The organism is Proteus mirabilis HI4320, assembly GCF_000069965.1.
Taxonomy (GTDB): Bacteria; Pseudomonadota; Gammaproteobacteria; order Enterobacterales; family Enterobacteriaceae; genus Proteus; species Proteus mirabilis.
The window spans coordinates 1,730,143-1,787,813 of record NC_010554.1; the positions used below are offsets into that span (position 1 = coordinate 1,730,143).

Annotated in this window: 55 protein-coding genes (1 of these 55 running past the window's edge); 21 read left to right on the forward strand and 34 right to left on the reverse strand. The window is 39.0% G+C overall.

Annotated elements, in window-relative coordinates:
- Positions 1–1,566: the final stretch of a trifunctional transcriptional regulator/proline dehydrogenase/L-glutamate gamma-semialdehyde dehydrogenase gene (gene putA / locus PMI_RS07895; RefSeq protein ID WP_012368050.1), read on the forward strand. It extends 2,403 nt beyond the left edge of the window; the window shows 1,566 of its 3,969 coding nt (coding positions 2,404–3,969); the start codon falls outside the window, past its left edge; it ends in the stop codon at positions 1,564–1,566.
- 143 nt (positions 1,567–1,709) lie between these two features.
- On the opposite strand, the gene fliZ is transcribed toward putA, so the two are convergent.
- The 4 genes from fliZ to PMI_RS07915 form a co-directional block, all read right to left on the reverse strand.
- Positions 1,710–2,240 carry a flagella biosynthesis regulatory protein FliZ gene (gene fliZ, locus PMI_RS07900; protein ID WP_004243493.1) on the reverse strand — a complete coding sequence of 177 codons (531 nt, stop codon included), beginning with the start codon at positions 2,238–2,240 and terminating at the stop codon, positions 1,710–1,712.
- A 58-nt stretch (positions 2,241–2,298) separates the two neighbouring features.
- Positions 2,299–3,021, reverse strand: a complete 723-nt coding sequence (locus PMI_RS07905; RefSeq protein ID WP_004248319.1) for an RNA polymerase sigma factor FliA — start codon at positions 3,019–3,021, stop codon at positions 2,299–2,301.
- Between the two features lie 442 nt (positions 3,022–3,463).
- Entirely contained in the window at positions 3,464–4,567 is a 1,104-nt protein-coding gene (locus PMI_RS07910; RefSeq protein WP_012368051.1) for a FliC/FljB family flagellin, read from the reverse strand.
- Between the two features lie 309 nt (positions 4,568–4,876).
- Positions 4,877–5,968 carry a FliC/FljB family flagellin gene (locus PMI_RS07915; RefSeq protein ID WP_004243496.1) on the reverse strand — a complete coding sequence of 364 codons (1,092 nt, stop codon included), beginning with the start codon at positions 5,966–5,968 and terminating at the stop codon, positions 4,877–4,879.
- 386 nt (positions 5,969–6,354) lie between these two features.
- On the opposite strand from PMI_RS07915, the gene fliD reads away from it, so the two are divergent.
- Genes fliD through fliT form a run of 3 tightly spaced genes read left to right on the forward strand, consistent with a single transcriptional unit; the run spans position 6,355 to position 8,569 of the window.
- Entirely contained in the window at positions 6,355–7,773 is a 1,419-nt protein-coding gene (gene fliD / locus PMI_RS07920) for a flagellar filament capping protein FliD (RefSeq protein ID WP_004243498.1), read from the forward strand.
- Between the two features lie 25 nt (positions 7,774–7,798).
- Positions 7,799–8,197: a flagellar export chaperone FliS gene (gene fliS, locus PMI_RS07925; protein ID WP_004243499.1), complete on the forward strand. Its 399-nt coding sequence runs from the start codon at positions 7,799–7,801 to the stop codon at positions 8,195–8,197.
- Positions 8,198–8,215: 18 nt separating this feature from the next.
- Positions 8,216–8,569: a flagellar protein FliT gene (gene fliT, locus PMI_RS07930; protein ID WP_004243500.1), complete on the forward strand. Its 354-nt coding sequence runs from the start codon at positions 8,216–8,218 to the stop codon at positions 8,567–8,569.
- A 293-nt stretch (positions 8,570–8,862) separates the two neighbouring features.
- Here the strand turns inward: fliT and PMI_RS07935 are convergent, their stop codons facing one another.
- The 3 genes from PMI_RS07935 to PMI_RS07945 all read right to left on the reverse strand — a co-directional run bounded on the left by PMI_RS07935 (position 8,863) and on the right by PMI_RS07945 (position 11,018).
- On the reverse strand, positions 8,863–10,005 hold the full coding sequence (locus PMI_RS07935) for a hypothetical protein (RefSeq protein ID WP_012368052.1): 1,143 nt from the start codon (positions 10,003–10,005) through the stop codon (positions 8,863–8,865).
- A gap of 465 nt (positions 10,006–10,470) precedes the next feature.
- Positions 10,471–10,686: a hypothetical protein gene (locus tag PMI_RS07940; protein ID WP_004243502.1), complete on the reverse strand. Its 216-nt coding sequence runs from the start codon at positions 10,684–10,686 to the stop codon at positions 10,471–10,473.
- Between the two features lie 101 nt (positions 10,687–10,787).
- Positions 10,788–11,018 (reverse strand): DUF6500 family protein, encoded by a 231-nt coding sequence (locus tag PMI_RS07945; protein WP_004248325.1) that lies wholly within the window; start codon positions 11,016–11,018, stop codon positions 10,788–10,790.
- A gap of 402 nt (positions 11,019–11,420) precedes the next feature.
- Between PMI_RS07945 and PMI_RS07950 the strand changes: the two genes are divergently transcribed.
- The gene (locus PMI_RS07950; RefSeq protein ID WP_004250789.1) at positions 11,421–12,113 is read left to right on the forward strand and encodes a fimbrial protein; all 693 of its coding nucleotides are present in this window, start codon (positions 11,421–11,423) and stop codon (positions 12,111–12,113) included.
- A gap of 408 nt (positions 12,114–12,521) precedes the next feature.
- Here the strand turns inward: PMI_RS07950 and fliE are convergent, their stop codons facing one another.
- On the reverse strand, positions 12,522–12,833 hold the full coding sequence (gene fliE, locus PMI_RS07955) for a flagellar hook-basal body complex protein FliE (RefSeq protein ID WP_004248328.1): 312 nt from the start codon (positions 12,831–12,833) through the stop codon (positions 12,522–12,524).
- 276 nt (positions 12,834–13,109) lie between these two features.
- Between fliE and fliF the strand changes: the two genes are divergently transcribed.
- From fliF to fliR, 13 genes are all read left to right on the forward strand, one after another.
- Positions 13,110–14,831 (forward strand): flagellar basal-body MS-ring/collar protein FliF, encoded by a 1,722-nt coding sequence (gene fliF, locus PMI_RS07960; RefSeq protein ID WP_012368055.1) that lies wholly within the window; start codon positions 13,110–13,112, stop codon positions 14,829–14,831.
- A complete protein-coding gene (gene fliG / locus PMI_RS07965) occupies positions 14,828–15,826 on the forward strand; it encodes a flagellar motor switch protein FliG (protein ID WP_004243510.1) in 999 nt (332 codons plus the stop codon). Before fliF ends, fliG begins: the two co-directional genes overlap by 4 nt.
- Entirely contained in the window at positions 15,819–16,541 is a 723-nt protein-coding gene (gene fliH, locus PMI_RS07970) for a flagellar assembly protein FliH (protein WP_004243511.1), read from the forward strand. Before fliG ends, fliH begins: the two co-directional genes overlap by 8 nt.
- Positions 16,541–17,914: a flagellar protein export ATPase FliI gene (fliI, locus tag PMI_RS07975; protein WP_004248329.1), complete on the forward strand. Its 1,374-nt coding sequence runs from the start codon at positions 16,541–16,543 to the stop codon at positions 17,912–17,914. Before fliH ends, fliI begins: the two co-directional genes overlap by 1 nt.
- Before the next feature lie 30 nt (positions 17,915–17,944).
- On the forward strand, positions 17,945–18,391 hold the full coding sequence (gene fliJ, locus PMI_RS07980) for a flagellar export protein FliJ (protein WP_004243513.1): 447 nt from the start codon (positions 17,945–17,947) through the stop codon (positions 18,389–18,391).
- The gene (locus PMI_RS07985) at positions 18,391–19,803 is read left to right on the forward strand and encodes a flagellar hook-length control protein FliK (protein WP_012368056.1); all 1,413 of its coding nucleotides are present in this window, start codon (positions 18,391–18,393) and stop codon (positions 19,801–19,803) included. The genes fliJ and PMI_RS07985 overlap by 1 nt, the downstream gene beginning before the upstream one ends.
- Positions 19,804–19,980: 177 nt before the next feature.
- Positions 19,981–20,463 (forward strand): flagellar basal body-associated protein FliL, encoded by a 483-nt coding sequence (fliL, locus tag PMI_RS07990; RefSeq protein ID WP_004243519.1) that lies wholly within the window; start codon positions 19,981–19,983, stop codon positions 20,461–20,463.
- Between the two features lie 5 nt (positions 20,464–20,468).
- Positions 20,469–21,500 carry a flagellar motor switch protein FliM gene (gene fliM, locus PMI_RS07995; RefSeq protein ID WP_004243520.1) on the forward strand — a complete coding sequence of 344 codons (1,032 nt, stop codon included), beginning with the start codon at positions 20,469–20,471 and terminating at the stop codon, positions 21,498–21,500.
- Positions 21,493–21,903 carry a flagellar motor switch protein FliN gene (gene fliN, locus PMI_RS08000; RefSeq protein ID WP_004243521.1) on the forward strand — a complete coding sequence of 137 codons (411 nt, stop codon included), beginning with the start codon at positions 21,493–21,495 and terminating at the stop codon, positions 21,901–21,903. Before fliM ends, fliN begins: the two co-directional genes overlap by 8 nt.
- 3 nt (positions 21,904–21,906) lie before the next feature.
- Positions 21,907–22,353: a flagellar biosynthetic protein FliO gene (fliO, locus tag PMI_RS08005; protein ID WP_004243522.1), complete on the forward strand. Its 447-nt coding sequence runs from the start codon at positions 21,907–21,909 to the stop codon at positions 22,351–22,353.
- On the forward strand, positions 22,353–23,123 hold the full coding sequence (gene fliP, locus PMI_RS08010; RefSeq protein WP_004248331.1) for a flagellar type III secretion system pore protein FliP: 771 nt from the start codon (positions 22,353–22,355) through the stop codon (positions 23,121–23,123). Before fliO ends, fliP begins: the two co-directional genes overlap by 1 nt.
- Before the next feature lie 14 nt (positions 23,124–23,137).
- Positions 23,138–23,407, forward strand: a complete 270-nt coding sequence (gene fliQ / locus PMI_RS08015; RefSeq protein WP_004243524.1) for a flagellar biosynthesis protein FliQ — start codon at positions 23,138–23,140, stop codon at positions 23,405–23,407.
- Between the two features lie 5 nt (positions 23,408–23,412).
- The gene (fliR, locus tag PMI_RS08020) at positions 23,413–24,195 is read left to right on the forward strand and encodes a flagellar biosynthetic protein FliR (protein ID WP_004243525.1); all 783 of its coding nucleotides are present in this window, start codon (positions 23,413–23,415) and stop codon (positions 24,193–24,195) included.
- Positions 24,196–24,507: 312 nt separating this feature from the next.
- On the opposite strand, the gene flgL is transcribed toward fliR, so the two are convergent.
- The 11 genes from flgL to flgB all read right to left on the reverse strand — a co-directional run bounded on the left by flgL (position 24,508) and on the right by flgB (position 34,611).
- Complete coding sequence (gene flgL, locus PMI_RS08025) at positions 24,508–25,452, reverse strand: flagellar hook-associated protein FlgL (RefSeq protein WP_004243527.1); 945 nt, start codon at positions 25,450–25,452, stop codon at positions 24,508–24,510.
- A gap of 25 nt (positions 25,453–25,477) precedes the next feature.
- A complete protein-coding gene (flgK, locus tag PMI_RS08030; protein WP_004248337.1) occupies positions 25,478–27,121 on the reverse strand; it encodes a flagellar hook-associated protein FlgK in 1,644 nt (547 codons plus the stop codon).
- A 118-nt stretch (positions 27,122–27,239) separates the two neighbouring features.
- Entirely contained in the window at positions 27,240–28,226 is a 987-nt protein-coding gene (gene flgJ / locus PMI_RS08035) for a flagellar assembly peptidoglycan hydrolase FlgJ (RefSeq protein ID WP_004243530.1), read from the reverse strand.
- Positions 28,226–29,332: a flagellar basal body P-ring protein FlgI gene (locus tag PMI_RS08040; RefSeq protein WP_004250775.1), complete on the reverse strand. Its 1,107-nt coding sequence runs from the start codon at positions 29,330–29,332 to the stop codon at positions 28,226–28,228. The genes flgJ and PMI_RS08040 overlap by 1 nt, the downstream gene beginning before the upstream one ends.
- Before the next feature lie 14 nt (positions 29,333–29,346).
- Positions 29,347–30,090: a flagellar basal body L-ring protein FlgH gene (locus PMI_RS08045; protein ID WP_012368058.1), complete on the reverse strand. Its 744-nt coding sequence runs from the start codon at positions 30,088–30,090 to the stop codon at positions 29,347–29,349.
- 62 nt (positions 30,091–30,152) lie between these two features.
- The gene (flgG, locus tag PMI_RS08050; RefSeq protein ID WP_004243533.1) at positions 30,153–30,935 is read right to left on the reverse strand and encodes a flagellar basal-body rod protein FlgG; all 783 of its coding nucleotides are present in this window, start codon (positions 30,933–30,935) and stop codon (positions 30,153–30,155) included.
- 19 nt (positions 30,936–30,954) lie between these two features.
- Positions 30,955–31,710, reverse strand: a complete 756-nt coding sequence (locus tag PMI_RS08055; RefSeq protein ID WP_004248338.1) for a flagellar basal body rod protein FlgF — start codon at positions 31,708–31,710, stop codon at positions 30,955–30,957.
- A gap of 21 nt (positions 31,711–31,731) precedes the next feature.
- On the reverse strand, positions 31,732–32,952 hold the full coding sequence (gene flgE / locus PMI_RS08060) for a flagellar hook protein FlgE (protein ID WP_004243535.1): 1,221 nt from the start codon (positions 32,950–32,952) through the stop codon (positions 31,732–31,734).
- A gap of 28 nt (positions 32,953–32,980) precedes the next feature.
- Positions 32,981–33,775: a flagellar hook assembly protein FlgD gene (locus tag PMI_RS08065; RefSeq protein WP_012368059.1), complete on the reverse strand. Its 795-nt coding sequence runs from the start codon at positions 33,773–33,775 to the stop codon at positions 32,981–32,983.
- Between the two features lie 12 nt (positions 33,776–33,787).
- The gene (flgC, locus tag PMI_RS08070; RefSeq protein ID WP_004243537.1) at positions 33,788–34,192 is read right to left on the reverse strand and encodes a flagellar basal body rod protein FlgC; all 405 of its coding nucleotides are present in this window, start codon (positions 34,190–34,192) and stop codon (positions 33,788–33,790) included.
- Positions 34,193–34,197: 5 nt separating this feature from the next.
- Positions 34,198–34,611 carry a flagellar basal body rod protein FlgB gene (gene flgB, locus PMI_RS08075; RefSeq protein WP_004243538.1) on the reverse strand — a complete coding sequence of 138 codons (414 nt, stop codon included), beginning with the start codon at positions 34,609–34,611 and terminating at the stop codon, positions 34,198–34,200.
- A 209-nt stretch (positions 34,612–34,820) separates the two neighbouring features.
- On the opposite strand from flgB, the gene flgA reads away from it, so the two are divergent.
- The 3 genes from flgA (at position 34,821) to PMI_RS08090 (ending at position 36,905) form a co-directional block, all read left to right on the forward strand.
- Positions 34,821–35,477, forward strand: a complete 657-nt coding sequence (gene flgA, locus PMI_RS08080; RefSeq protein WP_012368060.1) for a flagellar basal body P-ring formation chaperone FlgA — start codon at positions 34,821–34,823, stop codon at positions 35,475–35,477.
- A gap of 676 nt (positions 35,478–36,153) precedes the next feature.
- Entirely contained in the window at positions 36,154–36,453 is a 300-nt protein-coding gene (gene flgM / locus PMI_RS08085) for a flagellar biosynthesis anti-sigma factor FlgM (RefSeq protein WP_004248342.1), read from the forward strand.
- A gap of 11 nt (positions 36,454–36,464) precedes the next feature.
- Positions 36,465–36,905, forward strand: coding sequence for a flagella synthesis protein FlgN (locus PMI_RS08090; RefSeq protein ID WP_004248343.1), 441 nt, complete (start codon positions 36,465–36,467; stop codon positions 36,903–36,905).
- Between the two features lie 168 nt (positions 36,906–37,073).
- Here the strand turns inward: PMI_RS08090 and PMI_RS08095 are convergent, their stop codons facing one another.
- The 15 genes from PMI_RS08095 to flhD form a co-directional block, all read right to left on the reverse strand.
- Positions 37,074–38,330: a two-partner secretion domain-containing protein gene (locus tag PMI_RS08095; RefSeq protein ID WP_041707094.1), complete on the reverse strand. Its 1,257-nt coding sequence runs from the start codon at positions 38,328–38,330 to the stop codon at positions 37,074–37,076.
- Between the two features lie 411 nt (positions 38,331–38,741).
- Entirely contained in the window at positions 38,742–40,832 is a 2,091-nt protein-coding gene (gene flhA, locus PMI_RS08100; protein ID WP_004243546.1) for a flagellar biosynthesis protein FlhA, read from the reverse strand.
- Positions 40,825–41,973, reverse strand: a complete 1,149-nt coding sequence (flhB, locus tag PMI_RS08105; protein ID WP_004243547.1) for a flagellar biosynthesis protein FlhB — start codon at positions 41,971–41,973, stop codon at positions 40,825–40,827. The genes flhA and flhB overlap by 8 nt, the downstream gene beginning before the upstream one ends.
- A 428-nt stretch (positions 41,974–42,401) precedes the next feature.
- Entirely contained in the window at positions 42,402–43,058 is a 657-nt protein-coding gene (cheZ, locus tag PMI_RS08110) for a protein phosphatase CheZ (RefSeq protein WP_004248348.1), read from the reverse strand.
- 9 nt (positions 43,059–43,067) lie between these two features.
- Positions 43,068–43,457, reverse strand: coding sequence for a chemotaxis response regulator CheY (gene cheY / locus PMI_RS08115; protein WP_004243551.1), 390 nt, complete (start codon positions 43,455–43,457; stop codon positions 43,068–43,070).
- Positions 43,458–43,516: 59 nt separating this feature from the next.
- Complete coding sequence (locus PMI_RS08120) at positions 43,517–44,569, reverse strand: protein-glutamate methylesterase/protein-glutamine glutaminase (RefSeq protein ID WP_004243552.1); 1,053 nt, start codon at positions 44,567–44,569, stop codon at positions 43,517–43,519.
- On the reverse strand, positions 44,562–45,452 hold the full coding sequence (gene cheR / locus PMI_RS08125) for a protein-glutamate O-methyltransferase CheR (RefSeq protein ID WP_004243555.1): 891 nt from the start codon (positions 45,450–45,452) through the stop codon (positions 44,562–44,564). The genes PMI_RS08120 and cheR overlap by 8 nt, the downstream gene beginning before the upstream one ends.
- 6 nt (positions 45,453–45,458) lie before the next feature.
- On the reverse strand, positions 45,459–47,105 hold the full coding sequence (locus tag PMI_RS08130; protein WP_012368062.1) for a methyl-accepting chemotaxis protein: 1,647 nt from the start codon (positions 47,103–47,105) through the stop codon (positions 45,459–45,461).
- Between the two features lie 59 nt (positions 47,106–47,164).
- On the reverse strand, positions 47,165–48,871 hold the full coding sequence (locus PMI_RS08135) for a methyl-accepting chemotaxis protein (RefSeq protein WP_012368063.1): 1,707 nt from the start codon (positions 48,869–48,871) through the stop codon (positions 47,165–47,167).
- 347 nt (positions 48,872–49,218) lie between these two features.
- The gene (gene cheW / locus PMI_RS08140) at positions 49,219–49,719 is read right to left on the reverse strand and encodes a chemotaxis protein CheW (RefSeq protein WP_004243558.1); all 501 of its coding nucleotides are present in this window, start codon (positions 49,717–49,719) and stop codon (positions 49,219–49,221) included.
- Between the two features lie 21 nt (positions 49,720–49,740).
- Positions 49,741–51,960: a chemotaxis protein CheA gene (cheA, locus tag PMI_RS08145; RefSeq protein ID WP_012368064.1), complete on the reverse strand. Its 2,220-nt coding sequence runs from the start codon at positions 51,958–51,960 to the stop codon at positions 49,741–49,743.
- Positions 51,961–51,995: 35 nt separating this feature from the next.
- Positions 51,996–53,045 carry a flagellar motor protein MotB gene (gene motB, locus PMI_RS08150; protein ID WP_004243565.1) on the reverse strand — a complete coding sequence of 350 codons (1,050 nt, stop codon included), beginning with the start codon at positions 53,043–53,045 and terminating at the stop codon, positions 51,996–51,998.
- Between the two features lie 2 nt (positions 53,046–53,047).
- Positions 53,048–53,941: a flagellar motor stator protein MotA gene (gene motA, locus PMI_RS08155; RefSeq protein ID WP_004243566.1), complete on the reverse strand. Its 894-nt coding sequence runs from the start codon at positions 53,939–53,941 to the stop codon at positions 53,048–53,050.
- A 134-nt stretch (positions 53,942–54,075) separates the two neighbouring features.
- Positions 54,076–54,657, reverse strand: coding sequence for a flagellar transcriptional regulator FlhC (gene flhC / locus PMI_RS08160; RefSeq protein ID WP_004243567.1), 582 nt, complete (start codon positions 54,655–54,657; stop codon positions 54,076–54,078).
- A gap of 2 nt (positions 54,658–54,659) precedes the next feature.
- Complete coding sequence (gene flhD / locus PMI_RS08165) at positions 54,660–55,010, reverse strand: flagellar transcriptional regulator FlhD (protein ID WP_004243568.1); 351 nt, start codon at positions 55,008–55,010, stop codon at positions 54,660–54,662.
- Positions 55,011–57,671: the final 2,661 nt, after the last annotated feature.

The window sequence follows — 57,671 nt, forward strand, 5'->3', positions numbered from 1 at the left end:
GCCAAACCTGCGGAGCAAACCCCTCTGATTGCTTTTAAAGCCGTAGAACTATTTTATCAAGCAGGAGTACCTCGCAGTGCATTACAACTCTTACCGGGTCAAGGGGAGACCATTGGTGCACAATTAGTGGCAGATGAACGCGTGCGTGGTGTGATGTTTACAGGCTCTACCGAAGTTGCCCACATTCTGCAAAAAACCTTAGCGGGTAGACTCGATAGCGAAGGTCGCCCTGTTCCTTTAATTGCTGAAACAGGTGGCTTAAACGCCATGATTGTCGACTCTTCTGCCTTAACGGAACAAGTGGTCACTGACGTTATGGCCTCTGCTTATGATAGTGCGGGTCAACGTTGTTCTGCTTTGCGTATTCTCTGTATTCAAGAAGAGGTGGCTGATAGCACGATTGAAATGTTAAAAGGCGCAATGGCACAAGCCATAATAGGTGATCCAAGTCTCTTATCAACAGATATTGGCCCTGTAATTGATAAAGAGGCAAAAGCGGGTATTGAAAAACATATTCAAACTATGCGCACAGCGGGTTTTGACGTTTATCAAGCAACCTATAATCAACTTACTAAACAGGCTGAAAATAACAGTACTTTTGTTCCTCCTACCTTAATTGAGTTAGATAAAATTAGCTCACTTAAAAAAGAGATTTTTGGCCCTGTACTGCACGTCGTACGTTACTCAAGCCAAGATCTGCCTGCTTTATTAGCTGAAATTAATGCGACTGGATATGGATTAACAATGGGGGTTCATACCCGTATTGATGAAACTATCGCTTATGTAGCGACTCATGCAAAAGTAGGAAATTTATATGTAAACCGCAATATGGTAGGTGCTGTTGTCGGGGTACAACCTTTTGGTGGTGAAGGTTTATCGGGCACGGGGCCAAAAGCTGGAGGCCCTGCTTATCTGTATCGTTTATTATCAAAACGTCCTGAAAATGCCATAACACAAACCTTAGCACGTCAAGATGAAACATTACCCCTTGATGCCTCTATGCGACAAAAGTTATTACAAACCTATCATCACTATATGACGTGGTTAGCAAATAAAACGGAACCTGCACATTATCAGGCGCTAGAAGAATACGCCAATGCATCACAAGCCGGAACATTGCGCGTATTGCCGGGGCCTACTGGCGAGCGTAATACCTATCAATTAGTCCCTTGTGGCAAGGTGCTTTGTCTCTCAGATAATGAGCAAGATATATTTACTCAGTTAGCGGGAGTCTTTGCATCAGGATGCCATGCTATTGTCCATAATGCTGTTTTCTCGCAAAAAACCTATCGTGAATTGCCTGATATGATCAGAAAAGCAATCACTCTCACGGACAACTGGCAAGATGAGTCACTAAGCATTAATGCCGTTATTTATCATGGTGATAGTGATCAGTTAAAAGAGACTTGTCAGCAAATTGCACAACGTAAAGGGGCTATTATTTCAGTACAAGGCTTCTCACGTGGTGAGACAGCATTGTTATTAGAGCGTTTATTGCATGAACGAGCATTAAGCGTCAATACCGCCGCTGCCGGAGGCAATGCCAGCTTAATGACAATCAGTTAAACCCAGCGTTCTCTTTCTCACTTTATTTTTGAGACCACCTTTAACTTACTTATCTATTAAAGGTGGTTTTTTTATTTCTGGAATAAAAAATAAAAAGGAGCAACATAATGTTACCCCTTTTTTTAGGTCTCTCTTGAATGCGATTAGTGACCACTACTCATCGAGGTTGGCGCTTGGCACCAATCAAGATATTGCTCATACTTACGTAGGGCAATGTTGTAGTTACTAAATGCGGAGGGAGTGAGCTTTTTACTCAAGTCTGACTGAATTTTCTCTGTCGTGAATTCTTGACGAGGAAAATTAGTGGAAGTCAGCAATTCATCGAGTCGACGTAAACGAACCACATACTCACGAACAGTACTGTGGCTCATCTCCGTTTGTTCGAACAAATACTGCTTAAAAGACATAATGTCAAAGTAATCAGTTTCACTATTACAGTAAATCTCACTACAAAAACGGCACAGCGCAGAAAACTTTCCTTGCAAGGTTTCCCATGTTTCATCATCAATTAAATCTGTCATTTCAGAAATGGCTTCTTTATTGATAACTTGGCGATTGAATACGAGAGAAATCCGATCAAGCGCCTTATGGCAATGCAAACAATGAGTTTGGCTGTGTTTATAGTCTTTAATGTAACGGCTTAGCGGCCGTTTCTTTTGTGTTGAAACAGACATAAGAGATAAAGCCCTGTGTTGTAGTCTTAATAAATAAAAACAAAAATAAGCAAAACTTCTATTTCTCTGGGTTTAAGCGTGCTCGCAGCCTTTTGATTGCTTGGCTGTGTAGCTGACTTACGCGGGATTCCCCGACATTAAGCACTGCGCCTATTTCTTTCAAATTAAGTTCTTCCTGATAATACAGGGTAAGAACCATTTTTTCCCTTTCGGGAAGCAATTCTATCGCGTCTATGACTCTTTGGCGAATATCACTTTCCAATAACATTTGTAAAGGATTGTCATCGTGATCTTCGTCTTGAGACGGTTCACAGCTTTCACCGTAAATTTCATGCCATTCGTCATAAGAGAACAACTGGCTGTTATTTGTATCCAATAGGATCTGCCGGTATTCTGCTAACTCAATCTGCAAATGATCAGCAACTTCCTGTTCTGATGGTGGTCGTCCTAGATCCTGCTCTAACTGATGAATGGATTGTGTCACTTCTCTTGCATTACGGCGCACACTACGGGGCGCCCAATCACGACTTCGTAGCTCATCTAACATAGAGCCTCGAATACGTTGCACAGCATAAGTAGTAAAGGCGGCACCTTGCATTGAGTCATAACGCTCAACAGCATTCAGTAGGCCAATCCCCCCTGCTTGCAAAAGATCATCCAATTCAACACTCGCAGGTAACTTGACCTGTAATCGTAATGCTTCATGGCGAACCAAAGGGACATATCGCTCCCAGAGGCTATTTTTGTCCATCACGCCTTCGGCGGTATACAAATCACTCACAACAAAAGACACCTTTGGATAAAAGACCGGAAACCATTATCCGACGAAATAGTGTTAGCAATCGGCTGAACAGTGAAGCAAAAGCCCCTCTTTTTCACCTATGCTAAATTTTCAGCGAAAATTGGGTTTTCATTGATAATTTAATTTGTTATTGCATTACAAGTACATACTGTACCTTAAGATGGGTCATACTAATCCGCAGAAAAACCGTTAAATAAATTGATATTTTGTCTTATTGAAAGAAATGTATTCATCAAATCTGTATTTTGTTGATAAAAAAATAACATATAAATCATATTACTTATCTTTTATCTATTTTTACCTACAACCCATCAATGGGAATACCTATCCATGATTAATAAAAAAAACAATTGTTTTGATGAAAAAACACCCACAGCAAAAATGGCTGTGGGTGGGATCTGAAGATGAGTTTAATGAAGGATTAACGTAACAGAGACAGAACAGTTTGTGGTACTTGGTTTGCTTGAGCCAGTACAGCAGTACCTGCTTGTTGCAAGATTTGATTTTTACTCATATTGGACACTTCTGTCGCATAGTCAGCATCTAAGATACGGCTACGTGAAGCAGATAAGTTATTAACAGTGTTATTTAAGTTATTGATAGTAGATTGGAAACGGTTTTGAATCGCACCTAATTTAGAGCGGCTTTCATCAACCTTACTAATTGCGTTATCTAAAGTTGCTAAAGCGTCATCCTTAACATTTAAAACTTTAACATCTTTACCTGCATCTGCCTTAAATTTAATGGTTTTACTACCAGTGAACTCAATTTCACCAGTAGTAGTACCTGATTTTAATGTAAAGTCTGATTTACTTACTACGTACTCGTCGCTACCATCCTTTAAGACAACTTTATTAGCAGAAACCTTACCATCTACTTTATACTCTTTTACTGAAACACCAGTCGCGTATTTTGTACCGCCCGAAATGCCCAGAGCGTTTGCATCGATAGCATCACCTGTTGCTTTAACCCCTTTTTTCTCTGTTTTAGCATCAAACAGGTTATCACTAGCAACACCTAATGTGTCGTTATCAATTTTATCTAAATTGAATTCAATCACTTCATTGTCATTAGTACCGACTTGAATGGTCATTTTTGACTTTTCACCACTCAGTACTTTCACACCGTTAAACTGAGTTTGTTCTGAAACACGATTGATTTCATCTAAACGTTGATTAACTTCATTTTGGATAGAAGTGATATCTGAGTTAGAGTTAGTCCCGTTTTTCGCTTGAACAGTTAATTCACGAATACGTTGTAAGTTATTGTTGATTTCGTTCAATGCACCTTCAGTGGTTTGAGACACTGAAATACCATCATTCGCATTACGAGATGCTTGAGTTAAACCGTTAATATTTGAAGTGAAACGGTTAGCAATAGCTTGACCTGCCGCATCGTCTTTCGCGCTGTTAATACGCATACCTGAAGATAAACGTTCAATTGCATTACCAAGTGCGCTTTGTGAACGATTTAGATTATTTTGAGTGACTAAAGACAGATAATTAGTATTAATAACTTGTGCCATACAATATTCCTTCAATTTTATTTGAAAATTTTTAATTAATAGGTTTGTTATTACACTCCTGTAATAACGTTGCCTAAACACTATCGTCATTAAATCGAAGGTATTTATGTGTTTTCGCGTCGCGAAAATAGTAAAAAAAGCCAATTAATTAATTTATAAGAGATAATGACTAGCAGAAAAAACAAAAATAGATGGAGAGAAAAAAATAAACTAAAACAGAGTGAGTTTAAATATAAAATAAAATGACAAAAAAGACCCTCAGATGAGGGCCTTTGATATAGAAAGGTATCTTTTGTGTCAGGGTACGAATTAACGTAACAGAGACAGAACAGTTTGTGGTACTTGGTTTGCTTGAGCAAGTACTGAAGTACCCGCTTGTTGCAAGATTTGACCACGGCTCATGTTAGAAACTTCTGTTGCATAGTCAGCATCTAAGATACGGCTACGTGAAGCAGATAAGTTGTTAACAGTGTTGTTCAGGTTGTTGATAGTAGATTCAAAACGGTTTTGAATCGCACCTAATTTAGAACGGCTTTCATCAATGGTGTTGATAGCTTTGTCTAAAGTTGCTAAAGCGTCATCTTTAACGTTTAAAGTTTTAACGTCTTTACCTGCATCTGCTGTAAATTCAGTTGTTTTAGCACCAGTAAATTTAGCTTTGTCAGCACCTTCCAGTGCGAAATCGCTTTTATTTACGAGGTAATCTTTAGTACCATCATTGAAAATTACTTTATCAGCAGAAACAACACCATCTACTTTATATTCTTTTACTGTACCTGAATCGTATGAAGTTGCACCAGCAACGCCGATATCTTTCGCATCGATTGCAGCACCTGCTTCTGTAACACCTTTTTTCTCTGTTTTAGCATCAAACAGTTTATCGCTAGCAACACCTAATGTATCGTTATCAACTTTATCTAAGTTAAATTTGATAGTTTCATTATCGTTAGTACCAACTTGGATAACCATTTCTGATTTCTCACCGCTCAGTACTTTCACGCCGTTAAACTGAGTTTGTTCAGAAATACGGTTGATTTCGTCTAAACGTTCTTTCACTTCGTTTTGGATAGAAGTGATATCTGAATTAGAGTTAGTACCGTTTTTCGCTTGAACAGTTAACTCACGGATACGTTGTAAGTTATTGTTGATTTCGTTTAATGCACCTTCAGTTGTTTGAGCGATAGAGATACCATCGTTCGCATTACGTGAAGCTTGAGTTAAACCATTTACGTTTGAAGTGAAACGGTTAGCAATTGCTTGACCCGCTGCATCGTCTTTTGCACTGTTGATACGTAGACCAGAAGACAGACGCTCGATTGCACTTCCTAAAGTTCCCTGAGATTTGTTCAGGTTGTTTTGAGTTACCAGGGATAGATAGTTGGTATTAATGACTTGTGCCATAGCTAGATTCCTTTAAAATCAAGTCGATAAAATAAAAGTTTGCCTATTCATTTACGGTGTCAATCACCGGCAACAAGTTTATCGGCACCCCAGATACAACCTTTAACTTTTCCAACAAATTTTTCTGTGATTTTTTATAGAATCGCCATTAACTAAATGATATATAAAGAAATTAATTTATTATTTTTTTATATTATTTTTATCAATTCTCGTCATAAACCTTTTTTCTTATGCAAAATTCGACTTTAGTATTCAATGACAATAAAAGGCTTCTATATGGCGGTCTGTTTCCCTCATCAAAAATAGTAAATAGACGTAAACTTTTCGCCAATTCTTCCGATAACGCTGTGTAGGGATTATTTTACGAACACAGAAAGGAGACCAGTATGGCTGGTATTAGTGCACTAGGAATAGGCGCCAAGATGCCACTTGGCGAGACATTAATGCAATTAGAGGCTGCGGAAAATAAGCGCCTTGAACCTTTAGACAAACAGATGAAAAGCTACGATGCACAAATTACTGCATATGGAAAAATTCGTAGCCAATTAGATAAATTACAGAAAGCATCTGAAGAATTAAAAAAATTCGATAAAATCGTCGCCACCAAAGTTGATGATGAGTTTGATGCTTTTAAAGTAACCACTGATGGTAAAGCAAGCATTGGTAATTATACGGTCTCGGTAACAGAGCTTGCCCATGCTCAAACACTGAAATCAAAAGCCGTCAGTGATATCAAAGATCCTATTGGTGAAACATTAGGTGAAGGCAAAACACGGACTTTAGTGATCACCCAAAAAGGTGAAAAAGAGCCTTTAAAAATAGAGTTAACAGATAGTCAAACTTCTATTATTGAATTACGTGATGCTATCAATAAAAAAGAAGGCAACGTTTCTGCCACTATTGTAAAAGCCCAAGATGGCGTTAACCATTTAGTTCTGACTTCTCGTAAAGAAGGTACAGATTCTCAAATGGAAATCACTGTTGAAGGTGATAGTAAGCTTAACGATTTTATTAGCTACTCCACTAAAACAAACAGTGGTGCAATGACAGAGATCGTTAAGGCAAATAATGCAAAGTTAACGATTAATGGGATTGAAATTGAACGTCAAACTAATGAAATTAAAGATGCGCCTGAAGGGATCACGTTAAATCTTAAGAAAAAAACCAATGATAATAAAGATGGCGTAGATAAGCCTGAAATTATTACGGTTGCGCGTGATATTGAGCCAATGAAAAAGGCCATAAAAGCCTGGACCGATGCTTATAATGAATTAAATAAAACCTATAAAGATTTCACCAAGTACACCCAAGTTGAAAAAGGTGAAGATGCCTCTAAAGACAATGGTGTGTTATTAGGTGATACCACTAGCCGGATGATTATGTCTGAGCTAAAAAGCTTTATCACTCGTTCTCAATCTTCATCTGAGATTGATACCCTTAATAAAATGGGCATTAAATTTAAAGTAGATGGCACATTAGAAGTTGATGATAAAAAACTCGATAAAGCATTAAAAGAAAAACCTGCTAACGTCAAAGAGTTTTTTATGGGTGATGGTAAAGAAACAGGATTTGGTACTCAAACCTATAATTACCTGAAAAAAACGCTGCAATCCAACGACGGCACCCTTGATATTGCCACTGATGGTGTTAAAAAACGTAAAAAATCGTTAGATAACCAAATTAAAAATACCAAACGTACTATTGAAGCGACGATGGAACGTTATAAAAAACAGTTTCAATTATTAGATAAAATGGTTAATGCCATGACTAACTCAAGTGCATCAATTGAACGTTTATTACGCTAATTTTTAAGTAGGATATTAGGATATTATGTATCAACAATCAGCCAGTAAAATGTATGCTCAAATCGATGTTGAAAGTGAGATTTTAAATGCTTCACCTTACCAGCTGATCCAAATCCTATTTAATGGGGCGCTAAGCGCCCTTCGCCGTGCATTAATATTAATGGAACAAGGAAATATCGCCGGTAAAGGAGAAAATATTTCTAAAGCTATTAACATTATTGGCAACGGCTTAAAACAGGGGCTGGATAAAGAAAAAGGGGAGGAGCTTGCTGAAAATTTAGCATTACTTTACGACTATATGATCACTCAACTACTCGATGCCAATTTAAAAAATAATCCAGAAAAAATTCATGAAGTCATCAAGTTATTAACTGAAATTTCTGATGCTTGGCAACAAATTGGCACACAGATTAATTCTTATTAAAAAGCGTGGACAGCAAATATGGATATAATGGCAGCTTACGAGCAGGTTTTGAAATTAAGTGAGCAAATGTTAACGCTTGCCAAAAATCAGCAGTGGGATCAGCTGATAGAAATGGAAATGGATTATTTAAAGAGTGTAGAAATTATCACTAAGATGATAAAACCCACTGAGGGTGAGCTGATAATACAACAGCAGCTCACCAATATGTTAAAGAAAATACTCGAAAATGAAAATGAGACGCGAAATTTATTACGAGCAAGATTAGATAAGCTCGCTGTTTTAATAAGACAGACTGAACAAGAGCAGAGGGTACAAAATAGCTATGGTCAGTTTTCAGAGCATAGTTATTATCCTGATCTCAATCTAAAATAACTTTCCTCTGCGCCAAAAGCGGTTTTATTAGCTAATGGCGTCTTTATTTACCGAGTTATTTCTTGTTATACGATATTATTTGTTATCGGTAACGTTGTGACAATTAAACGATATGATATAAAAATAACATAATAAAAACTGAATTTATTACACTATATCATTCGACTATCGCTATCATCATCTGCTCTTCCCCATCTATTTGTTCTTCATTTACTGATATCATCACCGATAAATAAAAATCGCCTACACATGGCAGGCGATAAACTTACTGTTTCAAATAGATAATAATTGCTTTATTTAATCACATCGTAGAGTTGAGGATCTGCAAAATAGTCTGCGGTTAATGCCATAGAAGGCTCATATTGTGCCCCATATATATCAGAGAATGCTTTCCCCTCTTTACCTAATGAAACTTTACGTTCATCATCACCGCTACTTTCATATATGGAATAAGTTTTACGGCGCATAGCAATATATTTATCTGCATCATTTTTAATATCAGTATGATGCTCAAATATCTCCTTATCAGTTAATTCTAGCTTGTTCGCTAATTGACATCCCCAACGTGTTAAACATCTTTCTGCAAAATGTCGCACAATTAACCCCGGTGAAAATAGTGCATTTTTACCTTCACTACCATCAATAGCAGCATTGCCTACTAAAGTCGCATGGCGTCCTGAAAGCGGGAAAATATGCATTTTCGTCTCAGCAGTCACGGTTGGAATAACGCAAGCAAATCCTTTTGAGCGTTCATCAATGGCATAAAATCCGACATATTCCTTAACATTGCTACCTAGTGTCACCTTTTCTGGTTGGAAATTAAGTGGCCCTGGGACGGGATCAATAGCAAAAATATTGACCGGAATATCTTTTAATAGGGGATCTTTTAACATGGCATTGGCAAGCATATGACAGGTGATGCCACCACGGCTCCAACCCATTAAATTCACTTGGGTGGGAATGATGCCATCTTTGCGAAAGGTACGAATAATTTGTTGCTGAAGTTGTTGTTGAGTGACATAGCGGTCACCATAATTATATTTACGCCATAAAAAAGAGCCAGTCACTTCAACATCTTCAATGGGAATACCCGCTTTTTTCAGTTGATTATATTGTTGTTCTGTTAACTTTTCACGTTGCCAGTCAAAGTTGCCTTTCATTAAGCACAGTGCATGTTCAACATTTTCTTCCCATCCACTGCCAAATAAAGAGCCTTTTATATCTGAATAATTAGGGCTTTCAACCCATAAATCATCTTCTTGCAAATTACCGCTACCTGGGCCATCTACAATAAACCACTGAGCAAATTCGCGATCTAGATTATTATGCGCCAAGGTGGAAACAAGCTCACCTTGCCAATAAACAGGATTATTATGATTATTATTATCAAAAGATGAAGCGCCGGTACCACATAAATAAACGGTTAATACTGTCATAATTAAAAATTCCTTGTATGTTTTACTAAAAAATCAAAATATGATCTCTGTTTCCTTGTATCGAGCTATTCCTTAGCTCAAGTAAACTTTAACGACGACACTTTTTTTATTCAAATATAAAAAAGTCATTATCACAGTTCAGATCACATAATTAATAACTATTTAAGTTAAGTCGTATATTAATTGCTGTATAGCCATCTTAATTAAACTAATGCTATTCATTATCTGCTTTTTTAGCGAAAAAATTATTTTGATTATAAAAATAATATCGAATATTTCACGAAGTTAAGAGACTAAATCTTAATAGATTTATGATTTATTGTGATAGTGAATTGGGATAGTGAAGAGAGTGGTTAAAAATAAATCATTAACGAAGTGTTTATTTTTCTTCTTACCGTTGAAGTTGAGATAAAAACAAAAAAATCTCGCTAATGATCTTAACGAGATTTTTATCAATTGATACGCTTATAAACGATTAAATGCCACAACTCTCACCGCAGGAATATCAGCTTGAGCCCCTTGTGCAACTTCCTGACATGCTTTTTCTAACGCAATATGGGGTGTGATCCCACTCTCAGTTTCTACTATTTTATGCCCGGCGTAGGTATCACCATTTCTGGAACGCACTTTATACGCAATAAACCAATATTCCATATCATCACCGTTTACGTTATTAATCATAAAATTACCATAACGGTTTATGACTGACGTTAATGTGATAATAATCAATAATTTTCAGTTTTTTCGTATCAGGTTGATAAAAATGATAACAGCGTACAGATTTAGCGATTAGCGTCCATTTCAGTTTGTATCATCTTCTTAATTTTTGTGGCTTTTTCAAAATGATCTAATTTATGCGTCATTATCCACCAAGTTGCCGCTTCCATTAATAATTCAGGATCATCATTTTTATTAGCAAAAAAAGCATAAAAAGAGAGGCCTACCCCTTCTCCCTTTTGCGCTATTTTTGTATCACATACTTGGATGATTTTTTGCTGCAACATTCTGCGCATCGTTTGTGTCACTCAGTGCGTTGTTAGTTAGTACAGCTTACATGGGAAATGTTGTCTTGTGAATACGAAAATGACGGAAAGGATTTTATTAAAAATGAGTGTTTTAAAGTTGATTAATTTAATTATATTTATATAAAAATATAAAACAATCTAAATAAGAGTATCTAATTACAAATCTTATTTAATTAATATAAAATCCACATTTACCAATCGGGATTAAAACACTATTTTTAATTATTTCTTTTAGAGAATATCGGGTAGTAAAATAAACTCACTTTAAGAAAGTCTAAATTAGATATATTAAAGAATATATTTATTTAACATTAAATAAATGAATAAAAGGTGTATTATATAATATTGTTTTGTTATTTATCCTCTAAAAAAGAATAAAGGAATAATGATATGAAAAAAGTATTACTCAGTCTTGCTATGCTGAGTGTAATATCAACGCCGGTATTGGCTAAAACGCCTGTTGCTAACTTAAAAATCAATGGTGATATTAAGCCACCAACTTGTACTGTTCATGGGGCGACACAAAGTGATGTTATTTTTGATTACGGAGTCATAAGCCCAACACTTATCCCTCAATCGAAAAACTACGAGTATCCTTTAGCTACAGGTAAAAATACCGTTACGGTTGAATGTGATGCTAAAACATATTTAACCTTTGTTGCATCTGATACTTATGACAGTGCGGAATTAGCTAATGATACGACAGGACAATTTCATTTAGTTGATAAAGCAAATCCTGAAGCCGCTGTTGGTGCAGCTTTTTTTATATGGACAAATATTACTGTCGATGGTAAGCCTGCGTATATTTCACGAGCAAATGATGTTGCTATTACGGGGAATAAATTTAATAACGTCCTATACAAAGGCCCTACCAATGGTTGGACCTCAGAACAACAATCAGATATTAATAAAAACTCTCTGTCTCTCATTTCAGGTGAAATTTTCCAAGCGAATTTCAGTCAAGGAAAGACAAGTCGTACTTTTATTTTATCCAAAGATGCACTAAGTAAAAAAGGAATAGATATTGCTGATGGATTAGATTTTGTCGGAGAGGTTGTTCTCACTTTTAACTTTGGGGTCTAATTTTAACATATTGATAATCACATTATAATTAACCTTTATATTGTGATTATCTTTTACGTTAAAAAATAAAGAGGCCTAATTTATATAATTAATCAATTATCAATTTCTGCTGCGCTATTGATGCCCTTATTTTCTTCCTCTTCTTTTTGTCTGGGTTCCTCTTTCACCTTCTGTGCTTGTAGTAGCATAAGTAAATTGGTCCCCCATTCAGAGGTAATATTATCACTTCATCAACAGATGGGGGACCCATCAGCAAAAATGGTACAGGATAATATGATGCTTAGATGCATGAATACGAGCAAAACCAAATATTGCTATTAAGCCAAACATTGAATGCTCCTATCCCCTATATGTCCCCATCAAGCCACAACAAAGATAATATTCTTTTATCTCAATGAGTTAATTTTATCACACCTGCATTGACATAATCTCTTGATAAGCGGCGACCAGCTTATTACGCACTTGTACGCCCATTTGTAATGAGATGCTGGATTTTTGCATATCCACCATCACATCATTTAATTCAACACCGGGCGTACCTAACGTAAATGCTTGTACTTTGTTGGTTGCATTAACACGAGTTTCGTTAATTTTACCTACTGCTTGAACCAACTGAGTTGCAAATCCTGCCTGTACTGGCTGGGGTTTGGCAATATTGGATGCTTGTAAAGTTTGAATTTGCATTTTATCCAGAACACTTTCAATAGCTGGAATTGACATATAAACCTCTGCGTTAATCATCTAATTCAATTTTTGAATCAATGTCATAGTAAGTAGGTGAACCAACACGCTTACCGAGTAATACCCTAACACAGGGGCTTCATTCCAAAGCGAGTAATTAACGCAAAAGTTAAAGGCTAATTACGCCATTAAATGAAACGCAAAAGGCCAATAATGAGACACCTGAGAGTAGGTTTATTTATTTGCGTAAGGGGAGTCTGTTTTGTTACGCCACGCTTTTAGTATTCATCCCGAACTACAAGGCAAGGATTGTCTATGAATGCCGAAAAAACCGACGTTGTGAACCAGAAAAAAGGTTTTAACGCCATTATTAACCGGATAAAAGCCGATCCGAAAATTCCGCTTATTATTGCGGGATCGGCGGCGATTGCCATTTTTGTTGCTGCTTTTTTATGGCTACAAAGCCCTGATTATAAAGTGCTTTATAGTAATCTTAGCGATAAAGATGGTGGCGAAATTGTCACACAGTTAACACAAATGAATGTACCCTATCGCCTATCACAAAATGGTTCTGCGATTATGGTACCTGACAATCAGGTTCATGAATTACGCCTGAAACTCGCACAAGCGGGGCTTCCAAAAGGTGGAGCTGCCGGTTTTGAACTACTTGATAAAGAAAAGTTTGGGATCAGCCAGTTCAGTGAACAGATTAACTATCAACGTGCACTTGAAGGGGAGCTTGCTCGTACCATCGAAACCTTAGGTCCAGTGCAAAATGCTCGTGTTCATTTAGCATTACCTAAACCCTCTCTTTTTGTTCGTGAGCAAAAATCACCTTCTGCTTCTGTAACAGTAGGTCTGCTGCAAGGTAGAGCCTTGGACGAAGGTCAAATTAATGCCATCGTACATATTGTAGCAAGTAGTGTTGCAGGTATGCCCGATAGTAATGTGACCATTGTTGATCAAAGCGGTAAGTTATTAACACAGCCCGATGCTTTAGGTCGTGATCTTAATTCTATTCAACTCAAATATGTCCAAGAGTTGGAAAGTCGCTACCAGCAACGTATTGAAACACTATTAGGCCCTATTGTTGGGCGTGGTAATGTTCATGCGCAGGTCACCGCTCAAGTTGATTTTTCTCATACAGAAGAAACCGCTGAAGAGTACAAGCCTAATCAGCCCCCTAACCAAGCTGCAGTACGCTCAAAACAAGTGAGCCAAAGTGAGCAAAATGGAGGCATGTTAGCTGGCGGTGTGCCCGGTGCGTTATCTAATCAACCTGTTGCACCACCGCAAGCGCCGATTGAAAAAGCCAAAGACACGACGGCTGATGAGAAAACAACATCTACCAATGCTAATCGTTCAATGACACGTAATCCAAACAGCAATAGCCGTTTAGATGAAACAACCAACTATGAAGTAGATCGTCGTATTCGTCATGTTAAACGACCTGTTGGCAATATTGAGCGCCTTTCTGTTGCGGTAATCGTCAATTACAAAACCGTAGAAGACAAGAAAAAAGCAACAGAAGGTGAAGAGCCTATTGTCGAAAATAAACAAGTTCCGTTAACCGATGAACAGCTTCAACAAATTGAAAGTTTAGTACGTGAAGCGATGGGTTATTCCCAAGAGCGTGGTGACTCTTTAAGTGTGGTTAATTCTCAATTTAACGATACCGAAGAGCCAGTGATTAGCGTTCCTGTGTGGGAAAATCCACAAATATTGGCTAAAGCATTAGATTTAGGCCGCTGGTTATTGCTTGTTATCATCGCGTGGATCTTATGGCGTAAATTAGTGAAACCTCAACTTGAAAAACGCCGTGAAGCAGAAGTCGCCGCACAAAAAGCGATTTTGAAAACCAAGCTTGAAGTGACAGATGATGTCAACGAAGCCGAATTAGATGAAGAATCAAGACGTAAACAAGCACGTCAACGTGTTAGTGCCGAATTACAAAGCCAACGTATTCGAGAGATGGCAGAAAAAGATCCTCGTGTTGTAGCCATGGTAATTCGTCAATGGATGAGTAAAGAACAATGAGTAATGACTTAACTGGAACCGAAAAAAGCGCCGTTATGTTACTGACATTGGGTGAAGATCGCGCAGCAGAAGTATTTAAACATCTAACGACACGTGAAGTGCAACAACTGAGTATTGCGATGTCTTCTATGCGTCAGATCTCCAATCAACAACTCATTGATGTGATGGCAAGCTTCGAAGAAGATGCTGTTCAGTATGCAGCATTAAATGTGAATGCTAATGATTATTTACGCTCTGTACTTGTTAAAGCCTTAGGTGAAGAGCGTGCTAATAATCTGCTCGATGAGATCTCAGAAACCCGTGAAACCACAACAGGTATTGAGACACTTAACTTTATGGAGCCACAAATGGCTGCCGATATTATCCGTGATGAACATCCACAGATTATCGCCACCATTTTAGTTCACTTAAAACGTGGTCAAGCCGCTGATATTCTTGCTCTGTTTGATGAGAAATTACGTAATGACGTTATGTTACGTATCGCAACATTTGGTGGTGTTCAGCCATCAGCCTTAGCTGAATTAACGGAAGTACTGAACAATTTACTTGATGGTCAAAATCTCAAACGTAGCAAAATGGGTGGTGTTCGTACTGCAGCTGAAATTATCAACTTGATGAAAAGTCAGCAAGAAGAAAATGTTATCACCGCAGTACGCGACTACGACGGCGAATTGGCACAGAAAATTATCGACGAAATGTTCCTGTTCGAAAACCTTATCGATATCGACAACCGTTCAATTCAGCGCATTCTACAGGAAGTGGAATCCGAATCCTTGGTTGTGGCATTAAAAGGTTGCGATCAAGAACTACGCGATCATTTCCTCAACAATATGTCGCAGCGTGCTGCTGAAATTATGCGTGATGACTTGGCGTCTCGTGGACCTGTTCGCATGTCTCAAGTGGAAGCTGAGCAAAAAGCAATTCTGCTTATTGTACGTCGCTTAGCTGAGAGCGGTGAAGTTGTTCTTCATGGAGGAGACGATACCTATGTCTGATAAAAATACTGATACAAACTGGAAGCCTTGGGTTCCAAAAGAACTTATTGACTGGGAATTAAAAGTCAAGGAAGACACGGGGTTAGACGAGAAGGAAGACGAAAATCAAGAAAAAGAAGTCGTTCAGCAACAGAAAGTCCTCGAGCAAATTAATATGCTTGATGACATGAAAGAAAAGGCCCAAAAACTGGGCCATGCTGAAGGCTTTGAGGCAGGGAAAAACCAGGGTTATCAGGAAGGCTATCAGGCAGGATTACAATCGGGTATCGAAGAAGGTATCCGTCAAGGCATTGCTAAACAAGAACCTTTTATTAATGAATGGCAAGGCTTATTAGCTGAATTTAGACATTCATTAAATGGTTTAGATAGTGTTATTGCCTCACGATTAATGCAGATAGCACTCACAGCGGCCAAAGAAGTACTTGGACAACCTGCGGTCTGTGATGGCTCTGCATTACTTGCTCAAATTACACTGATGTTGCAACAAGAGCAGATGTTTGCAGGGGATCCGCAGCTACGGATTAACCCTAAACATATCCCTCTGATTGAAAAGGAATTAGGCGATTCTCTTACCGCCCACGGTTGGAAAGTGGTGGCTGATAATAGTATCCATGTAGGGGGCTGCCGTGTTGTAACCAATGATGGTGATCTTGATTCCACAATTGCGACACGTTGGCATGAATTGTGTCGTCTTGCTGCACCGGAGGCGTTGTAATGACCGCAAGATTGGGGCGTTGGTTAGAAAAACTCGCTGATGCAGAATCTCGTTTAAATAAAATTCCGCGCATTCGCCAATATGGTCGCTTAACCCGTGCTACAGGCTTAGTCATGGAAGCTAAGGGGCTAGTTATGCCCCTTGGCTCTACCTGCTTAATAGAACGTACCATTGGTAAAACGGTTGAAGAAGTTGAAAGTGAAGTCGTCGGATTTAACGGTAGCCAAATGTTACTCATGCCACTACAAGAAGTGGAAGGATTAACCCCAGGTGCTCGAGTCTACGCTCAATCGATCCCCGGTCGTGAAGGCGAAGGCCGACAATTACCCCTTGGTGATGCCTTATTAGGCCGCGTACTTGATGGCTCAGGTGATCCGCTAGATGGTTTACCGCCGCCAGATACCAGTTATCGTGCACCACTGATTACACCACCTATCAACCCATTACAACGTACCCCCATTACAGATGTACTTGATGTGGGTGTACGTGCCATCAATGCACTGCTTACGGTCGGTCGTGGCCAACGTATGGGACTCTTTGCCGGCTCGGGTGTCGGGAAAAGTGTTCTATTAGGTATGATGGCGCGTTTTACTCAAGCCGACGTCATTGTCGTAGGGCTTATTGGTGAACGTGGTCGTGAAGTTAAAGACTTTATTGAGAATATCCTAGGTAAAGAAGGATTAGCACGCTCGGTGGTAGTAGCAGCACCTGCTGATGTTTCACCACTCTTACGAATGCAAGGTGCTTCTTATGCAACCCGTATTGCCGAAGATTTTCGTGATCGCGGTAAACATGTTTTATTAATTATGGATTCGTTAACTCGCTATAGCATGGCGCAGCGTGAAATTGCCTTAGCCGTTGGTGAACCGCCGGCGACAAAAGGTTATCCCCCTTCTGTATTTGCAAAATTACCCGCACTTGTTGAGCGTGCCGGTAATGGCGTTGATGGTGGTGGCTCCATTACTGCTTTCTATACCGTGTTAACAGAAGGTGACGATCAGCAAGATCCAATCGCTGATTCTGCCCGTGCTATTTTGGATGGCCATATCGTGCTTTCGCGTTCACTGGCGGAATCGGGTCACTACCCTGCTATTGATATTGAAGCGTCCATTAGCCGTGCGATGACCTCACTGATTGATAAAACACATTATCGCCGAGTACAAGTATTTAAGCAGCTATTATCCAGTTATCAGCGCAATCGCGACTTAATTAATGTAGGGGCTTATGCCACAGGCAGTGATCCTATGCTGGATAAGGCGATTGCCCTTTATCCATCATTAGCAAAATTCTTACAACAAGATATTCAAGAGCAATGTAGCTATCAACATGCTTGTGAACAACTTAATCAACTGATCACACTAGATTCATTCTGAACATAATCAGGAAAAATAAAGAGGGTTCCAATGCGGGAGCAGTCACCTTTAGTGACACTGAGGGAACTGGCACAGACAGCGGCAGAACAAGCCGCTGTCCAACTAGCCCAAGTCCGCCAGAGTCATCAACAGATGGAACAGCAACTCAATATGTTGATCGGGTATCAGGATGAATACCGTGTTCGTCTCAACCAGACGTTAAATGTGGGAGGCATGTCATCAGCATCATGGCAAAACTATCAACAATTTCTCAAAACACTTGAATTAACTATCGAGCAACATAAACAGCAACTTCGTCATTGGCAAGCGCAACTCGACCTTGCAACGGAACATTGGCGAGAAAAACAGCAACGACTCAATGCGTTTGAGACATTGGAGCAACGCGCTGAAGATAGCCGTAAGCGACAACTTGATCGTATTGAGCAGAAACAAATGGATGAGTACGCACAGCGTAGTACTTTACGGAGAACAACTTGATGGAGATAACGCTTCTGACCATGGATGTCACAGCAACCTCTCCGGGAACGACATCCGCTACAACAAGTCAACCCGGTGATAATGCGTCGACATTTGCACAACTTCTGAGTACTCAACCTCAGAATACACCCAGTGATAAAAAAAACGCCTCTATTTCAGGCCATTCCTCAAAAGAGAATAAGGCGCACAATCACACTGAAAAAAATAAAGACCAACAAAATGATGACGATATTGATACTATTGTCACTGAATATGCGGCATTAGAGGCGCCAGCAACGAAAAATACCCATCTTGCCCTCTCGTTACCTGATAATGAGCAATTTAGCTCAATTCTTGAAAATAAAACGGCCTCTTCATTAATGTCCGCAGAAGAATTAGCGGCAGAGCTTCCAGTACAACTTGCCGGACTTGCAGGGTTAAAATCTACATCGCTTTCAGCCAACCAAGCTCATCAGCCACATTTATTGGGAACCTCGTTAAAGCATGCTGGGAATGGAAACGAGTTATCTCACCTTATGGCAGAAAATGCCCGTGCTGAACGTGATCTTGTCGATAAATGGCAACAATTCAATACGCAAGCTAATGCAGATGACAAATCATTACTTGCTCAATTACGCCCTGAGACAGCGTCATTAACCCAACTTGCAACACATGAAGCTCGCCATTTAACGAATGGGCATTCAGCAAAGAAAGTTGATAACGCTTCACTGTTATCTTCCGTGGCAGAAAAAGCGGATGGATTGTTAGCCGATGACAAAGCATCAGCCAATACAAAATTAGCCGATAATCTGGCAAACCAAATAATCGGTAATAACCGTATTGCTGAACGCGATCTACACAATAGATTATCGACCTCTTCGGTGTTTGCCTCTTCATCAGTAGCAAGTCATGCGCAACCGTCATCAATGATGCAAGCGCAAATGCACTTTCCTTCGATGCCTACCCCGATGTTAAATGCACAAATAGGCACACCGGAATGGCAACAGCAACTCAATCAGCAAATTGTGATGTTTAGTCGTAATGGTTTACAAAAAGCTGAGCTACGTTTACATCCCGAAGAGTTGGGTTCATTACATATTCGCATGAAAATTGAAGATGGACAGGCTCAATTACATCTTGCCTCTCAAAATGGACAAGTGCGTACTGTGTTAGAAAATTCCCTGCATCATTTGCGTCAAGCGCTCTCTGAAAATGGGATACAACTCACACAAAGTCAAGTGTCTAGCGACAGTCATGACGGTTGGCAACAACAAAATATGTCAGATTCCTCTCAATTTAGTGGAAATGGTGCCGATAATCATCAAAGAAGCGAGGGTAATTCTATGCAATTAGCCTCAGAAACGGCACAAAAGATAACCCTTACGCCTCAAGAGTTAGCCTCTGCTCGTGGTGGTGTCGATATTTTTGCCTAATACAAATGTATTGGGAGGACACACTATGTCAATAAACGTAAGAGTTAATGGTTTTTTCCCTATCTGTTTCTGCCATTAAAAAACAGAAATAGCGGGATAATTAAGGTTGATTTAGATGGATATGGAAGTCCACAAAAGTGAACACGTATCCACTACAAAACAGGAATTTAACTGTCCATGTCTAATTACAGCAATGAACGTAAAAGCTATAGCTTAATTCTGATCATCCTATTATTGGTGATCGCCATTATTGCAGCGGCATTCGGTGGATATAGTTGGTGGGCATTGAAGCATGCTAAATCAGGTACTACGGGCACTAGTCAGCAAAAAGTTATACCGGCCCCCGTTTTTATGTCATTAGAGCCTTTTACCATCAATCTGATTGATGAAGAAGAACATTTAGATCGCGTACTCTACATAGGGATCACGTTACGCTTACATGATGAGAATACACGTAAGCGCTTACATGATTATTTACCCGAAGTTCGTAGTCGCTTGCTACTACTTCTTTCTCGTCAACACGCTAATAAAATTGCAACAGATGCGGGGAAACAACAACTCATGACAGAAATAAAAGAAACGCTGAGACCGACTCTTGTACCGGGTGAATCTGAACAGATCCTCTCCGATGTACTGTTTACCACGTTTATTCTGCGATAATCATTATGAGCGATAATATCCTTTCACAGGCAGAGATAGATGCTCTGCTGAATGATGACACATCAGGTGACGACGCCCAAAAAAGCGCGAACAGGGAACCTGCGATAGCGAAGGATCCGAATGAACCGGATATTCAGCCTTATGACCCGAACACGCAACGTCGTGTCGTTCGAGAACGGTTACAGTCGTTAGAAATTATTAACGAACGTTTTGCGCGTCAATTCCGTATGGGGCTGTTTAATATGCTTCGCCGAAGCCCTGATATCACGGTTGGTGGCATAAAAATTCATCCTTATCATGACTTTGCCCGTAACCTACCTGTACCAACTAATCTAAATTTGGTGCATTTAAAACCGTTACGCGGCACAGCGTTATTTACCTTTGAGCCGAATCTGGTTTATATCGCGGTTGATAACCTGTTTGGTGGCGATGGGCGTTTTCCAATTCCCGTTGAAGGACGCGAGTTCACCAATACAGAGCAGCGTATTATCAACAAAATGTTAAAACTGGCACTTGATGCCTATCGTGATGCTTGGGACTCCATCTTCAAAATTCAAGTTGAATATGTTCGTTCTGAGATGCAGGTAAAATTTACCAATATCACCTCATCACCAAATGACATTGTGGTGACGACACCTTTTCAAGTAGAAATTGGCTCTATGGTAGGGGAATTTAGTATCTGTATTCCTTTTGCCATGATTGAACCGCTACGTGAACGGCTAATCAATCCACCAATTGAAAACCTTCGCCAAGAAGATAGCGTTTGGTTAGACAGTTTAGTAAACCAAGTTAAGCACTCAGAGCTTGAGTTGGTTGCTAACTTTACTGACATTCCGCTGCGTTTATCAAAAGTCCTTACCCTGAAAAAAGGGGATGTACTCCCTATTGATAAACCAGAAAGATTGATTGCACATGTTGATGGTGTGCCGGTATTAACAAGTCAATACGGTACAGTTCATGGGCAATACGCCCTTCGTGTTGAACATTTAATTAACCCTGTTTTAAACGCTCTGGATGAGGAACAAACCAATGAGTGATGAAAATCGCCCAACTGATAATTCACAATCGGCTGAGGATATGTGGGCTGATGCAATGGAACAGCAAACTGGCAAAAGCCAAGATAATAGTTCCGACGTATTCGAACATCTGTTACCTGAAGATGATACGCTTAATCATCTATCTGATATCAATTTGATTATGGATATTCCTGTCAAATTGACAGTAGAGTTAGGGCGTACCAAAATGACGATTAAAAAACTCCTAAGCCTATCACAAGGCTCTGTAGTGTCATTAGATGGGCTTGCGGGTGAACCCCTTGATATTCTTATCAATGGCTACTTAATCGCCCAAGGAGAAGTCGTGGTCGTTTCTGATAAATATGGTATTCGCATTACCGATATCATCACCCCTTCAGAACGTATGCGCCGTCTGAGTCGTTGATCTATGGAACAGATCCCTTCCTTTTCCAGCCAAGGTGCGGTTAATACTGCCGCACCCGCCACAACGCAAACTATCCAAACACCGGCGCAACCTTTACCCGTTGGACAAAGCCTTGTGCAAGTCAGCACCGCGCTTGCGGGTATTATTGTACTGATTATTGTTGCAATGTGGCTTTTCCGCCGTTTTGGCTTTGCTCGCGGTACATTTAAAGCTAATCAAGCACAACTCACGGTTAAAGCGAGCTGTTCATTAGGTACCAAAGAGCGTGTTGTCGTTGTTGAAATCGAGCAGGAATGGCTTGTATTAGGGGTTACGGCATCGCAGATTAATCTGTTACACACCTTACCCATTCCTAATCATGCCTCGCAGGAAGCGCCTATACCACCTTCTTCACCGTTATTTATTCAATTATTACAAAAAACGCTAAAGCGAGATAAAGGCAACTCATAATGCATCAGTGTGTCTCTTATTTTAACGCATTAAAGCGCTGGCCTCTCTTCGCTAGTGTCCTTATTTTGTCACTATTGCCAAGCCATGCGTTTGCTCAATTCCCCAGTGTTATTTCACACCCATTACCGGGAGGTGGCCAAAGCTGGTCATTGCCAGTACAAACACTGATTTTTATCACAGCCCTAGGTTTTATTCCCGCCGTATTACTGATGATGACGAGTTTTACTCGGATTATCATTGTGCTGGGTTTATTGCGTAATGCGTTAGGTACACCTTCTGCTCCCCCTAACCAAGTGGTACTGGGTCTTGCGCTATTTATGACATTTTTTATTATGGCACCGGTGTTTGATAAAATTTATCAAGATGCTTATCTCCCTTTTAGTGAAGATAAAATCACTTTTGAACAAGCACTCGATAATGGCTCACAACCACTGCGCCAGTTTATGATGCAACAAACGCGCGAAACCGATCTTGCACTTTTTGCTCGTCTTGCTGATGCCCCCGCATTTGAAACACGCGATAGCGTACCTATGCGAATTTTAGTCCCTGCTTATATTACCAGTGAGCTAAAAACCGCTTTTCAAATTGGTTTTATGATTTTTATCCCTTTTCTCATCATAGACTTAGTGGTTGCCAGCGTCTTGATGGCACTCGGTATGATGATGGTGCCACCCGCCACCGTTTCACTGCCTTTTAAACTCATGTTATTTGTATTAGTCGATGGCTGGCAGTTAATACTTGGCTCATTGGCTCAAAGCTTTTTTAACTAGCAAAGAGGTTCTTTATGACGCCTGAATCTGTTTTAGCATTAGGAACGGAAGCGATGAAAATTGCCTTATCCCTTGCTGGACCTCTATTATTGTCTGCACTGGTTACCGGTTTAGTAATAAGCATGCTGCAAGCAGCAACACAAATAAACGAAATGACACTGTCGTTTATTCCTAAGATCCTTGCTGTATTAGCGGCTATTTTAGTCGCAGGCCCGTGGATGCTCAGTTTGTTATTAGACTATATGCATAACTTATTTACTGGCATTCCAGGAATGATTGGCTAATAACAATGATAACCTTGACCAGTGAAATACTTAATGGCTACATCAGTGATTTTTTCTGGCCATTTGTGCGTATTTTGGCACTCTTTAGTACCGCGCCTTTGTTTAGTGAAAAACAGACACCTAAAAAATTTCGTATTGGACTCGCCTTTTTAACCACGGCGTTAATTGCACCAGGGCTACCGCAAAGTCAAGTACCTCTCTTTTCTATCATGGCTTTTTGGGTACTGATCCAACAAATTTTAATTGGCACAATTTTAGGCTTATCTATGCAGTTAGCTTTTGCTTCTGTACGTCATGCAGGAGAAGTGATTGGTTTACAGATGGGGCTGTCATTTGCGACTTTCGTCGATCCTTCAGGTGGCCCGAATATGCCTATTCTTGCTCGTATCTTTAACATGTTAACCATGTTGCTTTTTATGGTGTTTGATGGGCATTTATGGCTGTTATCAGTATTAGCAGATACTTTCTATGTTGTTCCTATTGGAAATCAGACCTTTAATTCATTGGGTATCCTTACTTTAGTACAAAGTGGTGGCACTATATTTATTAACGGGATGATGTTAGCCATGCCATTAATTACTCTACTATTAGTACTCAACCTTTCATTAGGTATTTTAAACCGTATGACACCACAACTTTCTGTTTTTGTGGTCGGTTTCCCTCTTACCCTCACGATCGGTATGTTGGCGTTATCACTGATTATGCCAGCATTACCTGTGTTTACTGAGCGTGTCTTTAGCGATACATTCAATCGTATTACCTTAATATTGCAGCAATTAGTTTCTTGAAAAAACTGATGATTGAGATTGTGTTATCTATTTTTCCATTGGCTAATTAAATTTAATCTGCTTTTTGTCACTTGTTTTGTTTATTCCACAATTAATATATCATTTGCTATAAACCAGTGATGAATAAAGTCAGCTAGATAACTTAATATTCGTGCTAAAGGATCAGCACGGGCACTTACTGCTACTGCGACTAAAGTCATGCATAAACCTTGTACTGACTTCATTCGTTACAGATAAAAAAATCCCCTGATAAATATCAAGGGATAATCGCTTATTTTATAGAATAAGATGCTATTTACTATTACGACTAAATTAACGATACATCTTAAACATCGACATCTCTTTCATGTCATTAAAGACTTTATAAGATGCCTGTAATACCGACTCTTCTTGATAATAATCTGAAATTGCTTGTGTCCAATCTAAGTCACGTAACTCACTTAAGCGTTTAGCATTTCTTAATGAGGTATCTGCACCTAAATCATCTAAATTATCAAGTTCTTGAAGCTGTAAACCTAATTTAGCTTCCACACTAGAAATATTATTTAATGTGGCGCGATTAACACGGTTAGCCGTATTAATCTTATCTAATGCAGCATCACGATCAGCTTGTGGTTTTCCAACTAGAGGTTCACGTAGTGCACTGATGGCTTCATCTAAGGCATTAAAAATATCTGGCTCTGTGCCTTTTCCTCCCGATGATTGTAACGTTTCTATCCCTGTAAAGTTGGATACCATTTCAATATTGCTATCAACTTTTTGAGTAATTTGCTTGTCTCCACCTTGATAGGTGATTTTACCCGTTTTGTCTGCAACAAAAGGTGGTTTATCTGTTTGGAAACCAGCAAAAACATAACGTCCAACACCATCTTTCGTATTGCCAATCCCCACTAACTGATCTTTTAAACCACTTAATTGTTCCGCAAGAGAGGCACGATCTTCATCACTTAATGCGCCATCATTACCGGCAGCCACTAATGTTTCTTGAATTTTTGTGGTGATATTGACCATTTGGCTTGAAAGGCTCATTTGCAATGACATGCTGTTTTTAGCAAATCCACGTGCTGTCGCATATTGCTGATTACGCGCTTCAGATTGCTTAACCATTACCGCTTGTGAGGCCGCCATCGGATCATCAGAAGGTTTTTCAACACGTCGACCACTGGAAATTTTATTCCCTTCTGTCATCCATCTACTTTGCGAGCTAGTAATATTATCCACTCGCTGAGTGTAAATTTGATTTGAACTTAAACGCACGATTTATTCCTTAATCAAAGAGGGTTTATAAGACCTGCATAATCGCATCAAACATGGTATTTGCAGTTTGAATAACTTTTGCATTTGCCATGTAATACTCTTGGATACGATACATTTCGCCGTATTCTTCATCCAAGTTGACCCCTGAAACCGATTGTTGCTGTGTTAAAATACTGCTGGTGATCGCATTTTGCGCATCATAATCAACTTGCGCAGTATTCACTTTATTACCCACCATACTTATTAGTGAGCCATAACCACCAGCAATTGTTGCTTTACCATCGATAAGTTTTTCATCGGGTAATTCGAACAATTTTTTCATGTTCTCATTATCACTAGGTCCAGAGTCTTTTGTACCCGCGGCAGCTATTTTGCTTGGATCGCTGATTGCAACACTCATTCCTGCAATCACGTTGCCTACAGATTGAACAACGATAGAATCGCCCTCTTGTGCAGCTCCATTGACTTTGATGCTCATTCCTTCGAATTCTAATTCACCCGTTGTTGCATTAGGTGTTGCTGTAAATTTACGATTCCCCGGCTCTACAGTGACATTCCATTTACCACCTTCATACTTAACCGTATAATCCGCAGCTTTAACTTCTCTTGTGTCAGTGTATTTGACATCAAAAGTCGCATCACCTTTGTTCTTACCATTAGGCATGGTATGTGCCCCACCTAGGTTGAAGAACTTATCACCTTTATCGCCGTTTAAATCAAAACCTTGCTCATGTTGTTTATTAAATTGATCGCCCAACACTAAAGCTAATTGGTTTAATTGATTTCGGCTTGCATCTAATACTTCATTACGGCTACGGTAAGCGCCACCTAATTCACCGCCATTAATACGTTTAGCATCAACTTCACGGACTTCATCAATACCGTTGCTATAACCAACAACAAGGCGTTCACTGTTTTTACTGGAAGGAATAGCAGAGACTTCATAAGAGCGCGTCCCCGCAACAAGAGGAAGACCATTGGCAAAGCTGACATTAACAAATCCGCCGTCTTGTTGGGTCACTTGTACATCAACCAGCGTATTTAGCTCTTGAATTAAACGGTCGCGTTGGTCGAGTAGATCATTAGGCTCGGCACCATTAAAACCTTGGGAGCGGCTAATTTCTTGATTTAATTTAGCTATCTGCTTGGAATATTCATTAATATTCTTAGTGGTATTAGTGACTTGGCTATTAATGTCTTTTTCGAGATCGCGCAATGATTGATCCGCTTTATTAAACATATTCACCATTGCTTCCGCTTTACCCAGTATGGTGGTACGAGCTGGGTTATCTTCCGCATTGTTCGTTACATTAGGTAAGCTAGTAAAGAAGTCATCAATTGCACTGGAAACATCATTGCCTTTATCCGCTAATAAATTATTTATTTGCGAGATATTTTTGTTATAGCTATTTAAAGCACTCTGTTTTGTTACCGCACGATTCATTTGCCCCGCAAGGAACTCATTATATTCGCGATGAATACGACTCACATTAACACCATTTCCAATATAACCATTACTGGTCATCGTGCCACCGTTTTCATTAAATACGGTCATTTGACGGTTATACCAATTTACTTTTTGGTTAGCGATATTATTACTAATTGTGCTCATCGCAGCTTGTGCTGCATTAAGCCCGCTCATCGCTGTATTAATTAAATTGTTGGACATTTGTCTATCCTTTTACGTTTAGTCATCTCCTGTATGTTCGGAGCATAACTAGGCAATTGATATGGATGCTCTGCTATTTGTTATCGGTTATTCCCCCCTAAACTTGAGGGGAGAATAGTTAAAAGAGTTCACTTAAATCATGCGTATAAGTTTTCGCAACTTGCTCACCCTGTCCCTTTAATTGCCCTATAATAGAAACAAGTTTTTTGGCATACCCCGGATCGGTTGCATAACCGGCTTCTTGAATATGATAAGCAGCCTGTTCTGGTGTTTTGGCTTGCGGTACTTTGGCATAGCGCGGGCTTTCCGTAAGCAATCTTAGATAATCTTGGATAGCCTCCACATAAGAGCCGTAGACACGGAAATTATCACGCATCTTGATCGATTTACCGTCAATCACTTCCGTTGTCATAATATTAGTGACAGGCCCTTTCCAATAACGCCCCGCTTTAATACCAAACAGGTTGTAGCTCGGTTTTCCATCACCCGTTAAAATTTCTCGTTTACCCCAGCCAGATTCTAGTGCCGCTTGTGCTACAACTAAAAGATGATGAATACCTGTACCTTGTGTCGCTTGTTTAGCAGGCCCTAACAATTTAGCGGCAAAAGAAGCGCTACTTTCAGACAATCCTTTTAACTTGCCTACCGTACTTTCAACTGCATTTTGTAACGGTTGCATCGCACGATAGAGCTGGCCTAATGCTTGTGTTGGCATTGATTGAAAAATATCACTGCTGTCTAATGGCATCGGCGTTTTACCGGCCAGTTCGCTCGGTTCCATCGTTACTTTAGCTGACAGTTGTTTTTCAATCATGTCAGCAAACCCCAAGCCTTTTTTGGATAAATCTTGAGCAATTTGCTGATCATAAAGAGAGGTGTACATTTTAGTGCTTTCTGAATTGAACATACTCTCTTGTGGAATAGCTTCACGCATACTTTTTAACATCATTTGCACAAAAACCCCCTCAAGTTGCTGCGCCACTTGGCGCAGTCCTTGCTGATCGGCATTTTGTCCAACCTGATATTTAAGTTTATTCAATGCGTTACTATCATATGCCGGCGTTGAAATATTCGGCATTGAAGAAAGCAGAGATAACTCTTTCATCAGATAATCTCCAATCTCGCCCGTAAACAACCCGCACTTTCCATCGCTTGTAATATCGACATGAGATCTGTTGGGGTCGCACCTAGCGCATTGAGTGAACGGATCACTTCATTGAGGCTAGCACTGGCGTTGACTTTTTGTAATGAACCACCCTTTTCATTGACATTAACACTCGTATTACGTGACACAACCGTACTGCCACCTGCAAAGGGGGTATTCGGTTGACTCACATTCACTTGGCTATCTACCGTAACAGATAAGTTGCCTTGTGCGATGGCACAGCTACCTAATACCACATCACGGTTCATTACAACGGAACCTGTTCTTGCATTGATAATCACTTTAGCATCAGCAATAACTCGTTTTACCTCAAGGTTTTGCACATCTGCTAAGAAACGAACTTGTTCACTTTTACCAAGAGGTACACGTAATTGCACCGTACGGGCATCAAGAGGAAGAGCCGTTCCTACCCCTCGTAGTTTATTAATCGCATCAGCAATACTTTGTGCTAGCGTGAAGTTTTCTTCGTTAAGCTGTAAGTTTAATAATCCCGTTTGACCAAACTGAGAAGGTAACTCACGCTCAATAATGGCACCGTTACTAATACGTCCACCCGCTAATTGATTGACTTTTACGCTACTGCCTCCCGCAGAAGCACCAGAGCCACCGACAACAATGTTCCCTTGGGCTACCGCATAAACCTGACTATCTACCCCTTTAAGTGGGGTCATCAGTAACGTACCACCTCGTAAACTTTTGGCATTACCTAATGAAGAAACAACCACATCGATAGATTGCCCAGTACGACCAAAAGGAGGTAGTTTTGCTGTCACCATCACTGCCGCGACGTTTTTTAACTGCATATTGGTGCCCGCAGGTACGGTGATCCCCAATTGTGAGAGCATGTTATTTAGACTTTGCGTGGTAAAAGGTGTTTGCATGGTTTGGTCACCCGTACCATCGAGGCCGACAACCAAACCATAACCAATCAGCGCATTTTCTCTTACCCCTTCAACCGAAGTAAGATCTCTGATCCGTTCGGCATGGGCAGAAAAGCCGACACATGTCATCACGATAAAGAAAAGGCTAATCGCTAATTTTTTCATCTAGACCCTACTCGTTAAAAAGGTGATACATTTAAGAAGAAACGTTGTAGCCATCCCATGGATTGCGCTTCATTAATATAACCGTCTCCGATATATTCAATACGCGCATCAGCAACTTGGGTTGAATTGACCGTGTTTGAGCCACTGATAGTGCGCGGATTCACAACGCCTGAAAATCGAATAAATTCAGTGCCTTGGTTTATCGCAATTTGTTTTTCACCCACAACGTGTAGATTGCCATTTGCCAATAACTGATCAACCGTTACCGTAATGGTGCCTTTAAAGGTGTTATTTGCATTAGCACCACCTTTACCACCGAACTCACTGTTTCCTTCCATGCCCATATCAGTACGGCTATTCCCTAATAATCCTTCTAAGAACCTTGGTGTGATAGAAGCAAGGAAACCGGCTTTACCATTGCGACTGGCATTCGCCGACGAGTTTTTACTGGCACTGACATTTTCTTGCAAGGTGATAGTCAATGTATCGCCAATATTTCGCGGTCGCCTATCTTCAAATAATGGCTGATAACCAAAATAAACCGGCTGAGTAGCCTGAAAAATAGAGCCATTAGGTGCTGGTGTGGTAGGCGCAGTAGGTATTGCCGTGGTGTGTCCTTCAACCAATGGTTTTTCCGGTATCTGAGCGCACCCTGCTAGTGTCAGTACCAACAGGGCGGTACCTAAACGTTGATGACGACGCCATCTGACACTAAGCTTACTTGCCCCAGAATTGTCAGTAATGACCTTTGTATCCATCTTCGATACTCTTTTAGTAATACGCCTGACAGAAATTCTGTCAGGCTAATGAATCAACGAAATTAGAGTTGCGTGAGTTTCTGTAACATCTGATCAGAAGTTGAAATCGCTTTACTATTAATTTCATAAGCACGCTGAGTCTGGATCATATTGACCAATTCTTCCGCGACATTAACGTTAGAGGTTTCAACATATCCCTGATATAACAAGCCCGCACCGTTAATACCCGGCGCATTCTCAGTAGGTGCTCCGGAGCTGGCTGTTTCTAAGTACAGATTTTCCCCAACACTTTCTAACCCGCTATCATTAATAAATGTGGTGAGGGTTAATTGCCCTACTTGTTGAGGTGCAGGCGATCCTTCAATCTCCACACTGACAATACCATCACGACCTACCATCACCTTTTTAGCGGTTTCTGGCAAAATAATCGCTGGGACGATTTGAAAGCCACTGGAGGTCACTAGTTGCCCATTTTGGTCCATTTGAAAAGAGCCATCGCGAGTATAAGCATCCGTACCATCAGGTAATTGAACATGGAAAAAACCTTGCCCTTTGATAGCAACATCACGCGTACCATTAGTTTGGGCTAAATTACCTTGGCTATGTAAACGTTCTGTCGCCACTGGGCGAACACCAGTACCAATTTGTAAACCAGAAGGCGCATTCGTCTGCTCGGATGTCATCGCTCCCGGTTGACGAATAGTTTGATAGAGTAAATCCTCAAAAACCGCACGCTGGCGTTTAAAACCATTTGTGCTGACGTTTGCGAGGTTGTTGGAAATCACATCCATGTTAGTTTGTTGTGCATCCAACCCTGTTTTAGCAATCCATAAAGAACGGATCATGGTTTTCCCCTTACACTATTTAACTCATTGATAGCAATTGGTTAGCGCGCTGCGCATTATCATCTGCACTGTGGATCACCTTCATTTGCATTTCGAAACGGCGGGCATTGGCAATCATATCGACCATAGCTTCAGCAGGATTGACGTTGCTACCTTCTAATACACCAGCAAGGACTTTGACGTTATCGTCCGCAGGTAACGTTTCACCCACTCGTGCTGTACCTTGAGGTGATAGGTGAAATAGACCATCATCGCCTCGTACCAAATCATTTTGTTCTGGCTTCACCATTTTTAGGCGACCAATTTGCCCTAGCATTTTTGGTGGATCGGTAGGGACATGAGCCGTGACAATGCCGTTATTAGCAATGCTAATTTCCGCTTGTGGTGGCACTTCAATTGCGCCATTATCGCCCATCAAAAGACGGCCTTGTACCATCAACATGCCATCAGCGTTACGCTCAATATTGCCGTTTCGGGTATACGCTTGCGTACCATCTTCAAGTTGAACAGCCAAATAGCCATTATCACTTAACGCAACGTCCATCGGTCTGCCGGTGTAATTCATCGTTCCCTGACGCTGATCACTACCGGGCGTTGACGCGACGGTAAGTGTACGCGTCGGTAAGGTTTCGCCATTGATAGGTACGGCTCGCATCGCACTAAGTTGCGCTTTAAACCCTGGTGTTGATGCATTTGCTAAATTGTTCGCCACGACAGCTTGGTTTTCCATTGAGTGTCTGGCACCGCCCATCGCGGTATAAATCACATGATCCATAACAGATGATTTCCTGCGTTATTAGCGCATGCTAACTAGTGTTTGCAGGATCTGATCCTGAGTTTTGATAGTCTGCGCATTAGATTGATAGTTACGTTGAGCAACAATCATGTTAACTAACTCTTGGCTCATATCTACGTTAGAGGCTTCTAAGGCATTGTTGGTTAATTTACCGAATACGCCAGAGCCTGCCACACCAACAATGGGTGAGCCTGAACCATTGGTTTCAGACCACATATTGTCACCTTGTGAACTTAAGCCACCAGGATTGGCAAAGTTAGCTAATGCGATTTGACCAACCACTTGGCTTTGTTGGTTTGAGTAGGTCGCCATAATGGAACCATCTGGCTCAATACGGAAATTGGTAAATTCCCCTGCTTGATAACCATTTTGCGCGAGTTTAGAGACACTTGATTCAGCGACTTTTTGCTGCGTACTACCACTAAAGTTCATTTCCATATCCATGGGTTGTGAACCTTTATAAGCAACGGTAGTAAAGTTTTTCAGCTTAGGTGCTGTTTCATCTAATACCCCGTTATCCTTATAAACTAATTTACCCAGATCTTGTGCTGGCTCACCTGTTGTGGTGTCTTGAGCATAAACACTCCATTCGTTATCTTTGGTTTTAACAAAGAATAAGTTCAGGTTATGTTCATTACCTAAGCTATCGTAGGTTGTCACGTTAGTACTAAAGTTATAAGAATCGTTATCTTTGGGATCAAATTTATGTGTTGTTTGATCGATAGCCTCTTCAGCTGAATTCAAGTTAACCGTCATATCCATTTTATCGGTTGCACTTGCATTCATCATATCGGTAGGAATAATGATAGGCGTTGGTGTTGCCCCTTTTTGTACCACATTTTTACCGTCTACGTTTTGTACTGGATAACCTGTAATACGCATACCTTGCATATTAGTGAGATAGCCGTTTTTATCTTTGCCAAATTCACCATTACGTGAATAGAAAACGCCACCGTTACTATCTTCAATACGGAAGAAACCACCACCAGAAATCGCCACATCGGTTGGGCGGTTAGTAGTAGTGATACTACCATCTTTAAAGTTTTGGCTAATGCCTGATACTTTTACACCAAGCCCTGCACCAGAGCCGGCAAAAACATCGGCAAAAGAGACTGTTGCCCCCTTAAAACCGTAGGTTGCAGAGTTTGAGATATTATTACCAATAGTATCTAAATTAGCGGCTGCTGCATTTAAACCACTGACTGCTTGAGAAAAGGACATGCGCCCTCCATTATTGAATTAATGTTGATTAAAAAACTTTACGAATTTCGTCCAATGAAACGATGACACCGAGGCCAACATCAAGATGAGGTTTTCCCTCTTTCATAGAAACGGAATTGACTACCGCACTTTTAAGTGTTTTTACTGGGACTTGCGCATCATTAAATGTGGCATTTACTGTAAATTGATATTTTCCAGTAGGAACTTTATTACCATCATCATCCGTGCAATCCCAAAAGAAGTGATAAACATCCGGCAGAATTTTTGAATTCATTTCGATCGTGCGAACTTTAGCCCCACTACTATCAGTAATATTGACTGTAAGCGTATCTATTGGACTAAAGGATTCAAAACCAAAGGCGCTGGAGAAGATATTTTCATTATCTGTCGCATCAGTAGATGCAGGTAACTTATCTAATTGAGTATCAGGTGTTGTATCTGTATCTATATCTGTATCAGATCCAGCGTTTTCACCATTATTAATCTTATCAACGCTGATTTCATTACCGGCAATCATCACCATATGATTAACCAATGAGGTAGCACGTAATGCCTGACTTTGGTCAATTTGGCCAACAATGGTATTGACTGTTTTATTTAGCGTCTCTATCCCTTCAACCGTAGAAATCTGTGCTAACTGTGACGTTAACTCATTATTCTGCATTGGATTGGTGGGATCTTGGTTTTGCATCTGCGTGATAAGCAACGTCAGGAAATTACCTTTAATATCATCACTCCCCCCTTTTTTAGTGTGGTAGGATGAAGGCGCTTCCCCGATAATGGTATTATCAGTAGGTTCATTCATTGAGGCAGAAATACCCACAATTTATTCTCCCTATTGACCTATCATTAGCGTTTTTTGCATCAGCGATTTCGCTGTATTCATCACTTCAACGTTAGCCTGATAACTTCTTGACGCCGAAATAGTGTTGATCATTTCACCGACTACATCGACATTAGGCTTACGCACATAGCCTTTTTCATCTGCAAATGGATTTCCTGGCTGGTATTCCATACGAAAGGGTGTCGGATCATCCACTACTTGCGTAACATGAACACCACCAATATCTTGACCCGCTGGCGCATTCACTTGGAAAACCACTTGTTTTGCACGGTAAGGTTCACCATCAGGCCCCACAACGCTATCTACGTTGGCCATATTACTTGCACTGACGTTTAAACGTTGTGATTGTGCTGAAAGTGCAGAACCTGAAATATCGAAAATACTAAATAAAGACATACTCTTTATCCTTGTTGCAATACAGCCATCATGCTTTTAACTTGAGAGTTAATAAATGTCACATCTGCCTGATATTTAACGCTATTATCGGCAAAATTACTCCGTTCCATATCCATATCGACCGTGTTACCATCCATCGATGTTTGATGAGGAACCCGATAAAGCAAATCAGCCTCTAAGCGATAACCCGGCTTAATAGGAATATGGCGTTCTGATGTCATTGTCAGTTGCAATCCATGACTACCAGTACGCCCGTTTTCCATGGTTTTTTTCAACTCAGCCGCGAAATCAATATCCCGAGCTTGGAAGCCTGGCGTATCAGCATTAGCAATATTTGCCGCCAAAATTTCTTGGCGTTTATTACGTAGTGAAAGCGCTTCTTGTTGAAAATGAAACGTATTTTCTAATTTATCGAGCATCTTCTATCCTTGGTGGCTAAACCACTCACCTCAGCTGATAAAACAATTTCAGTTAACAGAATAAACGCTCAAAAAAAAGATGATTGGAGGAATAGGGGTAAATTGAATTGCTATTTATGCGTTTAAGGTATGTGAAGAGGATGTACACTATTTTGGCTAAATAAGTTTAACCACACCATTAGCATAAACTTTATAAGGTGATACAAACTATGTCTGTTAGAACGTTTATCGGTGTTATTTCTTTTTTCTTTATAGTAAATAGCGGTATAGCCAATCCCCTACCCGAAGCGCTACAGCAATTTTTCCAAACGCGCCACCACAAAGACGATAAAGTCACCGTAACCGTTTTAACCCCAGAGGATAAATGGCCACATTGCCAACAACAAGAAATCCTACAGCATGCAGGCTCTCGCAATTGGGGACGTCTTTCTATCCCTATTCAGTGCGATAATCAACGTCGTTTTATACAAGTAGATGTGAGTGTTTATGGACAATATTTAGTCGCTAAAAAAGAGATTAATCGTGATGATGTAATAACAACATCTTCGATTAAGATCATAAAAGGAGATTTAGAAAAGCTACCTTATGACGTGTTAAGAGATGCTGTTTTTATTAAAAATGCCATTGCTATGCGCCATATTGCGACCGAAAAACCAATAACATCAACTATGGTTCGTCGCCCTTGGGCCATTTTAGCGGGGCAGACTGTAACGGTTTTTGCACAAGGTGATCACTTTCAAATCCGTTATGAAGGAAAAGCGATTAACAATGCCGTTGCCAATGAAAGTATTCGTATACGGGTCAAATCAGGGCAAATTATTACTGGTGAAGCGCTGGAAAATGGCTCTGTACGTATCCCCTTGTAATACATTAAAGATAACAATTAAAGGTAACGATAAGCAGAATAAGCCTATATTAAATGACTTGTTAACCGTTTTAATGATAGCAAGGCAAGGTAAACTCTCTTGCACTATAAGTTGAATAAAAACGCTGCTTGTAGACTAGTGCTAATGAGTACGCTACAGCTTGAAGTACGACGAGAAAATACTCTAAATAATTCAAGTTATAACTAGGCGGCAAGCGAATGAGTTGCTAGGAGCATACATAAGTATGTGACTAGTGCGAATGAGTGATGCCAACAACGCTACAGCTTGAAGTATGACGAGAAAATACTCTAAATAATTCAAGTTGTAGCTAGGCGGCAAGCGAATGAGTCGCTAGGAGCATACATAAGTATGTGACTAGTGCGAATGAGTGACGCCAACAACGCTACAGCTTGAAGTATGACGAAAAAATACTCTAAATAATTCAAGTTGTAGCTAGGCGGCTAGCGAATGAGTCGCTAGGAGCATACATAAGTATGTGACTAGTGCGAATGAGTGACGCCAACAACGCTACAGCTTGAAGTATGACGAGTAAGATAACATTAAAGTTTATATCTACACTGCCGATATAAAACTACAAGATGATAGGCGAAAACACATAGGTTGTTTACAATGGCTTCATCTGACGATTAATTGATGCCTAACAAAGGATTTTCCTATGAGTATTGAACGCACAAATCCACTTATCCCAATCACGGCCATTTCTCAGCGTAACCTTAATGAAGGTGCCCAAGAAGCACGAAAAACCGGTAATACGCAAACAAAAGCAATGGCGGGTGATACTTCTGTGAAACTAAGTGAAGCACAGAAAAAATTAGTTCAACCTAGCAATCAAGACATCAATGTCGAAAAAGTTGCCCGTTTAAAAGCAGCGATTGCCGATGGAACATTAACAATGGACAGCAGCAAAATTGCGGAAGCACTTTTCCGAGAAGCTGCTGAAAGCATAACTAAATAATATTAAAGATTATGATGGAAGAACTCCGCCAGACCTTAGATCTTCAGTTATCACAGCTCAATACCATTGCGGGTATTTTACGTGCTGAGCAACAGTTATTATGTGCAGGAAGTATTGATATCAATAAGCTGCATGAACTAACTGAACAGAAGAATTTTGTATTAACAGCTCTAGGTCATACCGATCAAAAACGTCAAATACTCAGTAAACAAGTTGGTATTGATAGACCCTATCAAGGACAGCCTTTTTTAGCTGATTTATGGGGACAACTGGTTGATCTAACGGAAGAGTTAAAACATCTTAATCAACACAATGGCTTATTGTTAGAGCAACATATTACTCGCAATAGTGAAACGCTACATTTTCTACAGAAAAATCATAGCCCAACACTTTATGGTGCAGATGGACAAGCACAGCGTTCAATATTAGCTGGGCGAAAAATACAAATATAATTATCTTTTATAATTAAAGAATAGTCCCTGTATTATTTCAATATAATACAGGGAGTGTTTTGTTTAATATATTGATTTATATGTAACAACCTTCAGATAAATATTGAATTAGCGTTAGGATTTAAATCGATAGTAATAATAAGAATTATATTTTAAATTAAAATAGCCTTATTTGTATTTACTATAATCTATAATCGTTGATCTACCTAATTTATATTTTGTTCCCCCCTCTAATCTTAATTCCTCTGTTCCTATTAACAAGTTTTTACCTTCAATATCAACTTTATCATCATTTAATTGTAATATAATACGACCATCCCCCTGGATTTTACCACCAAGAAATATACTATCCTCAGCGAGGATATGAAAAACACTATTATACGACAATGATATATTACCTATTCCTATGGTTCCTACTCTTCCATATAAATAACTATCATCAATATTAAATGTTCTATCTAAAAGCAACCTATCCGCTTTCATAAATAGAATACTATCTTTAACATTAAATGATGAATTATTAAGAACAGAAGAATATTGATAAACCATTACTTTTGATTGTTTCGTCCCATCATAAGCTGTTCTATATAAATTATCATCTTGATTTATATCTATGTTTCCTGTGTTAATTAAGCTATAAGACTCATGATTTAGTGACAAAGTATTTATATTACCATGATTATAAACGTTACCCTGTTTTGATTTTATTATTAAATATCGACTATTTATTCCTGCCTCTGTCCTTAACAAAAAATGGCTGTGTTTATTATAATCATTTTTAGCTCCAAGATTAAACTCACTTAACCCCATATCAAAACGAATATATTCAGCATTTAAATCACCGTCAATCAAGTCTACATTATTAGAGATAATATTTATCATTCCAGATGAAATATCTTTATAATTTCGATTAATATGCATATGTTCATTTTTATCTAATTTATTTCTCATATCAAAAACAACACTAGAACCTATATCTGCTATAGTGAATGTCTTAGAAAATTTCCCTGTACTGCTACCTGCAATTAGTTTAATATCATTAATTCCAGAGAAAGAACAATCACGACAAGAAATTCCATTAGGATTAGCTATAACCACTGTTGCCTTTTTTCCTTGTAACTCAAGCTCACCTCTCAGAATTGAAAAATCTTTAGAAACAACCTCATTAATAATTAATTCTGCTTCAGCATTATTTTTTAATGATAAACCCAAATTACCAACATCAAGACGATTATAATAGATATGGGCGGTACCATCTTGATTAGTATTTATCACTTCAATTTGTGTTTTCCCTGTGTCATCATTAATAGATACTTTTGCATCTGATAATGAATCAGAATGTAAAATAACATCTTGATAAGCATAGCAAGATAATGAAATAAATACAGATAACAGTGAGACAGTAAATAGAGCGTTTTTTTTCATGGACATTTCCTTTGGTTTTAAAACTGATTATCATAATTAGCACAAGGAACAATTAATTTAAAAAAAAATCCATATAAAAAACATATAGACAAAGCATTTAAAAAAACATATAAATAATATATTAATGATTAAGTATTCATATTAAAAAATACAAATAATATTTTTATATATTAATAATAAGATATATAAACAGCCCTATTACCAAACAAGCTATTAATATTTAATTTTCTTTCTATTATTCTATAAGCTTCTTTATCAAAATAAATCTCACCATATCCATGTTTAATATTGCTTTTATTTAAAACATATTCTATATATAGAACAATTACTTATATTCTTCTTGTTTAAACTAAAAAAAACCACTAAATGATGATTTAGTGGTTTTAGTAGATTTTTATCAATGATTAATAATTAATGATTTTGTCCACCAATCATTGATGTCATACGAATATGACGACCTTCGCTAATTTCCATATTTGATAATACCGCTAACTGTGGCAAGCTACGGCGTAAAAAGCGCGATAACAGCGAACGTAGTGCATGGTTAACCAAGAGTACTGGCACGCCCCCTGACATCTCTTGACGGCGTACCGCATCTAAGGCTTGTTGTTCAATGTTTTCAGCAAGGCCAGGCTCTAATCCCCCCCCACTTTGCATCGCTTGTAATAATAGACGCTCTAGTCCCGCATCTAATCCAATAACTTGTATCTCTTCTTTATCACCAAACCAGTGTTGTGTTATCGCCCTGCGTAATGCAACACGAACTACCGCCGTTAATTCTGCCGGATCTTTTTGCTCAGGTGCATGCTCTGCTAGTGCTTCTAATATGGTTCTCATATCGCGAATAGGCACTTGCTCTGCCAACAGGTTTTGCAATACTTTATGTAACACCGTTAATGACAGCATATCGGGGATCATATTTTCCGTCATTTTCGGTAGTTCTTTGCTTACCCTATCAAATAGCATTTGCGCTTCTTGGCGACCAAATAACTCTGATGCGTATTGGTTAAGTACATGATTAAAATGTGTTGCAATCACTGTACTTGCCGCCACAACCGTATAGCCTTGTACTTGTGCTTGCTCTCTTAAACTGTCATCAATCCATACTGCAGGTAAACCAAATGCCGGCTCTTGAGTGTTATCACCTTCTAGCGTTCCTACTGCATTACCGGGGTTTATGGCCAACCAACGCCCAGGATGAGCTTCGCCATGGCCGATTTCTACCCCTTTCATTAAAATGCGGTAGGAGGAAGGTTTTACTTCCATATTATCGCGAATATGTACAACAGGAGGTAAATACCCCATTTCTTGTGCAAACTTTTTGCGAATACCACTAATTCGACCTAACAATTCACCATTTTGGCGATTGTCGACCATGGGAATAAGACGATAACCTACTTCCATTGACAGCGGATCTTCTAATTGCACATCTTCCCAAGAGGCTTCAACAACCCGATTTTGTTTTTCAACTTGTTCCAACTCTTTTTGTTGTTGCACTTGAGGACTGCTATGACGTTTTAAGATATACCATCCTAATCCTGCTAATGCAGCCGTAAAGAAGAGGAAAACAAAGTTTGGCATACCTGGTACTAACCCCAGCAATCCTAAAACACCCGCAGTTAGCATCAGTACACGAGGGTTATCAAAGAGTTGCGTCACCATTTGTTGACCGACATCTTCATCGGTTGCAACGCGAGTAACAATAACACCTGCCGCTGTTGATATAATCAGTGCTGGAATTTGAGCCACTAGCCCATCACCGATAGTTAATAAGGTATAAGTGCTTGCCGCATCGTTAAGTGCCATATTATGTTGTGCAACACCGACCACTAAACCACCAACGACGTTTATTACCAAGATCATTAAGCCGGCAATCGCATCCCCTCGGACGAATTTACTTGCACCATCCATAGATCCATAAAAGTCAGACTCAAGCGAGACTTCTTTACGACGTTTTTTAGCTTCTTCTTCGTTTATGATCCCAGCATTTAAATCAGCATCGATAGCCATCTGCTTACCCGGCATCCCATCTAATACAAAGCGTGCGCCTACTTCAGCAATACGCCCTGCACCTTTGGTGATAACCATAAAGTTAATCAGAATAAGAATGATAAAGACAACGATACCGATAGCAAAATTGCCACCTACGAGGAAATGACCAAAAGCTTCAACAACACGCCCTGCAGCTGCTGAACCTGTATGTCCTTCCATCAAGATAATACGTGTTGATGCAACGTTAAGCGATAAGCGTAACAATGTAGTGAACAGGAGTATTGTAGGAAAGGCAGCAAAGTCCAATGTGCGCCTAGTAAACATGGCCACTAATAGCACCATGATAGAAAGGGCAATGTTAAAGGTAAACAATAAGTCCAATAGAAAAGGTGGCAATGGCAGTACCATCATTGACAGTATAAGCAAAATAAGTACTGGCCCTGCCAGTATCTGCCACTGAGAACTTTTCCAATTTCCCGGCAAGCGGAGTAATGAGGCCAAATTAGCCATGACGATTATCTTCTCCAGCAAAGTCCAGTGCGGGAGGCACTGGCAAGTTCATAGGTTGTTTAGGTTTTAAACCACCTTCGGTTTTCCATCGTCTCAGTTGATAGACCCAAGCTAAAACTTCTGCAACAGCGGCATAGAGTGTTGCAGGAATAGCCTGTCCTATCTCACTGTGACGATATAACGCCCTAGCAAGCGGTGGCGCTTCTAGAAGCGGAATTCGATGTTCAGCACCAATTTCTTTAATTTTTAAGGCAATGGCGCCCGCTCCTTTAGCAAGTACTTTTGGGGCAACCATTTTGTCGTTATATTGCAAAGCAACCGCGTAATGCGTTGGGTTAGTGACAATGACATCTGCTTTTGGCACATCTGCCATCATTCGTCGCCGCGACATCTCGTGTTGTTGTTGGCGAATACGCGCCTTTAATTGCGGATCACCCTCTTGTTGTTTAAATTCGTCTTTGATTTCTTGGCGTGTCATGCGTAACTTTTTCAAATGGCTACGAATTTGAAAAATAATATCGAATGCCACCATCGGGATAAGCATAAAAACCGCAATATAGACCGCAAAAATAAGCAGTTGCATCGCATTAGCTAAAGCACTTAAAGGAGGAAGCGTGATCAAATGAAGAATATCGTTCCAGTTGTGCCATAAGAAAACCGTTGCGGCTAAGCCGACAAAGAGTGATTTTAAAATCGCTTTAAATAATTCAGCTAACGCATTCATTGAAAAAATACGTTTTAAGCCAGAAATAGGGTTCCATTTTTTCGGATCAAACTTGATAGATTTGCTACTAAAATTAATCCCCCCCAATACGGCTGAACCACCAATTGCCACTAAGACCAAGCCTAGAAACACTGGCGATAACGCAAATACAGCCTGTTTCATTAAACTGGCAAAACGGGGGATCAATAAATTCTCGTTGCCGATTATGTGGTGATTAAAAGTAAAACCTTCCGTTAACATGGCATAAAGCTCACGAGTGATAAAACGCCCACTCATCCACAGTAGACTGACGCCCCCTAAAATCATTAATACGGACGAAAGCTCTTTGGAACGAACAATTTGCCCATCCTTTTTCGCTTTTTCCCGTTTATGGGGAGTGGGTTCTTCTGTCTTTTCGAGATCGCTATCTTCAGCCACAGTCTGTCCGATTTAGATAATTAGATTAAAGCCTGAATGAAATGTCTCTTAGCATGACAAATTCAGAAGAAATTGATGGGTTGAACAATCGCAAATTTACGGGGCTTTTTGGGCTATGAAGGTATAAACAGCAAAAAAGTGTGCTACTTACACATCACCTTTGAAACAACATATTTATTTGGTGCAAATATGGAGGGTTTATCGCAAGAATAATTCTATGGTGAATATAAGGTAAAAGCGTGTATTTCTCACCATCAAACAAAAGCCGCTTAGATAAAGCGGCTTACATTTTCTTCAATAGCCTGCGCTATTAACCTGTTTTTTGGTTGTTTTTTATCCATAAAATAGAACATCCTCAAAGAGCAGAGATAGAGCGAATGCCTCCTGCAAGCCAGTTATGTCCTTATCGCCCTAAACTCACCAATAGATTAGAAACCTAAACTTTCCAGTAAATCATCAACCTGATCTTGATTCTTAATCACACCAGCATTGTTTTTATTGACTTGTGGGCCATTTAATAATGAATCAGTCTCTTTTTTCGCATTGGATTTTTCAAGTTGCTCTGGTGGCAGATTTTCCATTAATACCATAACAAGTTGTTTTTCAATTTCTTGAACCACACTCATCATACGTTTAATCACTTGGCCTGTTAAATCTTGGAAATCTTGCGCCATCATAATTTCAAGTAATTGGCTATTTGTAAAAGCCGCACTTTCAGGGATATCCCGCAAATAATTGCGGGTATCCGTTACAAGAGAGCGTACATCTTTGAGATCTTCAGGATGCTCAAACCATTGATCCCAGCGTTCAGTTAACTTAGTTGCATGACTACTTAACTCATCCTGTTTTGGTTGCGCAGCTTCCACACAATTTAATGTACGCTCAGCTGCCTGAGCGGTCATTTGAGCAACATAGTCCAATCTTTCCCTTGCATCAGGAATGGCTTCTGCTGCTTCTGCTATTGCTTTATCCAATCCTAATTCTCGCAAACTGTCGCGTAACATACGCGTCAATTGTCCGATCCGACTGATAATATCTGACGTTATTTCGACATTATCTTTCGGCATAATTGGATCCCCACTCATTGCGACTCCTTAGATGCCCAGTTTTTCAAAAATTTTATTGAGTTTTTCTTCAAGAATGGCTGCAGTAAAAGGTTTAACAACATATCCACTTGCTCCTGATTGCGCAGCAGCAATAATATTTTCTTTTTTCGCTTCGGCGGTCACCATCAGAACGGGAAGCGTTGCAAGCCCTGCGTCACTACGAATATTCTTCAGCAACTCTAACCCATCCATATTGGGCATATTCCAATCGGTGATAACAAAATCATATGCCGAACTCTGTAACTTGGCTAACGCGTCAGCACCATCTTCTGCTTCTTCTACGTTCATAAATCCTAACTCCTTTAGTAAATTACGAACGATGCGGCGCATTGTTGAAAAATCATCAACCACTAAAAATCTCAGATCCTTACTTGCCATTGAAAACTCCTTCAAAATATATTGGCAAATTACTGTGTTGCTGTTTAAACTGAACTTAATCAGATACGCAATGATTGTGTTGTGCTGATTTTCATCAGCACGGCTTTACTCATTGAGCTTATACTTTTTACCTCATCTACGGCTCCCAATTCGACCGCGGAACGAGGCATCCCAAAGACGACGCAGCTTGCTTCATCTTGTGCAAATGTGTAGCTACCTGCACGACGCATTGCTAATAAACCTGTAGCACCATCACTGCCCATCCCTGTTAAAATGACACCAATAGCATTACGCCCCGCATATTTAGCAACCGAATTAAATAGCACATCAACAGAAGGTCGATGCCGATTTACCGCAGGATCTTTATTTATATGGATCTGGTAATTAGCACCATTACGACGAAGCTCCATATGATAATCACCCGGTGCGATGTAGGCGTGTCCAGGTAAAACCCTTTCTCCATCTTCAGCTTCTTTCACACTGATTTGGCATAAACGGTTTAACCGCTCTGCAAATGAGTGGGTAAACCCCGCCGGCATATGTTGGGTTATTAATACTGCAGGACTGGTAATAGGTAATGGCTCTAAAAAATGACGAATAGCCTCGGTGCCCCCTGTTGAAGCACCAACAGCGATTAACTTTTCACTCGAAATCATGGGAGTAAATGATAACGACTTAGACGGTAATGTTTTCGTTTCATGACGACTAATTCTTGCCTGAGCCGCTGCTCGAATTTTTTCTGCAATAAGTTCACTGTAGGCCAACATTCCTTCACGTAGACCTAACTGAGGTTTAGTGACAAAATCAACCGCCCCCAGTTCTAATGCTTTTAATGTCACTTCTGAACCTTTGGCTGTGAGTGATGAAACCATCACCACTGGCATAGGGCGTAAGCGCATTAATTTTTCCAAAAAATCAATACCATCCATGCGTGGCATTTCAACATCTAACGTCAATACCTGTGGATTAAACTTTTTTATTAAGTCACGAGCGACTATCGGATCTGGCGCACAATCAACGACCTCCATATCATGGTGACTATTAATTATTTCTCGCATGATCTGGCGCATTAACGCCGAATCATCAACACAGAGTACCGTTATTTTATTCATAACCTCTCCTTGCTGGTGTCAGCCCGTAAACCGTATGCCCCTGCAAGTAAAAATCCTTGCTTAGTTGGCTCACATTTTCAGAATGCCCTACAAACAACATTCCATCGGGTTTAAGCAATGGTATAAATCGATGAAGTAAGCTTTGCTGTGTCGTTTTATCAAAATAAATCATGACATTACGACAAAAAATCGCATCAAATGGCCCTTCTAATTTCCACTGCTTGTCAAGTAAATTCAAATACTGAAAAGTGACCATTTCACTTACTTGTGGTCTAATTTTCACGTATCCGGCAAAATCACCAACACCTTTGAGAAAATATTTTTTCAAATATTCTTCGTTTAACGTTTTTAACTCTTCCAGTCGATAAACACCTTTACGGGCTTTTTCCAACACATTAGTGTCGATATCGCTGGCAATAATTTTTGTTTTATAGGGGTTATCCCCAAAAACATCGCGCAAAGTCATCGCTATTGAATAAGGCTCTTCTCCAGTAGATGCGGCAGCACACCATACTCGGTAAACTCCTCCTGCCCTGTTTTTGGCGTGTTTAGCCAAAATAGGAAAGTGATGTGCTTCCCTAAAAAATGCAGTTAAGTTTGTGGTTAACGCATTAATAAACTCTTGCCATTCAGGGTTGCATACATCACTTTTTAGAAACGCAAGATAGTCACCAAAGTTATTCATCCGTAATTCACGTAACCTCCTCGTGAGACGGTTATAAACCATTTCCCGTTTGTTGTTAGTCAGCACAATACCTGCTTTTTGATAAATCAATTGGCAGATTGATTGAAACTGATCATCGGACAACATAAACCGTTCAGAAAAAAAATCTAACGGTTGAGCAGCGATATCTGGCAATTCTTCAGTAACATTACGTTTCATTATTTTTTAATGGGTCTTTTTAAAAAATGATTTTTTATCTGCTTTCTTCAACCCATTACCTTCTAAGGAGTGAGAAGATCCGTCTTCATCCGTGTCAGGCAATTCGAATGCCGATACAGCATTAACCAGGTTGTTAGCCTGATCTTCTAATGCTGTGGCAGCAGATGCTGATTGCTCCACCAAAGCAGCGTTTTGTTGTGTCACCTGATCCATCTGACTAACAGCATCAGCAACTTGGTGAATACCTCTACTTTGTTCGTCTGAAGCCGAGGCAATTTCGGCCATTAACTCAGTGACTTTATTTACAGATGTGACAAGCTCCTCCATCGTTTGCCCCGCATCATTTACTAATCGAGATCCCTGAGAGACTCGAGACACAGACTCGTCAATAAGTGTTTTAATTTCTTTAGCCGCTTCAGCACTACGCTGAGCAAGATTACGCACCTCTCCTGCAACAACTGAGAAACCGCGTCCTTGTTCACCCGCTCGCGCCGCTTCTACCGCAGCATTAAGCGCTAAGATATTGGTTTGAAAGGCAATACCATCAATGACACTAATAATAGCGCCTATCTTTTGAGAACTTTGAGTAATAGCATCCATCATTTCGACCACACTGTGAGTAATTTCACCGCCTCGTAGTGCAGTTTCAGATGCAGATTCCGCCAACTTACTCGCTTGTAACGCGTTATCCGCATTTTGTTTAACTGTCGCCGTTAATTGCTCCATACTCGCAGCCGTCTCTTCCAAAGAAGCAGCTTGTTGTTCTGTGCGCGAGGATAAATCGGTATTACCTTTGGAAATTTCTTGAATACCCGAATACATCGCCTGACTGTTATCACGAACAATACGAATAGAGCGCGCCAACTCGCCACGCATCTCACGTAACCGTCTAAAAATGTCACCTATTTCGTCATCAGTAAAAACCAGAATTTCACGATTTAATTTGCCTGTTGCGACATCATTAAAGTAACGGCTTAAACTTGCGAAAGGTTTAATAATATTAAAACTTAACCAGCGATGAGAGGCGATTGACACCACAATTACCATGGTGATTGCGCCAATAAACATTAAAATAGCGATAGTATAAAAATGATGTCCTTGTTCTATCGAATCAGCCACTTCGTGTTGAACGTAATTCATATAGGTATTAAATGAATTTTCCATTGCAGTTTGATAGCGTTCCGTTGGTTGATCTAAAAACCCTTGAAAATCGCCTTTTTTTAACATGCCATGTAATTCAACTAGTGCACTATAAAGAACGTGATAATCATTTTTTACGGTATTAAAAATCTCTTTTTCTTCTTGTGGAATAACCTCTTGATTAATATCTGTAAGGAAATTTTGAAAATGAGTATTTGCTGTTTCCAAACGTGATAATGCGATTGATTCAATAGATTGGATATAATCTGTTGACTGTTCAGTTTTCATTCCTATCGCAACGCGATTTATTGCATTACGTGCTTGTACTAAAGATACCCAACTTAATCCTAATTCATCTCGCTTAGCAGTATCTAAATCAATTCTAGTGATCTGATTGTTGTTTAAATGAATAATTCCCAGTGAGATCCCACTGGAAATAACTTGCATCACACAAAACATCATCAGTAATAAATAGAGACTGGTGGATATCTTTAATTTACGAAACCTAAACATGCCTTCACCTCGTTATAAGCGGTAGCAAATCACTACCGCTTGTCAGCCACTTGTTGTTGTTAGAAAGTTTCCCAGTTAGCGGGATCTTCAACACTGCTGCTCTTTTTCTTTTCTGAGGTTCCTGGTTTTATAAGTGGAGCAGCGGCTTGTACTACAGGGGGTGCATCCAATTCCTTTTTCTCTAATGCTTTTTCTTCCTGACCCGGTAATTTGAAGATGGAAACTAAGCGGGTTAATGCAACTGCTTGATCTTCAAGACCCGCAGCGGCGGCGGCAGATTGTTCTACTAAAGAGGCGTTTTGCTGAGTAACACGATCCATTTCAGAAACCGCAAGACCCACTTGTGAAATTCCTCGACTTTGTTCATCCGATGCCGAGGCAATTTCCCCCATAATATCGGTAACACGTGTCACAGATTCGACAATACGAGTCATGGTTTCCCCTGCACTTTCAACTAATACCGATCCGGTTTCAGTGCGACTAACAGAGTCTTCAATCAACGTTTTTATTTCTTTAGCAGCTTCTGCACTTCTCTGTGCAAGATTACGAACTTCGCCGGCAACTACCGCAAATCCGCGACCATGCTCACCGGCTCTCGCAGCTTCAACAGCCGCATTCAACGCCAAAATATTGGTTTGAAATGCGATACCATCAATCACTGCAGTAATATCGGTGATTTTTTGAGAACTTCCGGCTATGTCGTGCATCGTTTGCACCACATTAGCCACAACTTTTCCACCTTGGCGGGCAATATCTGAGGCATCATTGGCAAGGTTACTTGCTTGGCGTGCATTATCAGCATTTTGTTTTACTGTCGCCGTTAACTGCTCCATACTCGCAGCAGTCTCTTCTAATGAAGCAACTTGCTCCTCAGTACGTGAGGATAAATCATTATTACCTGCGGCAATTTCACTGGTGCTGTTATAGATATTCTCAGTACTTTGATAAACACCACGAACAGTATGTATAAGCTCTTGTTGCATGTGCTTTAAGCCACTTGCTAATAAGCTCATTTCATTACGTCCATGTACCTCGATATCGGGACGTAGATCCCCTTCAGAAAATGCTTTAATATTTAATAACAATGAATTAAGTGGTCGAATTAATGCATTGCGTAGTGCAAACCAACAAATGATGAGTGCTGTAACAACAATAATGGCTAATATCACCATCGTGATAATAGAACGCTGATGAGAAGCTTCTAATGCACTATTTAATTGATTATTAAACTTCTCATTACGCATAACATAAGCAAGATACTCTTTATAAAAACCATCTTGATAAGAAGTCGTTGGTTGTTCGAAAAAATCTTTTAAGTTTTTATCTTGCAGTAAAATTTCTAACTGATTTAATGCAGAAAAATACTCAATAAAACGCCCTTTTAAATTGCGTATTTCTTCTTCTGAATGAATTTGATAAGCATTTATATGCTGTTCAAACTCTTTAAATTTATCATCGGCCCGAGACATATTTTTACGTGCCAGACCAGTTAAATATTCTACAGACAACGAGCTATCAACATTCAGATCTTTATCCTGTAACAGATAGCTTATAGCTGCACGATTGATATTGTTACGCGCTTGCAATAAGTTTGCCCAGCTTTCATCTAAACGTTCACGCTGTTTTTGTATTGTGAGAGTTTTATCCAGATCTTGTCTTGTTTCACTGAGATTTGAGTAAAAAACACCCCCGGAGATAAACTGCAAAACACCAAACAACAGAAGAATGGATAACAACCCAGTCACTATTTTCATTCGGCTAAACATGAGTTTCCCTTTTTATAATAGATGGTATGACCAAGTTATCGGCAGACTTAAGAGAAACTTTATAGGTTTTATCCTATATAGATACTATTTTCTATTTACAATAAATAAATTAAATATCAATAAGTTATATTTTAAATTCTCATTTTAAAAACCTGCTAGGCATAATGCACATTCATTTTTTAGTTAATACATTTAAAAAAAATAACTTAACTAAAATTAAAAGTACTCTTTCTGCTTTAATTTCACTTAATTAATATTAAAGCCCCAAGAAATAACAAATAATTGAAAAAACTATTCCGGCAAGATAGCCGGAACAGTATTAAAGAATAAGATTAATAGGCTAAACTTTATTTAGCCATAATTGTTGCGCTATCAACTAATTCCATTTCTTCGCTATTGAGTAATTTTTCAATATCAACCAGAATTAACATTCTTTCATCTAAAGTACCCAATCCTGTTAAATATTCTGTTGACATTGTTACCGCAAATTCAGGAGCAGGACAGATTTGTTCAGGTTTTAAGGTTAATACATCAGAAACACCATCAACAACAATGCCGACAATACGGTTGAGTAAATTAACCACGATCACCACTGTGTTGTCATTATAGGTAACATTTTCTTGTGAAAACTTAATTCGTAGATCAACGATAGGTACAATAACCCCCCGTAAATTGGTCACACCTTTAATAAAACTAGGTGCATTCGCAATACGAGTGACTTGGTCATAGCCCCGAATTTCTTGTACTTTTAGAATATCAATGCCATATTCTTCGTTGCCCAACGTAAAAATTAGAAATCCTTGTCCAACAGTTTCACCGGATAATTTCTCGAAATGTTCCGCAGCCATAATCTTATTTTATCCTCACTATTAAATAACTGTATGCGCAGTTGTATTCTTTTTCTTTTCTGTCATTTGAGAATGACTTAAACGTTGTAATTCTGGAACATCAAGAATTAAAGCAACACTACCATCGCCCATGATTGTGGCAGCAGAAATACCCGGTACTTTTCGGTAATTGCTTTCTATATTTTTAACAACCACTTGATGTTGACCAACTAACTTATCGACCAATAAAGCATAACGGCGCCCTGCACTTTGTACGATAACCGCAATCGCTTGAGTAATATCGGTTTGCGCACCTTCAATATTAAAAGTACGGTGTAATTCAATAAGCGGTAAATATTCACCTCTTACTTGCAATAATTTTTCATCTCCTGCTAAAGGATAAATATCTTCCTCTTCAGGTTGTAATGAGCTAACCACTGTTCCTAATGGTAAAATAAATACTTCATCATTCACTTTTACTGACATGCCATCTAAAATGGCCAATGTGAGTGGCAGCAAGATGCGAATGCGTGTACCTTTTCCAACTTCAAAACTAATTTGAATTTGCCCCCCCATTTCTTGGATATTTCGTTTTACAACATCCATACCCACACCACGTCCAGAAACATCGGTGACAACCTCAGCGGTAGAGAAACCTGGCGCAAATATCAACATCGCAACTTCTTCATTGCTCATATTTTCAGAAACAGCTAAGCCCGATGATATCGCCTTTTTCAAAATACGCTCACGATTTAATCCAGCACCATCATCTGTCACTTCAATACAAATATTGCCACCTTGATGCTCTGCTGAAAGCGTTAATTGACCCGCCTCTGGTTTGCCCGCGGCAATGCGATCGGCAGGCATTTCAATACCATGATCAAGACTATTACGGACTAAGTGAGTTAAAGGATCGATGATTTTCTCAATTAAACTTTTATCAAGTTCAGTTGAACTACCAATCATATTTAACTCAACTTTTTTATGCATTTTGCCAGCTAAATCACGAACGACCCGCGGAAAACGACTAAAAACATATTCCATCGGCATCATACGGATAGACATCACTGACTCTTGCAGATCACGAGAGTTACGCTGTAGCTGTGCAATACAACTGAGTAGATCACTATGAATAGATGGCTCAAGCGTGTCACTATGTTGCGCTAACATAGACTGAGTGATCACCAATTCCCCGACCAAGTTAATCAGTTGGTCCACCTTTTCAACCGCAACGCGAATACTGGTTGATTCCGTTTTGGCCTGAGCAACAACAGGTTTTCGCGCAGGGGCTGGTGTCGCAGTTGGTGGCAAGGTTGTAGCAACTTTAGTCACTTCATCTGCTTGACTATTTTTATTCAACTCAGCAACGTTTTTTTCTATCGTAGCTGGCTGCTCTGTTTGAGCAGCAGGCTGGATACTTTCTGTCACAGATGAGGGTGAGTGTTCGGCTTGCTCTTGCGTTTTATCTGTAGACGTTACCTTTTCCTCAGTAGCAGCAACGTTAGCAAAGGAAATCTGTTCTGGTTCAATCACAAAACATAATACCGCACTGATATCTTCTTGAGTTGCTGTGGTTTTTAATACCGCTTCCAACCCATGGTGCTGTTTTTCAACCTGACTAACTTCACCCAGATGCTTTAATTCATCTAGCATTAAATCAATATCGGTCTCTTTTAAATCAGATAAAATAATATGGTGCTGATAAAGACCGTCAGTATTTGGTGTATTAGCCGTTGCTAGCGGTTGATTTTCTTTACTAAGCTCATCGTCAGTATGATGCACTGCAGAAACAGGAGTGATGTTCTCCGTTGGGGCATTACTTTCAGTTAAAGATACTGAGTCACTCCCCTCACCTAATTGAGTTGATTGTTCCTCTTTGACTTCTAGAGCTAACTGACGCAACTTCTCACAAATATAGTTAAATGTTTCCTCGTCTGGCTCTTGTGAGTTTTTATGTGCATCCAATTGCTGTTGCATAATATCTTTCGCTTCCAGAAACAGGTTAATAATGTCATCGGTAAGTACCATTTCATGGCGTCTTGCACTATCGAGCAAGTTTTCCAGCACATGAGTGGTCTGCTGAAGTTTAACGAAGCCAAATGTTGCGGCTCCTCCTTTTATGGAGTGCGCACTACGAAAAATAGCATTTAACTGCTCTTGATCTGGATTTTGCGGATCAAGTAACAGTAAATGCTGTTCCATATCAGCTAACAACTCATCTGCTTCATCAAAAAATGTTTGATAAAACTCGGTAATATCCATCGTTACTCATTCACCTTTACGCGATTACATACAAACTAAGGAGTTGTTTCCTGTTTTGTCGTAATATTTGTCGATTGTGATGGCAAACTTTCCCCAGAAACTCCTGTTTCAACATTTTCCTTTTTTGATTCGGGAAGCTTAGATGTAGAAGAAGACACAGACGAATTCGTCTGTGTATTTTCTCCGTTTTCTTGTGGGGTTTCTTGCCCTGAAAGCAGAGGTTTAATTTCTGATGCCTCTTTTATTGCTGGTGCAACCCGCTCATTTTCATGTACAATTTTCTTTTCTTCCTGCTTAGTTAAAACTAATATACTGATCCTTCTATTCGCCGGAGCAAAACCATCCTCTTTTACTAAGTGAACAGTTGATGCCATACCTACAACCCGTAGTACTTTCCATTCTGCAAGCCCTGCACCAATAAGTTCTCGACGAGATGCATTAGCTCGATCCGTTGATAACTCCCAGTTACTGTATTTGAGTGCACCACTCGCATAAGGAATATCATCGGTATGACCTGATAAACTGATTTTATAAGGCGAGTCATTTAGTATTGGCGCTATCGCAGTTAAAATATCTTTCATATAAGGTTCAACAGTGGCACTACCAACTTTAAACATTGGCCGGCTTTCTTTATCTATAATTTGGATACGTAAGCCTTCGTCCATCATGTCGATTAATAAATGAGGTTTTAAATCTTTTAAGCGAGGATCTTGTAAAATAACTTGCTCTAAATTCTCTTTCAGTTTACGGAATTGCTGTTTTTCATTGAGCTGTTTATCTTCGACACCTTTTGGCAGTACATCACCTTCGTTATACACAGGATCACGTCCTCCCCCTGGTATCGGGTTTGTCACGTCTCCACTAACGCGGCCTTTTTCAATGGCAACTTTTAGAGGTGTGCGAAAATATTCAGCAACACGAGTTAACTCTTGAGGACTAGCGATAGAAAGTAACCACATCACCAGAAAGAAAGCCATCATGGCAGTCATAAAGTCAGCGTAAGCTATCTTCCACGCACCATGTTGTGCGTTGTGCTGTTTTTTCCCTCGCTTTTTAACTCTGATTATCTGTGAATTACTTTTCATAATTACTCTTCTTTCATTGCATCAGGATTTGCCTGCATCGGTGTCCGTACCTGACGTACATGTTCTTCCAATTCAATAAATGAAGGTCTGTCTGCCAGAAAGAGGGTCTTACGACCAAACTCAACCGCTATCTGTGGTGCATATCCATTCATGCTAGATAACAGGGTGGTCTTGATGCACTCCATCATTTTCATTTGTTGACTAGAGCGTTGTCTGATACGAGAAGCTAATGGTGAAACAAAGCCATAAGCTAATAAAATACCTAAGAAAGTACCTACCATTGCGTGACCAATAAGTGCCCCCATTTCCCCAGCAGGTCTATCGGCAGCACCTAGCGCATTAACCACCCCCATAACCGCGGCCACAATACCAAATGCGGGTAATGAATCGCCCATCGTAGAGAGCCCCGCCGCAGGTACTTCACTTTCTTCTTCAAAAGTGGCAATTTCTTCGTCCATTAGTGCTTCAATTTCATAAGGATTCATATTCCCCGTCACCATCAAACGCATATAATCAGTAATAAAACTGAGCATATAAACGTCTTTCATAATGCGAGGATATTGGGAAAAAATGTCACTTTGTTGTGGATTTTCAATATCTCTCTCTAATGCCAACATGCCGTTTTGGCGCGCTTTAGACAGCAAACGAAACATTAATGCCATTAGATCCATATACATCGCTTTATTGTAGTTAGTGTTACGAAGTAATTTCGGTAGGATTTTTACCGTTGATACGATCGCACGACCATTATTACCTACAACAAAAGCACCGATACCGGCACCAAAAATAATTAAAAATTCAGCGGGTTGATATAATGCGCCTAGATGTCCACCTACGAGGGTAAACCCTCCGAGGACAGCACAAATCACCACGATATATCCTAAGAGTACTAACACGCGATATCCCTTTAGCTAATTTCGTTATAGAGAGAATGGCGAACATAACCGCAAGGAGATAGGAGGGGAAGAGGAAACAACTCAGGTTATAGAGTCTTTAATCTATAACCTGATATTTAACTTTCAATCTCGAATCACATTGCAAACTGTTCAAGACCATCCAACAGTTGTAAGTTAATATCGGCAGGATTGGCGGAAAGTTTACGTTTTTTTATTGCCCGAGATGGAGGCTGACAAAGACTACAAACATAATTACTTGCAGGCTGATGTGCGTGTGTAATAAATGAACCATTACATTTGGTACATACAGAAAGTTGTAACATACCACTTTCAACAAAACGAACTAATGTCCATGCTCGTGTTAGTGCTAAAATAGGTTCTTGATCTTTAACGGGTGGACATTGTTCTAAATATAAACGATAGGCTTTTACAACAGCTTCAACACCTACACTCCCCCCGCTTTTTAATAAAAAGCGGTAAGCATTATAAAACATTGAAGAATGGATATTTTGTTCCCATGTCATAAACCAATCTGTTGAAAAAGGTAGCATACCTTTAGGAGGAGGGCTTCCTCTTAATTCTTTGTATAATTTAATTAAACGCCCTCGACTTAATTGCGTTTCGCTTTCAAGCATTTGTAAGCGAGCACCTAAGGTGATTAATTCCATTGCTAGGCGAATATCTTTCGCCTCTCGGACGATACTTTTCTCACTCATTGTTATGCCCGTTTCTTTGTAGCAGAGGTATCATGTTCCGATAGTTGACGGAACAAGTTAGAAGAAAGAAGGATACCAGTATGAATTTGTTGCAAATCATCCACTCTGGATTCTTTAGTGAGTTGTTCTATTGTTTCGCTGTCTTCAAACCGGAAATTACAGATTAGTTGGTTTGTTTCAGCCAACTTAACCAATTGAGGCAATGTTAGCTCTTTTAGTGCATCAGCCATAGAATCGCTGATACCCAGTCTAAACATTGCGGAAGCCTTTTCTTGGTTAATTAACCTCTGCGCCAAAAGCAAATACGATAAATTTATGTCATAAATATGCTTAAGCAATTCAACCGTACTCATCTCTTTACATCCCGTCCGATTATATTGAACAAAGAGGATCTTGTTTAAAGTAAGATCCCGAGGAAATTAATATAAATGTATATTGAATTTCCAGGCCCCATTTTATGAATATGACTCGTAGTAACACTACCTTGTATTACTTGATTACGATCATTTCAAAAAGTAGCGAGAAAAACATTTAAATTAAAAAGGATTTTAAATGCTCGCCAATATATCACGTTAAGAATAATCCTAACGAGATAACTTTACTCCTTAATGATTAAGTTATTCAACGGATAAAGTAGTCTAATTTAAATACTATGTGAGTTACATCACAAAAAGATAATCATTATTATGGAATTAGTTCATTAACTATTCAAGTAATATTAGTAATAAAACTTGCTGAGAATTAATAAGCGAATCTACCCAAATTAAAATATTAATGATAATTTTTTATTTTATACGATCTATTAAACTTATAAACCTAAAAATACAGCATAAAAAATTGACAAATCTAAAATTGAAGTTTTTTTCGATCACAGTAACATATATTGCCATAGCTCCTCCTCATCTTTGTCTGAACAAAGCACTTGTGTTTAATAAATATTTCTATAGATATAGTTTTTTTAGTCATTTACCGAAAACACCATAAATGATCACTTTTTATTTACAATTGGCATAAAAAACAACCAATCATAATTAATTTGAGTTATCTAATTTTATAAATTAATTAAATAAAAAAAATTACACTTAAAATTCATAAAGATAAAGCATAACACTCTTACATTAGCAGGATAAGTTATACAAAATTAAATTCCTAGTTATGCATCTTACCTTATAAATTATTGAATATTTATTTCTATCACATAAAAGTTTTATTAATAAATAATTAAAAATTACTAATCAATAACTAAAAGTGCAAAATAATAAAGCTATATAACTCTTTATGCGTGTTTTACCGAACAAAGATTAATCAATATAAAAAAACATGACAATACAGGTAAGATTTATTTATGGTTTTTACGTAACAATCAAATTACTTACCAACTTTTTTTAGAAAAATAAATATAAATCCATAGGAGAAAAAACCTCATTTAAAAATATAAAGTAGCAATAATAACTTTATTTACCCAATTAAATTCGATAAAAAAAATATATAATATTTGACTTAAACTTAATATAAACAAAAATAATTTATTTTTTATATTTCAGCCATTACATTTATATAAAAAAATAAAAACACATATAAATAAAAAAAACAGGCTATTATTTAAATAACATAGTATCAATAAGTAAAAAAAACAGATTGATTTTATTAAAATAATAAATAATTAATTTATTATAAATAATCAGTGTGATTTTTTTATTTCTTATCCGTTATTCTGATAAAAATAGACTACAAATGAAATAACTATTTCATTTTCAGCAAAAAAGTTTTACCGATCTCTTCTTTCAAAATGATTGAGACATAGAAAATTTAGAATGGAAATTCCAACTTACTCATTTGCAATTTGATCAATCCCTATCCTGCTTTAACGCTCACCACCTAAATATTAACATTTGTATAAATCATTTATCCAATGTCAATATTAACAACTATTTTTGATCAAAATAACCTCTTATTGCCTACTCAATCATCATCATTAATAAACTGTAAAATAGCAAATGTTACTTTTTTTATATATGACAGATAAGATAGCTTAATTTACGACCAAAAATAATACGTTTTTTATTTTTATTTGTCTTTTTTTTAAGCATGTTTTCCGATGGTTTGAGAAGAGTAGCCTTAGCCATTTCTTAGCGCTAATCAGCTAATATCAATGCTTAACAAAAGAGATGATGGGTTCTTCTAAGAAAGGTATTGATAAAAAGACTGCTTTTTTAAACAAAAAAGCAAACTTATTTTTATCATTTTTATTTATTGTGATATTGATTATCATCAACATTACTCAAATAAAGAGTAGAATTGGTGGGAAATAACTTTTTGACAGACAACACACAATAAGCAGATTGATATAACAAATTTATTCAAAATAGTTATTTATCACTATTTTTTATCATAAAAACAAATAACCTCAGTTACGCAACTCATTACTCAACGATCTCATTTTTATGTAACAAATAAGATAAAAATATTGTTAGCCATCTTTCTGTCACCATCAACTATAATTATTTACGTAACAACGCCCAATAACATGAGCAATAGTTTAGAAGTCGATTAGCCTTTTATCGACCATGTTCTTTTTGATTCTCGCTAACCTTTAGTATTTTCTTTTCCCCGTACTTTTACTTAATCTTTTTAATCATTTTTGTATCATGATATAATACGAAAAATAAGCCTCTAATTATTTCTAATAGAAATTACAATGGTGCATTTATTTCGTTATTCGATGATTTTTTTCTTCTATAAGTCAGACTCATCTTCTTGATAAAGATATAAATAATGTAATATTGAAATAGATATTTTATACAATAAATAGATTAGTATGTTTTTTCAACCAGTATAATAAGATTACTTATTGGTAGCATTTCCCCTACAGCTTGTTTACAAAAAAGAATTTATATCCTAATGATATGTATCAACAATCAACACTTCCCCCCATTCATCAGCTTTACTGTAGCCCCCTGCTGTGTCATCTACACAACTTTTCTCCTCCCCTGACTTGCTTTAAGTGCACTTTT

Bases quoted from the DNA above. Each gene is read 5' to 3' on its own strand.
- fliG (WP_004243510.1), top strand. From the start codon at position 14,828: ATGAGTAATGACTTAACTGGAACCGAAAAAAGCGCCGTTATGTTACTG.
- flgJ (WP_004243530.1), bottom strand. From the start codon at position 28,226: ATGAAAGAGTTATCTCTGCTTTCTTCAATGCCGAATATTTCAACGCCG.
- cheR (WP_004243555.1), bottom strand. From the start codon at position 45,452: ATGAAACGTAATGTTACTGAAGAATTGCCAGATATCGCTGCTCAACCG.
- fliR (WP_004243525.1), top strand. From the start codon at position 23,413: ATGATAACCTTGACCAGTGAAATACTTAATGGCTACATCAGTGATTTT.
- flgG (WP_004243533.1), bottom strand. From the start codon at position 30,935: ATGATCCGTTCTTTATGGATTGCTAAAACAGGGTTGGATGCACAACAA.
- PMI_RS07915 (WP_004243496.1), bottom strand. From the start codon at position 5,968: ATGGCACAAGTCATTAATACCAACTATCTATCCCTGGTAACTCAAAAC.
- fliQ (WP_004243524.1), top strand. From the start codon at position 23,138: ATGACGCCTGAATCTGTTTTAGCATTAGGAACGGAAGCGATGAAAATT.
- PMI_RS08040 (WP_004250775.1), bottom strand. From the start codon at position 29,332: ATGAAAAAATTAGCGATTAGCCTTTTCTTTATCGTGATGACATGTGTC.
- PMI_RS07950 (WP_004250789.1), top strand. From the start codon at position 11,421: ATGAAAAAAGTATTACTCAGTCTTGCTATGCTGAGTGTAATATCAACG.
- PMI_RS07940 (WP_004243502.1), bottom strand. From the start codon at position 10,686: ATGATTAATAACGTAAACGGTGATGATATGGAATATTGGTTTATTGCG.
- flgK (WP_004248337.1), bottom strand. From the start codon at position 27,121: ATGTCCAACAATTTAATTAATACAGCGATGAGCGGGCTTAATGCAGCA.
- flhD (WP_004243568.1), bottom strand. From the start codon at position 55,010: ATGAGTACGGTTGAATTGCTTAAGCATATTTATGACATAAATTTATCG.
- fliP (WP_004248331.1), top strand. From the start codon at position 22,353: ATGCATCAGTGTGTCTCTTATTTTAACGCATTAAAGCGCTGGCCTCTC.
- flhC (WP_004243567.1), bottom strand. From the start codon at position 54,657: ATGAGTGAGAAAAGTATCGTCCGAGAGGCGAAAGATATTCGCCTAGCA.
- fliT (WP_004243500.1), top strand. From the start codon at position 8,216: ATGGATATAATGGCAGCTTACGAGCAGGTTTTGAAATTAAGTGAGCAA.
- PMI_RS08095 (WP_041707094.1), bottom strand. From the start codon at position 38,330: ATGAAAAAAAACGCTCTATTTACTGTCTCACTGTTATCTGTATTTATT.
- flgM (WP_004248342.1), top strand. From the start codon at position 36,154: ATGAGTATTGAACGCACAAATCCACTTATCCCAATCACGGCCATTTCT.
- flgC (WP_004243537.1), bottom strand. From the start codon at position 34,192: ATGTCTTTATTTAGTATTTTCGATATTTCAGGTTCTGCACTTTCAGCA.
- fliS (WP_004243499.1), top strand. From the start codon at position 7,799: ATGTATCAACAATCAGCCAGTAAAATGTATGCTCAAATCGATGTTGAA.
- fliZ (WP_004243493.1), bottom strand. From the start codon at position 2,240: ATGTCTGTTTCAACACAAAAGAAACGGCCGCTAAGCCGTTACATTAAA.
- PMI_RS08090 (WP_004248343.1), top strand. From the start codon at position 36,465: ATGATGGAAGAACTCCGCCAGACCTTAGATCTTCAGTTATCACAGCTC.
- fliH (WP_004243511.1), top strand. From the start codon at position 15,819: ATGTCTGATAAAAATACTGATACAAACTGGAAGCCTTGGGTTCCAAAA.
- flgB (WP_004243538.1), bottom strand. From the start codon at position 34,611: ATGCTCGATAAATTAGAAAATACGTTTCATTTTCAACAAGAAGCGCTT.
- PMI_RS08130 (WP_012368062.1), bottom strand. From the start codon at position 47,105: ATGTTTAGGTTTCGTAAATTAAAGATATCCACCAGTCTCTATTTATTA.
- cheZ (WP_004248348.1), bottom strand. From the start codon at position 43,058: ATGAGTGGGGATCCAATTATGCCGAAAGATAATGTCGAAATAACGTCA.
- motB (WP_004243565.1), bottom strand. From the start codon at position 53,045: ATGAAAAGTAATTCACAGATAATCAGAGTTAAAAAGCGAGGGAAAAAA.
- fliJ (WP_004243513.1), top strand. From the start codon at position 17,945: ATGCGGGAGCAGTCACCTTTAGTGACACTGAGGGAACTGGCACAGACA.
- fliN (WP_004243521.1), top strand. From the start codon at position 21,493: ATGAGTGATGAAAATCGCCCAACTGATAATTCACAATCGGCTGAGGAT.
- PMI_RS07985 (WP_012368056.1), top strand. From the start codon at position 18,391: ATGGAGATAACGCTTCTGACCATGGATGTCACAGCAACCTCTCCGGGA.
- fliF (WP_012368055.1), top strand. From the start codon at position 13,110: ATGAATGCCGAAAAAACCGACGTTGTGAACCAGAAAAAAGGTTTTAAC.
- PMI_RS07935 (WP_012368052.1), bottom strand. From the start codon at position 10,005: ATGACAGTATTAACCGTTTATTTATGTGGTACCGGCGCTTCATCTTTT.
- cheA (WP_012368064.1), bottom strand. From the start codon at position 51,960: ATGGATATTACCGAGTTTTATCAAACATTTTTTGATGAAGCAGATGAG.
- fliI (WP_004248329.1), top strand. From the start codon at position 16,541: ATGACCGCAAGATTGGGGCGTTGGTTAGAAAAACTCGCTGATGCAGAA.
- fliD (WP_004243498.1), top strand. From the start codon at position 6,355: ATGGCTGGTATTAGTGCACTAGGAATAGGCGCCAAGATGCCACTTGGC.
- fliO (WP_004243522.1), top strand. From the start codon at position 21,907: ATGGAACAGATCCCTTCCTTTTCCAGCCAAGGTGCGGTTAATACTGCC.
- cheW (WP_004243558.1), bottom strand. From the start codon at position 49,719: ATGGCTGCGGAACATTTCGAGAAATTATCCGGTGAAACTGTTGGACAA.
- flgA (WP_012368060.1), top strand. From the start codon at position 34,821: ATGTCTGTTAGAACGTTTATCGGTGTTATTTCTTTTTTCTTTATAGTA.
- cheY (WP_004243551.1), bottom strand. From the start codon at position 43,457: ATGGCAAGTAAGGATCTGAGATTTTTAGTGGTTGATGATTTTTCAACA.
- fliE (WP_004248328.1), bottom strand. From the start codon at position 12,833: ATGTCAATTCCAGCTATTGAAAGTGTTCTGGATAAAATGCAAATTCAA.
- fliL (WP_004243519.1), top strand. From the start codon at position 19,981: ATGTCTAATTACAGCAATGAACGTAAAAGCTATAGCTTAATTCTGATC.
- PMI_RS07910 (WP_012368051.1), bottom strand. From the start codon at position 4,567: ATGGCACAAGTTATTAATACTAATTATCTGTCTTTAGTCACTCAAAAT.
- PMI_RS08120 (WP_004243552.1), bottom strand. From the start codon at position 44,569: ATGAATAAAATAACGGTACTCTGTGTTGATGATTCGGCGTTAATGCGC.
- fliM (WP_004243520.1), top strand. From the start codon at position 20,469: ATGAGCGATAATATCCTTTCACAGGCAGAGATAGATGCTCTGCTGAAT.
- flhA (WP_004243546.1), bottom strand. From the start codon at position 40,832: ATGGCTAATTTGGCCTCATTACTCCGCTTGCCGGGAAATTGGAAAAGT.
- PMI_RS08055 (WP_004248338.1), bottom strand. From the start codon at position 31,710: ATGGATCATGTGATTTATACCGCGATGGGCGGTGCCAGACACTCAATG.
- PMI_RS08135 (WP_012368063.1), bottom strand. From the start codon at position 48,871: ATGTTTAGCCGAATGAAAATAGTGACTGGGTTGTTATCCATTCTTCTG.
- PMI_RS07945 (WP_004248325.1), bottom strand. From the start codon at position 11,018: ATGCGCAGAATGTTGCAGCAAAAAATCATCCAAGTATGTGATACAAAA.
- PMI_RS08045 (WP_012368058.1), bottom strand. From the start codon at position 30,090: ATGGATACAAAGGTCATTACTGACAATTCTGGGGCAAGTAAGCTTAGT.
- flgE (WP_004243535.1), bottom strand. From the start codon at position 32,952: ATGTCCTTTTCTCAAGCAGTCAGTGGTTTAAATGCAGCAGCCGCTAAT.